The organism is Sphaerisporangium flaviroseum, assembly GCF_039537005.1.
GTDB lineage: Bacteria > Actinomycetota > Actinomycetes > Streptosporangiales > Streptosporangiaceae > Sphaerisporangium > Sphaerisporangium flaviroseum.
Genome location: NZ_BAAAZR010000028.1, coordinates 288,357 through 346,027, shown reverse-complemented (window position 1 = coordinate 346,027; position 57,671 = coordinate 288,357). Strand labels below are relative to the sequence as shown.

47 protein-coding genes (2 of these 47 cut by a window edge) are annotated in these 57,671 nt (G+C 68.8%); 23 read left to right on the top strand and 24 right to left on the bottom strand.

The window, feature by feature from the left end:
• From ABD810_RS29455 to ABD810_RS29430, 6 genes are all read left to right on the top strand, one after another.
• Window positions 1–837, top strand: the 3' portion of a protein-coding gene (locus tag ABD810_RS29455; RefSeq protein ID WP_344947664.1) for an S-(hydroxymethyl)mycothiol dehydrogenase. It extends 249 nt beyond the left edge of the window; the window shows 837 of its 1,086 coding nt (coding positions 250–1,086); the start codon falls outside the window, past its left edge; the stop codon is at window positions 835–837.
• Window positions 834–1,457 carry an MBL fold metallo-hydrolase gene (locus ABD810_RS29450; protein WP_344947661.1) on the top strand — a complete coding sequence of 208 codons (624 nt, stop codon included), beginning with the start codon at window positions 834–836 and terminating at the stop codon, window positions 1,455–1,457. The genes ABD810_RS29455 and ABD810_RS29450 overlap by 4 nt, the downstream gene beginning before the upstream one ends.
• Window positions 1,458–1,639: 182 nt before the next feature.
• Window positions 1,640–1,858, top strand: coding sequence for a (2Fe-2S)-binding protein (locus tag ABD810_RS29445; RefSeq protein ID WP_344947659.1), 219 nt, complete (start codon window positions 1,640–1,642; stop codon window positions 1,856–1,858).
• A gap of 13 nt (window positions 1,859–1,871) precedes the next feature.
• Window positions 1,872–2,366: a bacterioferritin gene (bfr, locus tag ABD810_RS29440; protein WP_344947656.1), complete on the top strand. Its 495-nt coding sequence runs from the start codon at window positions 1,872–1,874 to the stop codon at window positions 2,364–2,366.
• A 295-nt stretch (window positions 2,367–2,661) separates the two neighbouring features.
• Window positions 2,662–3,330: a response regulator transcription factor gene (locus tag ABD810_RS29435; RefSeq protein ID WP_030451323.1), complete on the top strand. Its 669-nt coding sequence runs from the start codon at window positions 2,662–2,664 to the stop codon at window positions 3,328–3,330.
• 38 nt (window positions 3,331–3,368) lie between these two features.
• Window positions 3,369–4,613: an ATP-binding protein gene (locus ABD810_RS29430; RefSeq protein ID WP_344947651.1), complete on the top strand. Its 1,245-nt coding sequence runs from the start codon at window positions 3,369–3,371 to the stop codon at window positions 4,611–4,613.
• Here ABD810_RS29430 and ABD810_RS29425 read toward each other — a convergent pair.
• The gene (locus tag ABD810_RS29425; RefSeq protein WP_344947648.1) at window positions 4,597–5,166 is read right to left on the bottom strand and encodes a GtrA family protein; all 570 of its coding nucleotides are present in this window, start codon (window positions 5,164–5,166) and stop codon (window positions 4,597–4,599) included. The genes ABD810_RS29430 and ABD810_RS29425 overlap by 17 nt on opposite strands.
• A 185-nt stretch (window positions 5,167–5,351) precedes the next feature.
• On the opposite strand from ABD810_RS29425, the gene ABD810_RS29420 reads away from it, so the two are divergent.
• The 3 genes from ABD810_RS29420 (at window position 5,352) to purE (ending at window position 8,157) form a co-directional block, all read left to right on the top strand.
• The gene (locus tag ABD810_RS29420) at window positions 5,352–6,296 is read left to right on the top strand and encodes a DUF8094 domain-containing protein (RefSeq protein ID WP_344947645.1); all 945 of its coding nucleotides are present in this window, start codon (window positions 5,352–5,354) and stop codon (window positions 6,294–6,296) included.
• Window positions 6,297–6,460: 164 nt separating this feature from the next.
• Window positions 6,461–7,630 (top strand): 5-(carboxyamino)imidazole ribonucleotide synthase, encoded by a 1,170-nt coding sequence (locus ABD810_RS29415; RefSeq protein WP_344947642.1) that lies wholly within the window; start codon window positions 6,461–6,463, stop codon window positions 7,628–7,630.
• Window positions 7,630–8,157, top strand: a complete 528-nt coding sequence (gene purE / locus ABD810_RS29410) for a 5-(carboxyamino)imidazole ribonucleotide mutase (protein WP_344947639.1) — start codon at window positions 7,630–7,632, stop codon at window positions 8,155–8,157. Before ABD810_RS29415 ends, purE begins: the two co-directional genes overlap by 1 nt.
• Window positions 8,158–8,281: 124 nt before the next feature.
• Here the strand turns inward: purE and ABD810_RS29405 are convergent, their stop codons facing one another.
• Window positions 8,282–9,601 carry a UDP-glucose dehydrogenase family protein gene (locus ABD810_RS29405; protein WP_344947636.1) on the bottom strand — a complete coding sequence of 440 codons (1,320 nt, stop codon included), beginning with the start codon at window positions 9,599–9,601 and terminating at the stop codon, window positions 8,282–8,284.
• A 175-nt stretch (window positions 9,602–9,776) separates the two neighbouring features.
• Here ABD810_RS29405 and ABD810_RS29400 point away from each other — a divergent pair, with 175 nt between their 5' ends.
• On the top strand, window positions 9,777–10,940 hold the full coding sequence (locus tag ABD810_RS29400) for an acyl-CoA dehydrogenase family protein (protein WP_344947633.1): 1,164 nt from the start codon (window positions 9,777–9,779) through the stop codon (window positions 10,938–10,940).
• A 526-nt stretch (window positions 10,941–11,466) separates the two neighbouring features.
• Here the strand turns inward: ABD810_RS29400 and ABD810_RS29395 are convergent.
• From ABD810_RS29395 to ABD810_RS29380, 4 genes are all read right to left on the bottom strand, one after another.
• Complete coding sequence (locus ABD810_RS29395) at window positions 11,467–11,760, bottom strand: hypothetical protein (protein ID WP_344947630.1); 294 nt, start codon at window positions 11,758–11,760, stop codon at window positions 11,467–11,469.
• 602 nt (window positions 11,761–12,362) lie between these two features.
• On the bottom strand, window positions 12,363–12,797 hold the full coding sequence (locus tag ABD810_RS29390; RefSeq protein ID WP_344947628.1) for a hypothetical protein: 435 nt from the start codon (window positions 12,795–12,797) through the stop codon (window positions 12,363–12,365).
• A 286-nt stretch (window positions 12,798–13,083) separates the two neighbouring features.
• On the bottom strand, window positions 13,084–13,482 hold the full coding sequence (locus ABD810_RS29385) for a hypothetical protein (RefSeq protein ID WP_344947625.1): 399 nt from the start codon (window positions 13,480–13,482) through the stop codon (window positions 13,084–13,086).
• Between the two features lie 860 nt (window positions 13,483–14,342).
• Window positions 14,343–14,528: a hypothetical protein gene (locus ABD810_RS29380; protein WP_344947622.1), complete on the bottom strand. Its 186-nt coding sequence runs from the start codon at window positions 14,526–14,528 to the stop codon at window positions 14,343–14,345.
• 282 nt (window positions 14,529–14,810) lie between these two features.
• Here ABD810_RS29380 and ABD810_RS29375 point away from each other — a divergent pair, with 282 nt between their 5' ends.
• The 3 genes from ABD810_RS29375 (at window position 14,811) to ABD810_RS29365 (ending at window position 21,022) form a co-directional block, all read left to right on the top strand.
• Window positions 14,811–17,507, top strand: a complete 2,697-nt coding sequence (locus tag ABD810_RS29375) for an RICIN domain-containing protein (RefSeq protein WP_344947620.1) — start codon at window positions 14,811–14,813, stop codon at window positions 17,505–17,507.
• Window positions 17,508–17,878: 371 nt separating this feature from the next.
• Window positions 17,879–18,730 (top strand): DUF1996 domain-containing protein, encoded by an 852-nt coding sequence (locus tag ABD810_RS29370; RefSeq protein ID WP_344947617.1) that lies wholly within the window; start codon window positions 17,879–17,881, stop codon window positions 18,728–18,730.
• Window positions 18,731–18,847: 117 nt separating this feature from the next.
• Window positions 18,848–21,022, top strand: a complete 2,175-nt coding sequence (locus ABD810_RS29365; RefSeq protein ID WP_344947614.1) for a discoidin domain-containing protein — start codon at window positions 18,848–18,850, stop codon at window positions 21,020–21,022.
• Here the strand turns inward: ABD810_RS29365 and ABD810_RS29360 are convergent.
• The 10 genes from ABD810_RS29360 to ABD810_RS29315 form a co-directional block, all read right to left on the bottom strand.
• Window positions 21,019–22,014: a LacI family DNA-binding transcriptional regulator gene (locus ABD810_RS29360; RefSeq protein ID WP_344947611.1), complete on the bottom strand. Its 996-nt coding sequence runs from the start codon at window positions 22,012–22,014 to the stop codon at window positions 21,019–21,021. The two genes, ABD810_RS29365 and ABD810_RS29360, sit on opposite strands and share 4 nt — an antisense overlap.
• 141 nt (window positions 22,015–22,155) lie before the next feature.
• Window positions 22,156–22,749, bottom strand: coding sequence for a LysE family translocator (locus ABD810_RS29355; RefSeq protein WP_344947608.1), 594 nt, complete (start codon window positions 22,747–22,749; stop codon window positions 22,156–22,158).
• A 168-nt stretch (window positions 22,750–22,917) separates the two neighbouring features.
• Complete coding sequence (locus tag ABD810_RS29350; protein WP_344947605.1) at window positions 22,918–23,394, bottom strand: lamin tail domain-containing protein; 477 nt, start codon at window positions 23,392–23,394, stop codon at window positions 22,918–22,920.
• Window positions 23,395–23,542: 148 nt separating this feature from the next.
• Window positions 23,543–24,949, bottom strand: a complete 1,407-nt coding sequence (locus ABD810_RS29345; protein ID WP_344947603.1) for a condensation domain-containing protein — start codon at window positions 24,947–24,949, stop codon at window positions 23,543–23,545.
• Window positions 24,946–25,131 (bottom strand): MbtH family protein, encoded by a 186-nt coding sequence (locus tag ABD810_RS29340; protein WP_344947600.1) that lies wholly within the window; start codon window positions 25,129–25,131, stop codon window positions 24,946–24,948. Before ABD810_RS29340 ends, ABD810_RS29345 begins: the two co-directional genes overlap by 4 nt.
• 68 nt (window positions 25,132–25,199) lie before the next feature.
• Window positions 25,200–32,441: an amino acid adenylation domain-containing protein gene (locus tag ABD810_RS29335; RefSeq protein ID WP_344947597.1), complete on the bottom strand. Its 7,242-nt coding sequence runs from the start codon at window positions 32,439–32,441 to the stop codon at window positions 25,200–25,202.
• A 349-nt stretch (window positions 32,442–32,790) separates the two neighbouring features.
• Window positions 32,791–34,008, bottom strand: a complete 1,218-nt coding sequence (locus tag ABD810_RS29330; RefSeq protein ID WP_344947861.1) for an ABC transporter permease — start codon at window positions 34,006–34,008, stop codon at window positions 32,791–32,793.
• 120 nt (window positions 34,009–34,128) lie between these two features.
• On the bottom strand, window positions 34,129–34,824 hold the full coding sequence (locus ABD810_RS29325) for an ABC transporter ATP-binding protein (protein WP_344947594.1): 696 nt from the start codon (window positions 34,822–34,824) through the stop codon (window positions 34,129–34,131).
• Entirely contained in the window at window positions 34,821–35,567 is a 747-nt protein-coding gene (locus tag ABD810_RS29320; protein WP_425566973.1) for a peptidoglycan-binding protein, read from the bottom strand. The genes ABD810_RS29325 and ABD810_RS29320 overlap by 4 nt, the downstream gene beginning before the upstream one ends.
• 441 nt (window positions 35,568–36,008) lie before the next feature.
• Entirely contained in the window at window positions 36,009–36,533 is a 525-nt protein-coding gene (locus ABD810_RS29315) for a hypothetical protein (protein ID WP_344947588.1), read from the bottom strand.
• 123 nt (window positions 36,534–36,656) lie between these two features.
• Here ABD810_RS29315 and ABD810_RS29310 point away from each other — a divergent pair, with 123 nt between their 5' ends.
• The 3 genes from ABD810_RS29310 (at window position 36,657) to ABD810_RS29300 (ending at window position 39,857) form a co-directional block, all read left to right on the top strand.
• Window positions 36,657–37,307: a response regulator transcription factor gene (locus ABD810_RS29310; RefSeq protein ID WP_344947585.1), complete on the top strand. Its 651-nt coding sequence runs from the start codon at window positions 36,657–36,659 to the stop codon at window positions 37,305–37,307.
• Window positions 37,304–38,533: a sensor histidine kinase gene (locus ABD810_RS29305; protein WP_344947582.1), complete on the top strand. Its 1,230-nt coding sequence runs from the start codon at window positions 37,304–37,306 to the stop codon at window positions 38,531–38,533. The genes ABD810_RS29310 and ABD810_RS29305 overlap by 4 nt, the downstream gene beginning before the upstream one ends.
• 214 nt (window positions 38,534–38,747) lie before the next feature.
• Entirely contained in the window at window positions 38,748–39,857 is a 1,110-nt protein-coding gene (locus ABD810_RS29300) for a serine hydrolase domain-containing protein (protein ID WP_344947579.1), read from the top strand.
• Window positions 39,858–39,984: 127 nt separating this feature from the next.
• On the opposite strand, the gene ABD810_RS29295 is transcribed toward ABD810_RS29300, so the two are convergent.
• From ABD810_RS29295 to ABD810_RS29275, 5 genes are read right to left on the bottom strand one after another with little or no spacing between them, the layout of a single operon-like run.
• Complete coding sequence (locus ABD810_RS29295) at window positions 39,985–41,151, bottom strand: aminotransferase class I/II-fold pyridoxal phosphate-dependent enzyme (RefSeq protein ID WP_344947576.1); 1,167 nt, start codon at window positions 41,149–41,151, stop codon at window positions 39,985–39,987.
• A gap of 7 nt (window positions 41,152–41,158) precedes the next feature.
• Entirely contained in the window at window positions 41,159–41,584 is a 426-nt protein-coding gene (locus ABD810_RS29290) for a hypothetical protein (RefSeq protein ID WP_344947573.1), read from the bottom strand.
• A complete protein-coding gene (locus ABD810_RS29285) occupies window positions 41,581–44,193 on the bottom strand; it encodes an NACHT domain-containing protein (RefSeq protein ID WP_344947570.1) in 2,613 nt (870 codons plus the stop codon). The genes ABD810_RS29290 and ABD810_RS29285 overlap by 4 nt, the downstream gene beginning before the upstream one ends.
• Before the next feature lie 20 nt (window positions 44,194–44,213).
• Window positions 44,214–44,585 (bottom strand): ACT domain-containing protein, encoded by a 372-nt coding sequence (locus ABD810_RS29280; protein ID WP_344947567.1) that lies wholly within the window; start codon window positions 44,583–44,585, stop codon window positions 44,214–44,216.
• A gap of 58 nt (window positions 44,586–44,643) precedes the next feature.
• Window positions 44,644–45,660 (bottom strand): Ldh family oxidoreductase, encoded by a 1,017-nt coding sequence (locus ABD810_RS29275; RefSeq protein ID WP_344947564.1) that lies wholly within the window; start codon window positions 45,658–45,660, stop codon window positions 44,644–44,646.
• A 266-nt stretch (window positions 45,661–45,926) separates the two neighbouring features.
• On the opposite strand from ABD810_RS29275, the gene ABD810_RS29270 reads away from it, so the two are divergent.
• From ABD810_RS29270 to ABD810_RS29260, 3 genes are all read left to right on the top strand, one after another.
• Window positions 45,927–46,865, top strand: a complete 939-nt coding sequence (locus tag ABD810_RS29270; RefSeq protein ID WP_344947561.1) for an NAD(P)-dependent oxidoreductase — start codon at window positions 45,927–45,929, stop codon at window positions 46,863–46,865.
• 87 nt (window positions 46,866–46,952) lie between these two features.
• Window positions 46,953–47,783: a phosphoribosylaminoimidazolesuccinocarboxamide synthase gene (locus ABD810_RS29265; protein ID WP_344947557.1), complete on the top strand. Its 831-nt coding sequence runs from the start codon at window positions 46,953–46,955 to the stop codon at window positions 47,781–47,783.
• A gap of 105 nt (window positions 47,784–47,888) precedes the next feature.
• On the top strand, window positions 47,889–48,557 hold the full coding sequence (locus ABD810_RS29260) for a hypothetical protein (RefSeq protein WP_344947554.1): 669 nt from the start codon (window positions 47,889–47,891) through the stop codon (window positions 48,555–48,557).
• Between the two features lie 29 nt (window positions 48,558–48,586).
• On the opposite strand, the gene ABD810_RS29255 is transcribed toward ABD810_RS29260, so the two are convergent.
• Window positions 48,587–50,047, bottom strand: coding sequence for an LCP family protein (locus ABD810_RS29255; RefSeq protein ID WP_344947551.1), 1,461 nt, complete (start codon window positions 50,045–50,047; stop codon window positions 48,587–48,589).
• A gap of 100 nt (window positions 50,048–50,147) precedes the next feature.
• Between ABD810_RS29255 and ABD810_RS29250 the strand changes: the two genes are divergently transcribed.
• Complete coding sequence (locus ABD810_RS29250) at window positions 50,148–51,170, top strand: glycosyltransferase family 2 protein (protein WP_344947548.1); 1,023 nt, start codon at window positions 50,148–50,150, stop codon at window positions 51,168–51,170.
• Here ABD810_RS29250 and ABD810_RS29245 read toward each other — a convergent pair.
• Window positions 51,167–52,942: a CDP-glycerol glycerophosphotransferase family protein gene (locus ABD810_RS29245; RefSeq protein ID WP_344947545.1), complete on the bottom strand. Its 1,776-nt coding sequence runs from the start codon at window positions 52,940–52,942 to the stop codon at window positions 51,167–51,169. The genes ABD810_RS29250 and ABD810_RS29245 overlap by 4 nt on opposite strands.
• Window positions 52,943–53,022: 80 nt before the next feature.
• A complete protein-coding gene (locus ABD810_RS29240; RefSeq protein ID WP_344947542.1) occupies window positions 53,023–54,435 on the bottom strand; it encodes an SDR family NAD(P)-dependent oxidoreductase in 1,413 nt (470 codons plus the stop codon).
• Between the two features lie 283 nt (window positions 54,436–54,718).
• On the opposite strand from ABD810_RS29240, the gene ABD810_RS29235 reads away from it, so the two are divergent.
• The 3 genes from ABD810_RS29235 to ABD810_RS29225 all read left to right on the top strand — a co-directional run.
• Complete coding sequence (locus ABD810_RS29235) at window positions 54,719–56,392, top strand: CDP-alcohol phosphatidyltransferase family protein (RefSeq protein ID WP_344947539.1); 1,674 nt, start codon at window positions 54,719–54,721, stop codon at window positions 56,390–56,392.
• A 2-nt stretch (window positions 56,393–56,394) separates the two neighbouring features.
• Window positions 56,395–57,018 (top strand): DUF5941 domain-containing protein, encoded by a 624-nt coding sequence (locus ABD810_RS29230; protein ID WP_344947536.1) that lies wholly within the window; start codon window positions 56,395–56,397, stop codon window positions 57,016–57,018.
• Between the two features lie 141 nt (window positions 57,019–57,159).
• Window positions 57,160–57,671 carry the 5' portion of a phosphocholine cytidylyltransferase family protein gene (locus ABD810_RS29225; RefSeq protein ID WP_344947858.1) on the top strand. The gene runs 223 nt beyond the window's last position, so the window shows 512 of its 735 coding nt (coding positions 1–512); it begins with the start codon at window positions 57,160–57,162; its stop codon lies beyond the right edge, outside the window.

The following is a 57,671-nucleotide window of genomic DNA, read 5'->3' as shown; positions in this document are numbered from 1 at the left end:
TACGTGATCCTCAACTGGCGCGCCGTCTGCGGGAACTGCCGGGCCTGCCTGCGCGGACGCCCCTGGTACTGCTTCGCGACCCACAACGCCTCGCAGAAGATGACCCTGGCCGACGGCACGCCGCTCAGCCCGGCTCTCGGCATCGGGGCGTTCGCGGAGAAGACGCTGGTCGCGGCCGGGCAGTGCACGAAGGTCGACCCGGACGCCCGGCCCGCCGTGGCCGGTCTGCTCGGCTGTGGCGTGATGGCCGGTCTCGGAGCGGCGATCAACACCGGCGGGGTGTCGCGTGGTGACTCGGTCGCCGTCATCGGGTGTGGCGGTGTCGGGAACGCGGCCATCCTGGGATCGTCGCTCGCGGGCGCCTCCAAGATCATCGCGGTGGACGTGGACGACCGCAAGACCGACCTGGCCGGTCAGTTCGGCGCCACCCACACCATCAACTCCACCAAGACCGACCCGGTGGAGGCGATCCGCGAGCTGACCGGCGGTCACGGAGCGGACGTCGTGATCGACGCGGTGGGCCGCCCGGAGACCTACAAGCAGGCCTTCTACGCGCGTGACCTCGCCGGCACCGTCGTGCTGGTGGGCGTGCCCACTCCGGACATGACGCTCGACCTGCCGCTGCTGGACGTCTTCGGCCGCGGCGGATCGCTGAAGTCGTCCTGGTACGGCGACTGCCTCCCGAGCCGTGACTTCCCCATGCTGATCGACCTCTATCTGCAGGGCAGGCTCAACCTCGACGGCTTCGTCTCCGAGACGATCGAGCTGGACCAGGTGGAGGAGGCCTTCGCCAAGATGCACCGCGGCGAGGTGCTCCGCTCGGTGGTGGTCCTGTGACCATCGCGAAGCTCGTCACCTCGGGGAGCTTCACCCTCGACGGCGGGACCTGGGACGTCGACAACAACGTGTGGCTGGTGGGTGACGACCGCGAGGTCGTCGTGATCGACGCGGCCCATGACGCCCAGGCCATCCAGGAGGCGGTGGGAGATCGGCGGTTGAGGGCCATCGTCTGTACGCACGCGCACAACGACCACATCAACGCCGCGGGGCCCCTGGCCGACGCGACCGGCGCCCCGATCCTGCTGCATCCCGCGGACGCCGTGCTGTGGGAGATGGAGTACGGCACGGCGCGGCAGTACGAGCCGCTCCGGGACGGGGACGTGCTGGAGATGGCGGGCACGGCCCTGCGCGTGCTCCACACTCCCGGCCACGCTCCAGGGGCCGTCAGCCTGCACGTTCCCGACCTCGGCGTGGTCTTCACCGGTGACACGCTGTTCTCGGGCGGGCCGGGCGCGACCGGGCGGTCGTACTCGTCCTTCGACACGATCATCGGCTCGATCAGGGACCGGCTGCTGGCGCTGCCTCCGGAGACGGTCGTCCACACCGGTCACGGCGACTCCACCAGCATCGGCGCCGAGGCGCCCGACCTGGAGAAGTGGATCGCGCGCGGACACTGACCCGCAGAGCACGCAAGGCCGGAGATTCTCCGGCCTTGCCGTGTTCCTGGAGGTACCTCCTGTGACAGGAGGGTGGAAGAGCCAGGTCAACGACGCTGTGGTCCCGCTATCTCGCGGTGAAGGCCTCGTCAGTGTTGTACAGCTCACATAGGCAGACCTAAGAAGCATGCGTTATCTTAGGCATGCCTTACCTTATTCCCCTGCGAAAGGCTGTCCACGCCATGTACGTATGCGTCTGCGAGGCTGTGACCGAACATGACGTTCATGCGTGTATCGCCGCAGGTGCGAAGAGCGCACGCCAGATCCGTGACATCACCGGGGCGGGGAGGGACTGCGCGACATGCGTCCGGAAGATCTGTGCGATCCTGAAGCGATCTGAGGAACTTGTCGCAATCGCATAGAACGAGGGATCGTATGCAGGGGGACAAAGAAATCATCGCTCTGCTCAACGAGCAGCTGACTTCTGAGCTCACCGCCATCAACCAGTACTTCCTGCACGCCAAGATGCAGGAGCACTGGGGATACACCAAGCTCGCCGCCTACACCAGGGCGGAGTCGATCGACGAGATGCGGCACGCGGAAGTGCTCACCGACCGCATCCTCTTCCTGGATGGCCTCCCGAACTACCAGCGGCTCGGCACGCTGCACATCGGGCAGACCGTGAAGGAGCAGTTGGAGGCCGATATGCGGCTGGAGCTCGACGTGGTCCAGCGCCTGCGTCCCGGCATCCAGTTGATGAGGGAGCGGGGCGACGTGACCTCCGCCCGCATCTTCGAGACCATCCTCGAGGACGAAGAGCACCACATCGACTACCTCGACACCGAGCTCCACTTGCTGGCCACCCTTGGTGAGGGTCTCTACCTCCAGCGCTTCGTGGACGTTCCCGGAGGCACGGACTCCGATGCGTAGTCGCTTCGACGACGTTCGTGGTGTCCTAGAAGACGGCGGCCCGCGCTATCGGGCGAGTACGGTACACATCATCACAGACCGTCTCGCCCTCGGCGTGTCCCCGTGTACTCTCCGATGTCCCCGGCGTGTCGGGGCGGCTCCGCGTGGATACGCCTGGGGCGCTTGGGGTACCAGGTAGTGCGGGAGGGGTCATCCCTGTTTCGCCGTCTTTGCCCAGGTCAATTGGTGGGTCAACGACGAGTCAAACCGCGCGCTGTACCCGGGAAACGATCGCCTAAGGTCCTACGATCGCTTTATGACCTGCGTACTTCTCGCCGAGGATGACACCTCGATCTCCGAGCCCCTGGCGCGCGCGCTGCGCCGAGAGGGCTATCAGGTGGAGGTGAGCCCCGATGGCCCGCAGGCCCTGGAAAGGGCTCTGTCTGGGGGCGTCGACCTCATCGTGCTTGACTTGGGCCTACCGGAAATGGACGGCCTGGAGGTCGCCCGCCGCATCCGCGCCGAAGGGCACGGTACGCCCGTGCTCATTCTGACCGCTCGTGTCGACGAGGTCGACACCGTGGTCGGCCTCGACGCGGGGGCCGATGACTATGTGACCAAACCGTTCAGGCTCGCCGAGTTGCTCGCCCGCGTACGGGCGCTGCTGCGGCGCGGCACCTCTGAGACCCCCGTGGTCCAGGGCGTGCGCATCGACGCCGACTCGCGGCGTGCCTGGATGGGAGACAAGGAGCTGCATCTGACCACGAAAGAATTCGACCTGTTGCGTGTGCTGGTCCGCGACGCCGGCAAGGTCGTCACCCGCGAGCAGATCATGCGGGAGGTATGGGACACCAACTGGTGGGGTTCGACGAAGACTCTCGACATGCACATCTCGTGGCTGCGCCGCAAGCTGGGGGACGACGCCGCCAAGCCGCGTTACATCACCACGGTACGTGGAGTCGGCTTCCGATTCGAGCGCGAATAGCCCATAGCTAGATGCGCCGTAGGTTGCTCTCTTCGACCTTGGTAGTCGCGGCCATCGCGGTCCTGCTCCTGGGTGTCCCGCTCGGACTGGTGGTGACCCGCCTCATCAACGACGAGGCGGTCCAGCAGCTCAGGGCACAGGCGACTTTGCTGCTCAGCCAGGTCGAATACGCCCGCATCGAGGATCGGCCCATCGATCCCGGCGAGCTGCAGCGGCAGTACCCCAACAGGTACGTCCAGATCTTCATCCGCAACAGCCCGACGGTCATCGTCGGTACGGAGCCGCCCCCCGATCGGCAGATGACCGAGGAGACCCACTCCGAGAGTGGGGTCTATGTCCGGATAACGCGAGACCGAGCACAGGTCGAGCGGAACATCCGGGGATGGCTCACGCTCATCGTGGCCCTGGCCGGGCTCGCGCTGGCGGTCGCGGTGTCGCTCGCCGTCGTGCAGTCACGCCGGCTCACCCTGCCGCTTCTGGATCTGGCCAGGATCGCGGAGCGGCTGGGCTCGGGGGACGCCCGGCCGAGCAGGCATCGCTACGGCATACCCGAGCTCGACCGGGTGGCCGAGGTGCTCGACCGCAGCGCCACCCGCATCGCCGAACTGCTCAGCCGGGAGCGGGAGTTCGCGACCGACGCCTCCCACCAGCTGCGTACGCCGCTCACGGGGCTGACCATGCGGCTGGAGGAGATCGTCGCCGCCGCCACCCAGCCCGCGATCGTGCGTGAGGAGGGCGAGGCGGCGATCATCCAGGCCGAGCGGCTGACGGCCGTCATCGACGAGTTGCTCGCCGCCGCCCGGCGGCAGCGCCATGCGCAGGCGGAGGCGATCTGCGTGGACGACGTGCTCCAGCAGCAGATCACCGAGTGGGAGCCGGCCTTCCGCAGGTCGAAGCGCTCGCTCCATCTCGAGGGCAGCCGTGGCCTGCGCGCGCTCGTCAGCAAGGGCGGGCTGAGCCAGGTGGTGTCGACGCTGCTGGAGAACTCCCTGGAGCACGGCGACGGCCCGGTGACGATCACGACGGGCAGTTCGGACAAGTCCATCGTGATCGAGGTCGCCGACAGGGGCCAGGGAATCCCGGAGCACATCCGCGCCCGCGTGTTCGACCGCAATGTCAGCGGCGCCGGAGGGACGGGGCTCGGGCTGACGCTGGCGCGGGCGCTGACCGCCTCCGACGGTGGTCGTCTTGAGCTCATACGGCCGCGACCGGCGGTGTTCGCGCTGTTCCTGCGGCCCGCGGACGAGACCGCGCGGCACCGCGTGGTCAGCGGCCCCGCGTGATGCCGTTCACCCGGGCAGGGTCTGCGGTCTCCGGGGCGGGCGGGGCCGGCGGGGCGTGCGGGGCGCTGTGGGAACTCTCGGTGGTCTCGGGGAGCCCGGTGTGCGGGTCGATGGGCGGGAGATCCGGCGGCAGGAACACCCATTTCTTGTACGACCAGAAGCGGAACAGCGTGCCGAGAGCGGTTCCGATGATCAGAGAGATGTTGTAACTCAGCGGGTCGCGTATTTCGAGCGTGTATTCGACAAAGCCGATGATGAGCAGTGAGATCAGCAGGCCGATGCCGTTGAGCACGAAGAACAGGAAGTATTCGCGGGCCATGCCCGACTGCTCGCGGTGCCGCCAGGTCCAGTAGCGGTTGGCGAGGTAGGCCAGCGTGGCGGCGAAGACGGTCGCGACGACCTTGGAGGTCAGCGGCCCCAGGTGCACTCCGTACCGCAGCAGGTTGGTGCCGCCGAAGTCGACCACGAAGGCGACGGCGCCGACCGTGCCGAACTTGGCGAGCTCACGGAAGAGCGCGGAGAACCTGTCATACAGGCGAAGAATAAGCTGCACAACAGTCCTTCCTCGGTTCCAGGCCTTTCAGGTTACCGGTGCTGCGGTGGGGCTCGGGTCTGGTAGCGCGACCTCACGATAAACACTATTTCCGGAGATATCCGGTTTTTCACAGCCAGTAACGGAGGTGGTGCGCTAGGCTGCCGCGCAGATCGCAAAGGTATGCCATGGAGGTGGCTCCTAGCGTGCTGCGTCGATTGGTCACCCTGGGGATCGGTGTCGTCCTGCTGACCGCCTGTGGCGCGCAGGCCGACGACCCGGTTCGGAGCGTGCGTCCCACCACTGTGAGCGCTCTTGGCGCGACCGTGGGCCCTGAGGATGCGAAGAACGCGTTCGGCCTGCTCAAAGAGCTCGACGACGCCTGGAAGAAGCGAGACTGCGTCAAGGTCGTCTTCCTGACCACCTCGGCCCAGAGCGAGCTCGGCCGGCGTGCGTGTGAGGCCGCCCGCAACGGGCGCCCGGCCCCCGCGGCCGTGGACTACACGGATGTCGAGTATTTCCTGCCCGACCGTCCGGGCGAGCGTCCGTGGTTCGCCGCGCTGGCGCGCAAGCCCGAGCCGGCCTACTTCGTCTTCGCCTACGAGGACGAGCGCTGGCGGCTCGCGTACGGTCCGATCCGCCTGGTTGGGAACGGTCCCGAGTTCGATGTCAACGAGACCACCCGTGCCGTGCCCACCGACGACCCCGGGGACGGGGTGCGCGCCCGGCTGGTGCCGCAGAAGCACCTGGCCTTCCTCTCCGACCGCGCGGGGCTGAGCGGCGTACGGTTCGCCTCGGGCGACCGGATGCGCGACCTGCTCGCCGAGCTGGTGAGGAAGCCCGCCACGGCACGTCCCGACCGGCTCAGCTCCGACATCCAGCTCGTGCCCGGGGAGACCAGGGCCCTGGCGGTGAACGGCGGCGGGGCGCTGGTCTTCCACGCCATCAAGATCATGTACACGCAGAAGACCAGCGCGCGCAAGCTCGCCCACCCGATCTTCGGAACGGACGCGGTGCGTGCCTTCACCGGCGAGTCCGGCCTCTCGACCATCCACGCCACCGAGGTGGTCGTCCTCGCGACCAAGGTCGCCACCGACGGCAAGCTGACGACCGTGGGCATGACCAGAGGCCTCGCCGACATCACGCCCTAGGGGGTTCTGGCCCGTCCGCCTGGACGCGGCCGCCATCACTGCACAGGGCCGTTCTGGCCACCGCCGGAACGCGGCCGCCATCACTGCCCAGGGGCGTCCTGGCCCACCCGCCAGGGCCCGGCCGACATCATCGTTCCCTTCCGGGCTGGGTAGGGTTTGGGCTTGTGACCAGTGTTGTGACCAGGAGCGAAACGCCTCCCATCGGGCCCGTCGTCGGCATGGTCGGCGCGGGCCAGCTCGCCCGGATGACCCAGCAGGCGGCCATCGCCCTCGGTGTCGAGCTGCGCGTCCTCGCCAACTCCCCCGACGAGAGCGCCGCCCGCGTGATCGTCGACATCCGGTTCGGCGACTACCGCGACCTCGCCGTGCTGCGCGAGTTCGCCGCCGGCTGCGCCGCCATCACCTTCGACCACGAGCACGTGCCCACCGGCCACGTCGAGGCGCTGGCCGCCGAGGGCCTCGCCGTGCGTCCGGGAGCCGCCGCCCTCGTGCACGCCCAGGACAAGGCCGTGATGAGGGAGCGTCTCACCGCGATCGGCGCGCCCTGCCCCGCATGGGCCCGCGTCTCGTCCGCCGGCGACCTGGAGGACTTCGGCAAGGAGCACGGCTGGCCCGTCGTGCTCAAGGCGGTGCGCGGCGGGTACGACGGCCGGGGCGTGTGGGTCTGCTCGTCGGTCGACGAGGTCGAGGAGGTGCTGGCCGGCGACACGGAGCTGATGGCCGAGGCGTTCGTGCCCTTCGAGCGGGAGCTCGCCGTGCTGGTGGCCCGATCCCCGCACGGTCAGGGTGTCAGCTATCCGGTGGTGGAGACCGTCCAGCGTGACGGCATCTGCGTCGAGGTGATCGCCCCGGCGCCGGGGCTCGACCCCGAGCAGGCGGCCCAGGCCCAGCACATCGCGCTCAAGATCGCTAACGAGCTCGGGGTGACCGGGCTGTTGGCGGTGGAGATGTTCCAGCTCGCGGACGGGAAGGTCATGGTCAACGAACTGGCCATGCGCCCGCACAACAGCGGCCACTGGACCATCGAAGGTTCCCGTACCTCGCAGTTCGAGCAGCACCTGCGCGCGGTGCTCGACCTCCCGCTCGGCTCGCCCGCTCCGGTGGCGCCGGTCGTGGTCATGGTGAACGTGCTCGGCGGGGAGGATCCCGACATCTTCTCCCGATACGAGCATGTGATGGCCCATGATCCCGGAGTGAAGATCCACTTCTACGGCAAGGAAGTACGGCCGGGCCGCAAGATCGGGCACGTCACCGCGCTGGGCACCGATCTCGAAGAGGTACGCGCCCGCGCCCGCCACGCCGCCGCCCACCTCGCCACGGGGGAGTACGTCTGATGGCGGGGAACCCCCTGGTCGGCATCGTGATGGGCAGCGACTCCGACTGGCCGGTGATGAGGCTCGCCGCCGAGGCGCTGGGCGAGTTCGGCGTCCCGTTCGAGGCCGACGTGGTCTCGGCCCACCGCATGCCGCACGAGATGATCTCCTACGGTGAGCGGGCGGCGGAACGGGGCCTTCGGGTCGTCATCGCCGGTGCCGGGGGAGCCGCCCACCTGCCGGGCATGCTGGCGGCCGTGACCCCGCTCCCGGTGATCGGCGTTCCGGTGCCGCTGAAGTACCTCGACGGCATGGACTCGCTGCTGTCCATCGTGCAGATGCCCGCCGGGGTGCCGGTGGCGACCGTGGCGATCGGCGGCGCCCGCAACGCCGGGCTGCTCGCCGTGCGCATCCTCGGCGCCGCCGACGAGGGGCTGCGGTCGAAGATGGCCGCCTTCCAGGCCGCTCTCAGGGCCCAGGCGCACGCCAAGGGCGAGCGGCTCCGCGCCGAGGCCGAGAGTCTGAGGACGGCTGAAGCCGAGGCCTGAGCACTATGAGCTCAAGGCGGACGCCGCGGACGGTCTCACGGCGCCTGTACCCACCGGCTGCATGATCCTCGGTGGCCGTCCACCCGGCCCGGCGATCATGCAGCCCTTCGCCCACCGCTCGGCGCTAGGGGCGGCCCAGGGCGCGGTAGTGCCAGCCGGAGGCGCGCCAGGTCTCGGCGTCCAGGGCGTTGCGCCCGTCCACGATCCTGCGGGTGGCCACGACGCCGCCAAGCGTCTCGGGGTCGAGGTCGATGAACTCCTGCCACTCGGTCAGCAGCAGCACGACGTGCGCGCCGCGTGCCGCGTCCAGCGCCGACGAGCCGAACCCCAAAGTGGGATGGGCCCGGCGCGCGTTCTCCAGCGCCACCGGGTCGTACAGCGTCACCTTGCCGCCCTGCTCGCGGATCTTCACGGCCACGTCCAGCGCCGGCGAGTCGCGGATGTCGTCGGAGTTGGGCTTGAAGGCCGCTCCGAGCACTCCGACCGTACAGCCGCGGAACGAGCCGCCGGCGAGCTCGCGGGCCAGGTCGACCATGCGGGCCCTGCGGCGCATGTTGATGGCGTCCACCTCGCGGAGGAACGTCAGCGCCTGGTCGGCGCCGAGCTCGCCCGCGCGCGCCATGAACGCCCGGATGTCCTTGGGCAGGCAGCCGCCGCCGAAGCCGAGGCCGGGGTTGAGAAAACGGCCGCCGATGCGCTCGTCGAACGACAGCGCCAGTGACAGGTCCTTGACGTCGGCGTGCGCCGCCTCGCAGACCTCGGCCATCGCGTTGATGAAGGAGATCTTGGTGGCCAGGAAGGCGTTGGCCGCGACCTTGACCAGCTCCGCGGTGGGGTAGTCGGTGATGATCAGAGGGGTGCCCTCCGACAGCATGGCCTCGTAGACCTCGCGCATCACCTTTTCGGCCTTGTCGGAGACGACGCCGAGGACGATGCGGTCTGGATGCATGGTGTCGCGTACGGCGAAGCCCTCGCGCAGGAACTCGGGGTTCCAGGCGAGCTCCACCAGCTCTCCGGCGGGCGCGAGCCGCTGGAGGTTGTCGGCGAGGCGCTGGGCGGTGCCCACCGGCACGGTCGACTTGCCCACGATCAGGCACTCGCGGGTCAGGTGCGGGGCGAGCGACTCGACGACGTCGTCCAGGTAGGACACGTCGGCCGCGTACTCGCCCTTCTTCTGCGGGGTTCCCACGCAGACGAAGTGCACGTCACCGAACTCTGCGGCCTCCTCGTAGGAGGTCGTGAAGCGTAGCCGCCCCGACTCCAGCCCGCGCTGGAGCAGCTCTTCCAGGCCGGGCTCGTGGATCGGAAGTTCGCCGGCCTGCAGGCGGGCCACCTTCACAGGGTCCACGTCGAGACCGAGAACCTCGAAGCCCAGCGCGGCCATGCACGCCGCGTGCGTGGCACCCAAGTATCCGGTCCCCAGGACCGTCAGGCGATAGGACACGAGCGCGCTCCTTCCATGTACGGCTGTCGACCCCATCTTTACCGTTACGTTGCCGAGGCATGTTACCGGCCCCCGGGCCTCCCGCAACAGTACAAATGGGACATTTCGCCGGAGGGGTGCCTTCCATATACCCCTCGGTCAGCCACCGTATTGTTGGACGTCCTACTATTTGTCTATGAGCTTCCCTCTCTACGCACCCGCCGAAGAGCACGACATGCTGCGTGAGACCGTGCGGGCACTCTCCGACGAGAAGATCGCCCCGCACGCCGCCGCCGTGGACGAGAACGGCGAGTTCCCCTGGGATGCCTACAAGGCTCTCGTCGCCGCCGACCTGCATGCCGTGCACATCCCTGAGCAGTATGGCGGGGCCGGCGCCGACGCGCTCGCCACCGTGATCGTCATCGAGGAGGTGGCGCGGGCCTGCGCGTCCTCCTCGCTGATCCCGGCCGTCAACAAGCTCGGGACCGTGCCGCTGATGCTCTCGGCCTCCGAGGACCTCAAACAGCGCTACCTGGCCCCCGTGGCGCGCGGTGAGGGCATGTTCTCCTATGCCCTCTCCGAGCCCGAGGCCGGCTCCGACGCCGCCGCGATGAAGACGCGCGCGGTCCGCGACGGCGACCACTACGTGCTCAACGGCACCAAGATGTGGATCACCAACGCCGGCGTGTCGGAGTTCTACACGGTGATGGCGGTGACCGACCCGGACGCCGGCGCCCGGGGCATCTCGGCGTTCGTCGTCGAGAAGGACGACGAGGGCGTCAGCTTCGGCGCCAAGGAGAAGAAGCTCGGCATCAAGGGCTCGCCCACCCGCCAGGTCATTTTCGAGAACGTGCGGATCCCCGCCGACCGCATGATCGGCGAGGAGGGCACCGGCTTCAAGACCGCCCTCGCGACCCTCGACCACACCCGCATCACCATCGCCGCGCAGGCGCTGGGCATCGCCCAGGGCGCCCTCGACTACGCCATCGGCTACGTCAAGGAACGCAGGCAGTTCGGCAAGGCCATCGCCGAGTTCCAGGGACTCCAGTTCATGGTCGCGGACATGGCCATGAAGCTGGAGGCCGCCCGCCAGCTCACCTACGCCGCCGCGGCCAAGTCCGAGCTCGCCATGCACGGCCAGAAGGTGGCGGATCTCACCTTCTTCTCCAGCGCCGCCAAGTGCGCCGCCTCCGACGCCGCCATGGAGATCACCACCGACGCCGTCCAACTCCTCGGCGGCTACGGCTACACCCGCGACTACCCGGTGGAACGCATGATGCGCGACGCCAAAATCACCCAAATCTACGAGGGCACCAACCAAATCCAACGCGTCGTCATGGCCCGCCAGCTGTTGAAGTAGCTCCTGGCCAGCAGATACCCCGCCCATCGTTCGTCGTGGACGGGGTGAACTGTCTCTCGTTTCGACCTTCAAACGATCACTGTTCCGTCAGTGTTCCGTGAGAGACAGCGCGCGGCCGGAAGATGCTGTCGTCGATGGCTTTGCGCGCAGCCGTGGGAGCCTGGCACGAGGTGGGCGTGGACACTCAGAGTGATCCGTTACGTGTGCCTCAGGCGCTACGCGGGCAGTGGCTCAACCGTTGGAGGGAGGCACGGGATGCCCTTACGAGTCAGTTCGTACATTCACTGAGGAGAGGGCCGCTCGTCCTTCCTCAGCTCTACGTAGTTTCTAACGGACCCCGCTAGATGGCACCTGGTCGTCGAGCCGCTGGCCCAGGGGCTGAAGGAACAACGGCAGCAGCTGAACTGCGGGAACAGCTCACTGATCAGCGGCGCGAACTGACGACCCAGGTGGCCGAGGCGAACGCCGACATCAGCAAGATCCAAAGCCGTTGCCATTCCTAGCGGGACCGTGGCCGGATCGGGCTTCAGGCCATCCAAACGCCAGTCGGGCTGATGTTCCTCGCCAGCGCGAGTCCGAACTTGGAGAACGGGCCGGACCACGCTACGTCGGTCACCGCGATGCCGGAGTCTCGGGCGATGGCTTCAACCATGTCCCGGGCGATGCCCCGCCGACGCCACATGTCCGCCGTGAAGATCACGTTCACGACAGGGCTGGTCGTGCCAACACGTTGCTGGGGTTTGTCTTTGCTGTCAAAGGCATGCCAACTCTGCTGTGTGATATCCGTCACCGAAACAAATCCGATGACCTGCTCACCCACCCGGTACAGGTAGGCACGCAGGTTTCCTCGGACGGCTCACCGTCACCGACAGGGAACGAGGCGAAGTCGTAGCGGTTCTCCCGCCTCGGCAGCAGCGCACATTGGTAGGCCAGTTTGCGCCACCTAAGGGCGGATCCGCATAGTTGCGCGTTGGGACCTACTGCTGCTTCACGGAAGGCATCAAGGCCGGCGCGGTGGGCACGGTCGAGTAGTTCCTGCCACTGCGCACCTACGCCGACGCGATCAGGCGGGGTCACCCATGTCCGGCGGTCTACGGCTGTCGCCGGCGTCTACGCCGTGATCGTTCCCAATGCCACCGTTCCTGGAGCCAGGCGCCGTCACCGGCCTTGACGTTCGGCCCGGTAAGCACGGATCAGATCGGCCCGGCGCAAGGAAGTGCAGTTCGACAGCGGAATCGCGGCAGGGCAAGAGAGCAACGAGGCTCCTGGCGGGCATCAGATCTTGGTCGGCCGCCGTGTGACCAGAGCGTCTCCCCAGCCTCTCACACCCATCCTGACCAGCACCAGGAAGAAATGGCTCATTCGCTACCACCGACGAGGCGACCCCTACCTCAAGATCTACGAATGAAGTAACAGGGTCAACTAGAAATTCAGGGCTCTGTCACGTTTCACCGCACCATCGAGGAGTCCGTCTTCGTCGAAGTGCAATATGACGCCCGATCCGACCACCTGCCACCATGTTTGATCCCACACGTAGGGCTGTGTTTCCAGCAGTTCCTCGCCCCGGTCACGCAATGCCGCGAGCAGGTCATTTCGGTGCGGAGTAGGAAGTCTCACCGACTTGTATAGGCCGGGCGGGAAATCCACATGGTCCCCGTCGGGCTCTATTGCCATATACCAGACGACATCGCTGCGTGATTTGATGATCTGGATGTCCGCGAAGGCATATATCTTGTCGTCCGGCACCTCGGTCTCGCCGTCCGGGGGACCGAGCACATGGAACGCCTTCGCCACGGGATCCCCGATTTCGAGATCCTTGAGAGCGCCCGTGCTGGCCAAGTCGATTACCTCTTTCATAAGCTATTGCCTTCTGTCGCGACAGTTCGTCAATTAGGTTCTCGAGGCCCTTGATTTCATGCTGTCCGGATAATTATCGTGGAGATGGTCGAGGCCTCTTCTCGCCGTTTGCAGTGCTTTCTTCCTGAATTCGGGCAGCTCTTCGCCGGGGCGCTTGGGCACTTGGACTATCGGGGATCGGACCAAGTTCTTCCTGATCGCCTCGTCCGCGACGGCCAGTTCAAGGACGCCTTGCAGGACGAGGAACGACGTCTCGATTGTGGACGGACCGTAGCGCTCGTTCAGGTCACTTATCCACGCCTGGACGTGCGAGGGCAGGATGCTCTTCACCTGCCGCCGCGCGAAACGCCGGGCTGACGTGCAAGCGGTAGATGTACTCGTATCTGAGCTTCGTGGACGGGTCGACGATACGAGAGTCGAGCCAGCGGGCCGCGATGTCGCCGAACAGCACCTTGCCGGCGTTGGGGGCGATGTACTCGCCGCGGTTGACGTCGGTGCCCATCGACGCGGCTTTCTTCTCCGCATCGACCTTCCGGTCAAAGGCGGCGGACACCTCGTTTCCATCGGGATCAAGCCACACGGCGAGCCAGCGCTTTCCACCGCCGTACCGCGAGGTCTTGACCTTCTCCGTCCTGCCGTCAGGGCGACGAAGGGTGTTGGTCCACAGGTCCTTGACGTAGGCCACCGGCTACTCCTGTTCCCGGACCCAGGACATGACATCCTCGGGCACATAGCGCAGGTCACGGCCGATCTTTCGGCTACAAGGACATCGATTGCTGCGGAACCGTTGGCACCGCGCCAACCCCTGCGGGGCCCCGAGCACCTCGTGCGCCACGAGGTCCCGACGGTCCGGGTGGTCCCGGTGGTCCGGATAGCCCGGGAACAGCTTTTGCTCTTGGAGAACGGTAATCGAGGCAGCGTGTTGGCGGAGCAAAATTCCTTGAACTACCACCGTGATCACTAGAAGTACGACGGAAATGGCCCGCCAGCTGTTGAAGTAGGCGTTGAGCAGAAGAAACCCCGTCTCGCCCGTGCGGCGAGGCGGGGTTCGTCGTGTCGGCCGTGACCGGCGGCGACTGAGTGAGTCGGCGAATGTGATCGCGTTCGCTGGTGAAAGTTACATCGGCAAATGTGATTCACCACTGCTGAGGTAAGCGGTTTCCTCTCTCAACCTGCCCGGAGCGCGGGCTGATCCGGCAGGGATCTGGTGCGCCGCGGGCGCCGCACGGAGGATTGTGCCGGGCCGCCGGCGACCGGCGCGGCGACGGAGGCGCAGCCCCTGACCTGGCAGATCGGGTCCGCGAGCTGCCGGGTCGCAGCCGTACGCATGACCGGCGGGACCCCGCCGCGGCCCGCGGGAACGGCCATGTCGCGGAAGATCACCCGGCGTCGTGGCGCCGGGGTGGATGAAGGTGCGCCTTCCCCTGCTCCATCCACTGTTGCAAGACGCCCTGGTTAATGCGACATTACCCCCAGACATCAGTCGGCATACGTCATACGTTACGAAACAGTAATGCCACGTGTGTCACGGATTCTTGGGGCGTGCTATGAGGAGACCTCTCGCGCCTCGGCGGCGGTGACCCTCGTCAGCGCGGCGCCGGGGCGGACGACCAGGGCTCCTTCAGCACCGGCGAGCCCGTCCTTCGCGTACTGGAGGGCCCGTGAGCCGCCTGTGGCGAAATGCCCGGTGCGCACGACCGGCCGGTGCCGTTCATCCCACGGTAAGGACATTCGGCCTCACCGACGACGAGCCTGCCGAGGCCCAGGCTCTACCGGTGATCGCCGCGCATGGCGTGAGGGCGGCCGACCCTTCGGCCCGGAAAGGCGCACGGCCCTTCGGCCCGGAAAGGCGCACGGCCCTTCGGCCCGGAAAGGCGCACGACCCTCCGATCGATGCCCTCAGCGGCAAGACAGGCGCCGCGGCCGCGCGATGGCACACCCCGACGAGTTCCGCTACGGCGGGGTGATCGCGCGGCGAACCCATTTGCTCGGAACCAGCGAAAGGAACAGAGCGTGAAGTCAGCCTTGTCCACCACTGGGAAGGCGTTAGCAGCGCTGACGGTGTTCGTTGCCGCCGTGTTGCTGCCGGCCTTCGCAGGCGGTACCCCGGCCTCGGCGGCGGCCCAGGCGACCTACTACGTCGCCCCCGACGGCAACGACGCCAACCCTGGAACGATCACGTCACCGTTCAGAACCGTGCAGCGCGCGAGGGACGTCGTTCGCACGGTGAACGCGAACATGACAGGCGACATCTACGTGTATCTCCGCGGCGGCAACTATCCGGTCGGCAGCACGATCGACTTCACGCCGGCCGACTCCGGCACGAATGGTTACCGGGTCATATACGCCGCGTACCAGAACGAGACGCCGATCCTCAGCGGAGGCGTTCAGGTAACCGGATGGACGCAGCACAGCGGTAACATCTGGAAAGCCCCGCTGAATCGCAGCAACAAGCTCCGCGCGCTCTATGTCAACGACAAGCGAGCGTACATGGCTTCGAAGACAATGGGCTCGGCGGGGTGCTACGGGACCTACAACATCACGGCGGGGCAGGCGACCTGGGCGTGGGAATCGGGTTCGCAGTGCGCGGGAGCGAAGTACAGCCTGGGTGACTTTCCCGCTATCGCTAGCAATCAGGACGACATCGAACTAGAAACAGGGACGACCTGGACCACGGCCATCGTGGGAGTCCGGCAGGTCACCTCTGACGGCACGAACCGTATAGCTCAGTTCCAGCAGCCGGGAGCGGCTATCGCCCAAGGGGCCTTCAACGGGAACGCCCAGGTCGGCGGCACCCACAAGGTCATGAACGCCTACGAGTTCCTGGACACCCCGGGCGAGTTCTACTTCGACAAGACGAGCCGGACGTTGTACTACTACAAGGCAAGCTCCGAAGACATGGCGACCGCGACGGTTTTCGCGCCGAACAATGTGTCCACCCTGCTCAGGGTCGCCGGCACCTCCACGAGCAGTCGTGCCCGGAACATCACATTCTCCGGCCTCACGGTCCAGCACTCCGACTGGAACCTGTTCAACGTGGCCGGCTCGGTGCTCAAACAGGCACAGCAGGGCAATCTCGGCGCACTCGCATATGCCAAGCAGAACTTCCACGTCTATTACTACCGCAATGTCGACATGGCACCCGGCGCCATCCAGATCGAGAACGCCGACGGGCTCATCCTGCAGAACAACCGGATACAGCACACCGGCGTCGACGGAATCACCATGGCCAACGACGTGGTGAACACGCAGTTGATCGGAAACCACACCAACGACATCGCCGGATCCGCCATCGTTGTGGGTCATCCCCAGCATGTCTACATCGGGGACCACACCTCGACGAATCGCGAGAAGTATCCCGTGCAGGTCGAAGGAGCGCCCAAGAACATCGAGATAAAGAACAACTACATATACGACAGCGCTGTGTTGTTCAACGGGCACAGCCCCATCTCGGCGTACTTCGCCGACGGCTTGACCATCCAGCGCAATCGCATCGAGAAAGCCCCGTGGTCCGGTATAACGCTCGGCTGGGGATGGTGGAATTTCGACGGATCGTCAGGCTCGATCGCGCCCAACCGGCCGACCACCACGGCGAAGAACAACAACATCAGCTACAACCACATCATCGACACGGTGCAGCGCCTGAGCGACACGGCTCCCATCTACACGCTGGGCAGCCAGCCGGGAACCACGATCAGCAACAACTATCTGCAGGGTGTCCCGGCCGGTCACAAGTACGGACTCCACCCGGACGAAGGCTCTGCGTACATCACTTTCCGCGACAACGTCCTGAGCGTGGACAAGAATGTCACGTGGCTCATCAACTCCGACGACTTCGGGCGTAAGCATGATCTGAGCATCACGCAGACATACGGTCCTATCAACAAAGTCTCCAACAAGAACCTGCCGAACAGCACGGTCCAGGACATCCTCGTATCTTCCGACTATGTCTGGCCGTCGCAGGCCTATGGCATCGCCGTGAACTCCGGACTCGAGGAGGCATACCGGAACATCATCCCGCAGAGCAATCTTTCCCTGCCGGATTACGTCCTGCCTGCCAGCACGTTCGTCGGCACCGGTGTGACATCGATCCCCATCCGGAGCACCGGCGACGCGAGCAAGTCGGTCTGGCTGGCTCCCTTGGGCACGACTTCCTTCGCCGTCGGCAACACGATGACCAGGGCAGGCGGAACCGCGACCTCCATCGCCGTTCCGACGTCGGCCGGTGAGTATCGGCTCTACGTCGTGGACGCCCAGGGCAATCGATCGGCCGAGTCGAAATCGCTCGTCAGGCAAGGAAACACCAGCGGGGGCGGACAGCAGAACGTCATGATCGTGGGTGGCCAGTCGGGTCGATGCATGGACATCACCGGCGGCACGGCGACCAACGGCGCTCAGGCGCAGCTGTGGGACTGCAGCGGCGGCACCAACCAGCGGTGGACGTACACCTCGGGCAAGCAACTGCAGGTGTTCGGCAGCAAGTGCCTGGACGCCTACAACAGGGGCACCTCGAACGGCACCCAGGTAGTGATCTGGGACTGCAACGGACAGAACAACCAGCAGTGGAACCTCAACTCCAACGGCACCATCACCGGTGTGCAGTCCGGATTGTGCCTGGACGCCAACGGCGGCGGCACCGCCAACGGCACGAAACTCATTCTGTGGGCGTGCAACGGCGGCACGAACCAGCAGTGGAGCACGCGCAGCTGACCTGAGGTCCTACCGGGGCCGCGGACGGTCATCCGTGCACCGTCCGCGGTGCACCGTGCCGATGTTTCACAGCGTGTCATCCGTGCGCTGTCCGCGGTCCACCGTGCCGATGTTTCGCAGCTGTTTCATCCGTGCACTCTCCGCGGCCCACCCTGCCGACGTTTCACAGCCGTTTCATCCGTGCGCGATTCTCCTGGTGTAACGGTCCATCGCCGAGCCTTGCGCACACCCTCTGACCTGCTCGGAAACGATCACCCCGGGCTCGTGGGGTGTCCGATGGCAAATTTTGGCAAGCGCTTTCCGCTGCAACATTGCCGTAATAAAGTCCGGATTCCACCCCACTTCCGATGCTCACTCGCCCAGGAGGCGTCATGAGTATTCGCACCCTCGCGGTCGCAACGGCCGCGCTCGTCCTGGCAGCGGCAGGCACCGCACAAGCCAGTGCCGTACAAGCGGCCGACGATCCGCCGTTCGCGCAGTACCAGGAGATGCACGCGAACTGCACCGTCACCCACCGGCTCAGCGACGACCCGATCATCTTCCCCGGCCTGCCGGGGGCGTCGCACAACCACACCTTCGTCGGCAACCCCGCCACCAACGCGAGCTCCACCCCGCAGGGGCTCGTCGGCGGGGCGACGTCCTGCGAGGACACGCTCGACGCGTCGGGGTACTGGTTCCCGACGCTGTTGCAGAACGGCACCGTACGGCTGCCGGACAAGCCGACGATCTATTACAAGTCCGACGTCAAGGACTACCGCACCGTCCGGCCGTTCCCGCCCGGGTTCCGGCTCGTCGTCGGTGACGCCCGCACGCCGAACGCCGCCGCGTACCAGGGCACCTGGAAGTGCCCCGGTTACACGGGCACCGTCTTCCCCGGATCGTGCCCGAGCGGCTCATCCCTGGTCGCCCGGCTGAAGGCGCCGAGCTGCTGGGACGGAGTGAACCTCGACAGCGCCGACCACAAGTCGCACATGGCGTGGCCGGTCCGCGGAGTCTGCCCGCTGGACCACCCGGTGCCTCTGCCGATGCTCGAGATCAAGGTCCCGTATCCGCTGCCCGGTGGGAACACCAGCGGCCTGTCCCTCTCCTCGGGCGCCGCGTACACCTTCCACTACGACTTCATGAACGGCTGGAACGCTCAGCGCCAGGCGTACCTCGTGGCCTACTGCATCAACGGCGGGCGCCAGTGCAACGGCTACGGGCAGGACCCGCACAAGCCGTAACGCCCCGCGACACCGCCCTTTTCACCTCGCTTGTGGTTCGCCGGCGGCGCCCATCCCGGGCGCCGCCCGTACAAGCATGCCGCCGCCGCCCGCGGCGGCCCCCGCCAGGGAGAAACCATGCGTGCCTCACCCCTCCGACGCCGGCTGCAAGCCGGCATCGCCGCCATGGCGCTGCTCGTCACCGGCATGGTCGTCACGCCGAGCGCCGCCCCCGCCAGCGCGGCCGCGTGCGACACCGCCACGAACATCGCACTCAACAAGCCCGCGACCGCCTCCTCGGTCCAGGGCAACAGCTACCTGCCCGCCAAGGCCGTCGACGGCGACGCCGCCACCCGGTGGTCGAGCCAGTTCAGCGATCCCCAGTGGATACAGGTCGACCTGGGGGCGGGTACCGCGGTCTGCCAGGTGGTCGTCGACTGGCAGACGTCGTACGCCAGAGCCTTCCGCCTGGAGCTGTCCAACGACGGAAGCAATTGGACGACGCTCTACTCCACCACCGCCAACACCGGCGGCGTGCAGACCATCGACGCCGCCGGCACCGGCCGCTACCTGCGCGTGTACGGCACGCAGCGCGCCACCGGCTACGGCTACTCCATCAAGGAACTGACCGTGCGCGGTGGGAGCTCGGGTGGCGGCGACTGTCAGACGCCGCCGGTGTCCCAGGACTTCGGGCCCAACGTGGTCGTGTTCGACCCGTCGATGTCCAGCGCGTCCATCCAGAGCAGGCTGAACGCGATCTTCGCCCAGAGCGAGAGCGCCCAGTTCGGCAGCCAACGCTACGCGGTGATGTTCAAGCCGGGCACCTACAGCGGCATCAACGCCAACACCGGCTTCTACACCTCCGTGCTGGGCCTGGGCCGCAACCCCGACGACGTCACGATCAACGGCGACGTGACGGTGGACGCCGGCTGGTTCGGCGGCAACGCCACCCAGAACTTCTGGCGCTCGATCGACAACCTGGCGATCGTGCCCAGCAACGGCACCAACCGGTGGGCGGTGTCGCAGGCCGCGCCGATGCGCCGGGTGCACATCCGCGGTGACCTCAACCTTGCCCCCAACGGGTACGGCTGGGCCAGCGGCGGGTACATCGCCGACAGCAAGATCGACGGAAGGGTCGGCCCCTACTCCCAGCAGCAGTGGTACACCCGTGACAGTCAGATCGGCGGCTGGGTCAACGGCGTGTGGAACATGGTGTTCTCCGGGGTGAGGGGCGCCCCCGCCACCAGCTTCCCCAGCCCGCCGTACACGACCCTGGCGACCACCCCGGTCGTGCGGGACAAGCCTTACCTGTACCTCAACGGCGGCACCTACCACGTGTTCGTGCCCAGCCTGCGAACCAACGCCTCCGGTACGACCTGGTCGGGCGGGTCGACACCGGGCACCTCCGTGCCGCTCACCCAGTTCTACCTCGCACGACCTGCCGATTCGGCGGCGACCCTCAACAATGCCCTGGCCTGCGGCATGAACCTGCTGTTCACGCCGGGTGTCTACCATCTGGGCCAGACGCTGAAGGTGACCCGGCCGGACACCATCGTGCTTGGCATCGGCTACCCGACGCTGATCCCGGACAACGGCATCAGCGCGATGACCGTCGCCGACGTCGACGGCGTCAAGCTCGCCGGGCTGCTGTTCGACGCGGGCGCGGTGAACTCGCCGTCCCTGCTGCAGGTCGGGCCGAGCGGCGCGACCACCAGCCATGCCGCGAACCCGACCACGCTGCAGGACGTGTTCTTCCGCGTCGGCGGAGCCGGGCCGGGGAAGGTCACCACGGCGCTGATCGTGAACAGCGCCAACACGATCATCGATCACATCTGGGCATGGCGCGCTGATCACGGCAGCGGGGTCGGGTGGACGGTCAACCCAGCCGACACGGGCCTGATCGTCAACGGCGCCAACGTCTCCGCGTACGGGCTGTTCGTGGAGCACTTCAACAAGTACGAGGTGATCTGGAACGGCCAAGGCGGGCGCACGATCTTCTTCCAGAACGAGATGCCCTACGACCCGCCGAGCCAGGCCGCATGGCGTAGTGACGGGCGCGGGTACGCCGCGTACAAGGTGGCCGATTCGGTGACGTCGCACGAGGCGTGGGGCATGGGCAGCTACTGCGTGTTCACCGCCGATCCGAGCATCGTGGCGGAACGCGGCTTCGAGGCTCCCGACAGGCCGAACGTGAAGTTCCACAACATCCTGACCATCTCGCTGGGCAAGGGCTCCATCGAGCACGTCATCAACGACACCGGCGCGTCGACCGGTACCACCGTCAAGCCGGTGAACATCGTCAGCTACCCCTAGCGCGGGGCGGGACCCGTCGACTCGCGCACGATCAGGTGCGTCGGCAACACGGCCGATTGCCGTGTCGCCGGCGCACTGTCGTGAAGGCGCGCGAGCAGCATCGACACCGCCACCCGTCCGGCCTGCTCGATCGGAGCGGCGAGCGTGGTGAGGGTGGGGTAGCAGAAATCCGCTCCGAACATGTCGTCACAGCCGACGACGCTGATCTCATCGGGCACGCCGACACCGCGCTCACGTAGCCGCGTGAGCATCCCGATGGCAAGAAGGTCGTTGAAGGCGATACACGCCGTGGCGCGGGTGTTGATCAGCGCGTCGGCGGCGGCCGATCCGGACATCCGACCGGCAGGGAAGGGGCCGAGACGGTGTACCGGCAGCCCATGCCGGGCCGCCGCCGCGACCAGCGAGCGCCATCGGGCCTCGTTGGCCCAGGAGTTCTGTGGGCCGGACATGTAGACGATCTCTCTGTGCCCCAGCGAGATCAGGTGCTCGGCCGCCTGCGCCACACCGGAGGGGGAGTCGAGCACCACGCTCTCGACGCCGCGCACCATGCGGTTGACGGCCACCAACGGCAGCTCGGCGGCCAGCTCCGCGAGCAGACGACGGGACAGCCGCGAGGTGGCCATGATCGCCCCGTCGATCGACTGCCGCATCTTGGACAGCGTGTGCGATTCCAGTTCGCCGGAATTCTCGGTGTCGATGAGCAGGTGGGTGTAGCCCGCGGCTTTGAGCTGGTGCTGTGTGCCCCGGATCAGCCCGAAGTAGAACGGGTTGGTCACGTCGGACACCAGAACCGCGACGGTTTCTGTGCGTCCCGAGGTCAATGCGCGGGCGTGGGTGTTGGGCACATAGGACAGTTCGCGGGCCACCGCCACGATGCGCTCGCGGGTGGCCGCGTTCACCCGGCCGGGCCGCGACAGCGCGCGGGACACGGTGGACGCGGCGAAGCCCGTGGCCTCCGCGATGTCATTGATCGTGACACGTGGTCGCTGCACGTTGTCGCGATTGTCCATGCACGGAGGAAAACACGGCATGACAGGAATGGCAACCGTTTGCCAGCCTTGATTGTCAGGCGCTCCCGATGGTGGCGGTCGGCTACACCACCGAGGCTCACCCGGATGAGGATTCGTCCAGGCCTAGGGGCGGCCGGTGACCGCCAGGTTGACGCCAAGGGCGATCAAGGAGGCTCCGGTGAGCCCGTTGACGGTCTTGCGTACGGCCGGCCTGGCGAAGACCCGGCGCAGCGCCCCCACGATGTTGGCCACGAGGAGGAACCACAGCACGGTCCCCGCCAGCGCGATCAGTGACAGCGTCAGCGTGTCGCCCAACGAGGCCCCATGGGAGACGAACTGCGGCACCAGCGCGACGAAGAACAGTGCCGCCTTGGGGTTGAGCGCGTTCGTCAGCAGCCCTTCGGTGAACGCCGCCCACGGGCCGCGCCTTGCGGCGTCGGGCAGGTCCAGCCGCAACTCGCCGTCCTTGCGCAGAGCGGCACGCCACGCATTGATCCCGAGATACAGCAGGTAAGCTGCCCCGACGACCTTGACCACGGTGAACGCCATGGCGGAGGTGGCCAGCAGGGCCGCGATGCCGGTCGCCGTGGCCACCACCCACACGAACACCCCGACCGAGATCCCGGCGGCGGCGGCCATGCCGTACGCGCGGCCGGAGACGGCGGAGCGCCGGACGACCACGGCGAAGTCGGGCCCGGGAGATATCGCCCCGAGCATCACCACACCACCGAAAGCCACAATCTGCGCCAAACTCGTCACGCGCCCACCCTAATACCGGTCCGGTTCTATCCAGCCTGGTACTGCTAGGCCATGCTCGTCTGGCCAGATGCGCACAGGCGGACAAACCCTCGCCCGTGATGGGCGTGGGCTCTCCGCGGTGTACGGCTACAGGCAGCTGACCGACTCGACCCGGGAGTTGTTGTACGAGCAGGAGTCGATGAGCTTTCCGGACGGGTTGCGGATGTACCCGGTGTCCGCGACCTGGTTCCAGATGTAAGCGAACGTCCCTCCGGACCGGCCCCAGTAGCGGATAGTCGAGGTGTTCCTCCCCTTACCGGTCCGCACCGTGACCGTCTTCCCGGCGCCGAGGGTGAACGTACCGAACGTGTAGACGTGATCCGACGCAGACGTCTTGTCGCGGAGGGTCCACCCCTTGAGGTTGATCGCCTTCCGGGTGGTGTTCTTGAGTTGCGCCCACTCGCCGTTCAGGCTCCTGTTCGCTCCGTTGTCCGGTGACCCGGGCGAGTTGTAGTAGATCTTCACGAACTGCACCGCGGGGAGCGCGGCGGCCTGGGCCGGCGCAACAGGGACGAGCACCACGGCCAAAGCGGCAGCGGACAGAACCAGGGAGAGAGAGCGCACCGGTGGATCCTTCAACATGTGAGATATGGGGCAAATGTGAGACGGCCGGCCTCCGGTGCAGGTTGGCATGGGAACTCGGTTTTCCTTGCCCGGTTGTGCGGGGTTCCAAGTTCACGCGGAAGCGGGCTGCCGGGCCCGTATCGCCGGTTCAGGCCGGCCCACGACTCGCGTTCGTCACGGGCTGCGAGCACAGGCGTGGGACCTCGGCCATGGGGACGTTCTCTGTGAGGCTGCGGAGCAGGAGGGTCTCGATGGCGAGCAGCATCGTCCTCGCCGTCTCACGGGGCAGGTAGGCGGTGTCGATGATGAGGCTGAGCCGGCCGGTGTCGGCCGCCGTGCCCACGGTGAAGAACACCTTGAAGCGGACGCCCGGCCAGGCGTTCTCGACGTACGTGCGGGTCTTCCCGGTGAGTGCGGACAGGTCCTCGTCAGGGGCGAACTTCGGCAGCGAGGGCCAGGTGCCGATGCCCCGGCGGTCGTTGAAGAACGCGTCCAGGTCATGTTCCCGGCCCCGGCGGCGGCCGATCTCCTCGCGCATGGCCTGCATCGCGAACGGATCGTAGCGCGCGTTCCGGTACGCCCCCAGGGCGGTGGTGTGCGCGGCCAGGCAGGCGGCGGCGAAGTCCGTCGTCGGCAGGTCGAGCACGAACAGGGCGTCCTGCCCGACGGTGCCGACCATGGTGCGGGTGCGGGCGTCGCGGCGGTTGCTGTGGACGAGTTGCATGACGGCCTTCCGGCGGCCGCTCACCACGGCCAGGACCGTGGCGCAGGCCGCGAGCAGGACGCTGGTCGTGCTGACGGTCCAGCGTTCGGCCAGCCTCGTGGCCGCGGCGGCGAGCGCGACGGACTCCATGCCGACCTCGATGAACCGCGGGTCCTCCGGCTCTTGGGGATCGTGGTCGAACACGTCCAGAGGGGCCTCTTCGAGGACCGAGAGCCAGTACTGGACGGACCTGCTGGAGTGGGCCTGCCAGGACTCCTCTTGCTCCAGGGCCGCCTGGTCCATCGGCTGCCAGTCGGCCGGTGCCAGGTCCTCGCCTTTGAGCAGTGCCTTCCACTCCGTGGCCAGCAGGTTCAGCGCCTGGTAATCCACTGCCAGGTGGGAGAAGCTCAACGCCAGCGCGAACGGGCGGCCGTCCTTGAGGACGACTGCGCAGCGCAGCGGCAGGTCGTCACCGTGTGCGAACGCGGTGCGGCTCATCTCCACGCCGAGGCGCTCGGCCACCCGCAGCCCACGCTCCTCGCCCGCCTCGACCAGGTCGACGGTCAGTTCCCCGCCGCGCGCCACCCGTTGCACCGGGCCGTCCGGCGTATCGATGAAGGTGGTGCGCAGGCTCTCGTGGCGTTCGAGCAGCACGCGCAGCGCGGCCAGCACGGCGCCGAGGTCGCGTCTGCCGTAGACCGGGAGCACCCAGGGGCAGTTGAGGTAGGACTGGCTGTCTCCCATCAAGTGGACGGCCCGCCACATGAGCCGCTGTCCCCAGGTCAGCGCCGCCTCGCCGTCCCGCTCCCCATGGAACGGCACCTTCACGGAGCCGTTCACCCCGCCCGTCATGCCGTGCCGTCCTCACCGAGCCGTGCGGTGCGCGGGCGCATGTCCGTCCAGACCTCGTCGATGTGGCTCAGGCACTCCTGCTCGCTGCCGGTGAACCCCTCGGCTCGCCACCCGGCCGGGAGTCGCCGGTCGAGGGGCCACAGCGAGTACTGGTCCTCGTCGTTGACGACCACCTGGTTCATGTCACACCTCCGTCTTTCGGTACGGGTGGGGGTGGCCGGCCGCTCGTGCGCCTCGGTACGCGTGCCGCTCACCGGAGGACTTCCGTGTCCAGCAGGTGGGCCGCTTCCTCCTCGGAGAGGCCGGAGATCTGCTCGATCAGCAGGCTCTCCACCGCGTCGGCCAGCCCGGCGACGGTCGGCCGGTCGAACACCGTGCGGATCGGCACCTCGACGTCGAGGGCGTTGCGCAGCAGGCCCACCACCCTGGTGGCGAGCAGCGAGTGGCCGCCCAGGGCGAAGAAGTCGTCGAGTGCGCCGATCCTGTCGAGGCCGAGCACCTCCGTCCAGACTTCGGCGACCAGCGTCTCCGCGTCGGTACGGGGCCGCACGAACTCGGTGGCGGGCTCGGGCTCGGGCGCAGGCAGCGCCGTCAGGTCCACCTTGCCGGTGATGGTGAGCGGCAACGCGTCCATCGGTACCCAGGCCGTGGGCACCAGGTGCGGCGGCAGGGTCTCCGACAGCCGCCGCCGCAGGTCGTCCGGGTCGGCGGCTCCGGTCACGTACGCCACGAGCCGGTCGCCGTCCGCGGCCACCACCGCCTGGCGCACCCGCGGGTCGGTCAGAAGGGCCGCCTCGACCTCTCCCGGCTCCACCCGGAAGCCGCGTACCTTCACCTGCCCGTCGAGGCGGCCGAGGAATTCCAGTGTCCCGTCGGGCCGCCACCGCGCCCGATCACCGGTCCGGTACAGCCGGGAGCCGGGCGGGCCGTAGGGGTCGGGGACGAACCGTTCCGCGGTCAGGGCCGGGCGGCCGAGGTAGCCGCGCGCCAGCCCTGCCCCGCCCAGGCACAGCTCGCCGGGGACGCCGGGGGGCACCAGCTCGCCGTACGAGCCGAGGACGTGCGCGGTCGTGCCCGCGATGGGCCGTCCGATGGACGGGCGGCGGTCGGCGTCCGCCGCGCCGAGAGCGGCGGCCGTGGCGATGACGGTCGCCTCCGTCGGTCCGTAGGTGTTGACCAGGCGAACCCGGTCGCCGAAGCGGTCCCGCCAGCGGCCCACGGCGGCGGCGTGCGCCTGCTCGCCACCAATGATCACCAGTCGCAGCCGCTCCGGCCAGGTCAGGTCGTCGAGCGCCTCGGTGGCCCGGTGCCAGTACGCGGTCGGCAGATCGAGCACGGTGACCTGCCGGCCGGCGGGAGTGCGCAGCACGTCCGGCAGGGTGGCGGCGCCGTCGGGCAGCAGCAGCACCGCCGCTCCGGCCGTCAGCGCCGGGTAGAGCTCCTCGGCGTGGGCGTCGAAACTGAGCGACGCGAACTGGACGACGCGGTCGCCGGGGCCGATGCCGTACGCCTCCCGCATCCAGCGCACGCGTCCAGCCAGGGCGCCGTGCTCCACCAGCACGCCCTTGGGGCGGCCGGTCGAGCCGGACGTGTAGATGACGTACGCCGGGTCACCGGGCTCGGCCATTCGCCACTCATCGCCGTCGCCGTCGCCGCCGTCGTTGTCGTTGTCGCCGTAGGCGGCGCCCCGATCGATCGGGGTGGTGAGCAGCGGGGTCCCCGGTGGCAGCCGGTGGGCAAGCTCTTCGTCTGTCACGACCAAGCGGGCGTCACTGTCATCGATCAGGAATGCGAGGCGTTCGTCTGGATATTCCGGATCGAGCGGCAGGTACGCGGCCCCGGCCCGCCACACGGCGAGCAACGCGACCAGCGCCTCGTCAGAGCGGCCGAGGCAGACGCCGACGACCGCGCCCGGGGCGACCCCGCGCCGCCGCAGCGCCGCGGCGAGCCGCGCCGTCCTGGTGTCGAGTTCCCCATAGCTCACCCGCTCGTCGTCGCGGACCAGCGCCGTGGCGCCGGGGGTCACGGCCGCGACCCGCGCGAACATCGCGGGGACCGTATCCATGACCGTGACCTGCGAGGACAGCACAGGGGCCGAATCCCCGGCCGTGACCTGGGAGGACACCGCAGGGACCGTATCCGTGACGGCGTCGTGGGAGCTCGCGGGCTTGCTGCTCTCGGCGAGGATCGCCTCGTCTGCGGCCGTCAGCATCGGCAGGCGTGAGATCGGGGTGGCCGGGGCATCGGCGATGGCTCGCACGAGTGCGGTGAACCGCTCGGCGAGACCCTCGACGGTCGCGGCGTGGAACAGCGTGGCGTCGTAGCCGAGCACGGCCAGCAGGCCGTCGCTCTGGCGCCAGGTCTCCAGGGCCAGGTCGAACTTGGCCTGCCGGTACCCACCGTCGAACAGCTCCACCCTGAGATCACCGACTCGCTCGGGCGGCGCGCCGTCACCGGCCTGGCTGTGCAGGATGACCATGGTCGACAGAAGGGGGTTGTGGTGGACGTCCCGCGGCAGGCCCAGCTCCCCGGCGAGCCGCTCGAACGGGACGGTACGGTGCGCGTGCGCCTCCAGCACCGTACGGCGGGTGGCGTCGAGCAGATCGGAGAAGGCGGGGTCCCCGGCGAGATCGCCGCGCAGCACCAGGGTGTCGGTGAGGTAGCCGACGACCGGTTCGAACTCGACGCGGTCACGGACCGCCCACGGCGTACCGACCAGGATGTCGTCCTGCCCGCTGTGCCGTGCGAGCAGCACCTGGTACGCGGCGACCAGCACCATGAAGAGGGACGCGCCGTGCTCCTGCGCCAGCCGTTCCAGCCGGGCGACGACCTCCTCGGGGATCGGGAACGGATGGAAGGCCCCCTCGGGCCGCCGTTCCCCGGGCATGTCGGTGGGCAGCTCCAGCACCGGCGATCCGGCGAGCCGGCGCCGCCAGTACTCCAGCGCCTCGTCGGCGGCCGGCCCCGATTCGTGTTCCCGCTGCCACCACGCGATGTCGCCGTACTGGACGGGCAACGCGGGAAGGCCCGGCTCGCGGCCCTCGATCCCGGCCTGGTACAGCGCGAACAGGTCGTCGAGCAGGATTCCGAGGGACCACCCGTCGGCGATGATGTGGTGCAGCACGAAGCAGAGCACGTGATCGTCCGGGCCCAGGGCGAGCAGGCTGACCCGCAGCGGCGGTGATCCGGCCAGGTCGAACGGTGCGTTGGTGCGCGCGGCGACCAGGCTCCGCGCTCGTTCCTCGGCGTCGGTGAACGAGGTCAGGTCGAACCGTTCCACGGGAACGGGGCCGGGCGGGTGGACGACCGTCACCGGTTCGCCGTCGGCACCGCCGTCGGCGAACGAGGTCCGCAGGCTCTCGTGCCGTGCCACCACGGCGTCCAGGGCGGCGTCGAGCGCTACGGCGTCCAGCCCGCCGCGCAGCCGCAGCACCAGGTACATGTTGTAGGAGGCGTCCCCGGGATCGAAGCGCTGCAGGAACCAGAGCCGCTGCTGCGCGGACGACAGCGGCGGGTTCACTCCGGCCGGGCGGGGCGGCACCCCAGGAGGCTCGGGCGACTTATCGCGCAGGTCCACGATCTCCTCGCGCAGGCTCGTGATCTCCTCGGCGACCCCGGTGATGGTGGGGTCGTCGAAGAAGGCGTCGAGCGACATCTCGACCCCGAGGCGTTCCCTGATCCGCGCGGTGATCTGGGTGATGGTGATCGAGTGACCGCCGAGGTCGAACAGGTCGTCATCGTCGGCGATCTGGTCGAGTTCGAGGACCTCCTGCCAGATCAGCCGGATCTCCTCGACGAGACCATCGCCACCTGCCGCGCGACGGCGGCCGTCATCGGGGACCGGCCCCTGCCCGGACGGTGCCGCCTGGCTGAACGGTGCCGCCTGGCTGAACGGTGCCGCCTGGCTGAACGGTGCCGCCTGGCCGGACGGTGCCGCCTGGCCGGACGGTGCCGCCTGGCTGAACGGTGCCGCCGGTTTGAGCGGTGCCGTCGGCTCGGGCAGGGCCGCGCGGTCGAGCTTGCCGATGGGGTTCAGCGGCAGGGCGTCCAGCACGACGTACGCGCTGGGCAGCGTCGGCCGGGGCAGGGTCCTGCCCAGGTGGGCGGTCAGCGCCCCGGGCTCGGGAGACGCGCCCGCCGCCGGTACGACGTACGCGATCAGGCGGGGGTCGCCTGTGTCCGTACCGGCGACCAGCACCGCCGCCTCGGCGACCTGAGGGTGGTCGAGCAGACGGGCCTCGATCTCGCCGACCTCGATCCGGTGGCCGAGCAGCTTGACCTGACCGTCCTGGCGGCCGAGGAACTCGATCTCGCCGTTCGCCCGATGGCGCGCCAGGTCGCCGGTCCGGTACAGCCGCGAGCCCGGCGGCCCGAACGGGTCAGGGACGAACCGCTCTGCCGTGCGGCCGGGCCTGCCCCGGTAGCCGCGCGCCACCCCGGCACCGCCGATGCACAGCTCACCGGCCACGCCGGTGGGCACCGGGCGCAGCGCCTCGTCGAGCAGGTACACCTGGGTGTTGGCGATCGGACGACCGATCGTGACGACTTCAGGGATTTCGCCGGGCTCGCTGAGCTCGCCGACCTCAATAAGCCGCCTGACCTCACCCAACCGGCGACGCTCACCCAGCTCACCGTGGGTAGGGCGCTCACGGAGCTCGCCCCGCTCACCCAGCTCACTGCGGGTAGGGCGCTCATGGAGCTCGCCAGGCTCGCCAGGCTCACCCCGCTTACCGCGGGTAGGGCGCTCACGGAGCTCGCCACGCTCACCCAGTTCGCCGAGCGTGCTCCAGATGGTCGTCTCGGTCGGGCCGTACACGTTGACGACACGGTCGAACCGGGCCCGCAGTTCGCCCGCGAGCCGGGGTGGCAGGGCCTCCCCGCCCGTCAGCGCGGTCGCCCCGGTGATGCCACCGGGCAGCAGCAGTCGCCACACCGACGGGGTGGCCTGCACGTACGTTACGCCCTGCTCGGCGACCAGACGGGCCAGCGCTTCGGGGCGGCGTACGGCGCCGGGGGAGGCGACGACGACCCTCCCCCCGGTGATCGGCGGCAGGTAGAGCTCAAGGGCGCTGATGTCGAACGCGGGCGAGGTGAGCGCGAGCCAGCTGTCGTCCGGCCCCGAGCCGAGCCGGTCGCGCATCGAGAGCAGCAGGTTCGCCAGGTTGCCGTGCTCGACCTCGACACCCTTCGGACGGCCGGTCGACCCCGAGGTGTAGATCACGTACGCAAGTTCCCCCGGTGACGCCGGGCTCACCTCGTCCACCCCGGCGGAATCGGGATCCTCGTGGGCCTGGGCGGAATGGGGATCCTCGTGGATCTGTGCGGAAGTCGGATCCTCGTCCACCCCGGCGGAATCGGGATCCTCGTGGGCCTGGGCGGAATCGGGATCCTGGGCCTGGGCGGAAGCCGACCCCTCGCCCATCTCGGCCGAGTACGGCTCCGCGTCCACCTCCGCCCGGTCCGGGTTCTCCCCGTCCACGAGGAGAACCGGTCCCGGCAGGGCGCAGGGCGCGGGGGTGTCCGTCAGGAGCAGCCGTGGCCGGGCGTCCGCCATGATCATGGCGAGCCGTTCCACCGGATGGTCCGGATCCAACGGCAGGTACGCGGCGCCGGCCTTGTGCACGGCGAGCAGGGCGACCAGCAGCGTTTCCGATCGCGGCAGATGGACCGCGACGAGGTCGCCGCGGCCCACTCCGGCCCGCCGCAGCCGCCGCGCGAGCCGGTCGGCCGCCGAGTCCAGCCCGGCGAAGGTGAGCGAACGGCCGTCGCAGGTCACGGCCACCGCGTCGGGACGAGCCCTCACCTGCTCGGCGAACAGGCCCGGCAGCGTTACCGCCCCGGAGACCCCGGAGGCCCGGGAAGCCCCCGCCTCGGAGGCCTCGAAGACCCCCGAGACCCCCGAGGGCCCCGAGGCCCCGGAGGCCCGGGAAGCCCGCGCCTCGGAGGCCCCGGAGACTCCGGAAGGCCGGGAAGCCCCCGCCTCGGAGGCCCCGAAGACCCCGGAGGCCCCCAATGACTCGGAGGCTCCGAATGCCTCGTATGCTCCGGACGTTCCGGAATAGACCACCGCGGTGGCGTTCCATTCGATGAGCAGCCGCGATCGCTCGGCCGGGGAAATGACGTCCAGATCGGCCAGACGTACTCCGGGATCGGCGGCGGCGTGGCGGAGCAGCGCGCGCAGGCCGTCGCGGAACCGGACGACGGTGTCCAGGTCGACGGCCGCGGGGTTGAACCGCAGGCACGTGTCGAGACCGTCAGGGCCGTCCACGAACTGCAGGTGCAGGGCGTTCCGCACGCCTCCGCCGAACATCGTCCAGTCGACGGACAGGTCGAGACCAGGGAACTCCGGCTCGGCGTCCCGCCTGCGGTAGCTGATCGACACGGGTGCCACCGCGCCGCGCGGCGCCAGGCTGAGCGCCCGGGCGAGCGGCACCTCCCGGTGCGCGTACAGATCGCGCAGCTCGCTGCGGACCGCCCGGATGAACTCGCGGAAGCTCTGCCCGGACTCCGGGCGTGCCGTGACGGGCAGCTCGTTGACGAACGGCCCAATGTGATCGCGGGTCGCGGGCCCGCGCGTCGTCACGTCGATCATGACGGTCGGGTTCTCCACGCCGTACCTGAACAGCAGCCCGTGCACGGCGGCGACAAGCGTCTCGAAGGTCGTCGTGCCCGTCGCCCCCGCCACTTCGGTGGCGAAGCGGCGCAGCTCGTGGTCGGCGCCGTCGCCGACCTGCTCACCCGGCCCGTAGCGCCCGGCCGTACGCCGCTGCCCCGGCAGCACGATCTCCGCGGGCTCGGTCCAGCGTCCCGTCCAGAAGTCGCGGGCGGCGGGCAGCGCGGCGGAGATCCGCTCCCGCTCGGCACGGGCGACGTCGGCGAAGGGCAACGGCTGCCGGGGGGCGGCCCTGTCGGCGTAGTACCGGGCCAGGTCACGGACCAGGATGTCCTTGGACATGCCGTCGAAGACCAGGTGGTGGGCGACGAACAGCAGCAGGTGCCGTCGTGGGCCCGCGGGAGCGAGGACGAACCTGGCCGCCGGCCCCTTCTCCAGGTCGAACGGGCGGCGGGTCTCGTCTGCGATGAGCCGGTCGAGGGTGGAGGGTGACCGGTGGATCGTCACCATCGGTGGGTACGGCGACGCGCCACCGTCCGACCGGGACGCGCCACCGTCCGGCCGGGACGCGCCAGCGTCCGGCCGGGACGTGTCACCGTCCGACCGGGGGGAGGGGCCGGGCAGTTCGATGACGGTGATCGACGGTTCCGCCGGCTCGGCCAGGTGAAGTCCGTCACCGTCTTCCACGACGGTGGCGGCAAGCACCGGATGCCGGGTCACCACGTCGGCGCACGCCGAGAGCAGCGCGGACACGTCGAGGTCGCCGTCGAACCACAGGGCGAGCGGCATGTGGTACGCCGAACCGGCGCCCAGCCGCTCGCCGATCCAGATGCCCTGCTGGGCGAACGAGGCGGGACTGCTTTCCTGTCCGTGGGTCATGTGCGTTCTCTCCGGTCCATACGCGTGGGCCGCCGGGCTTCCACGCCGGTCACCGCCGCCGACCTGCGCAGCGGTCCCCGCACCGCCCCGAAACATTTCGCTCCCAGAACCGATATTTCGGCCTGTCATGCTCAGTGAACGAAGATAGAAGTACCAGTTCATCCCGTTTTAGGACGTCCACAGAACTCCCCGTATCGGCAGAATAGGCAACCGAGCCAGGAAGAAACAGAGAAAATATGAAAGTTGTGATCCGAAAATTATCGGTAGGTCTCTGAACAGCGGAACCCGGTCCAGAGAAGCTCTCTGGACCCGGTTCGCAGCGTTGGTACAAGCCGCCGTTGCTGCCAGGTCAGGACGCGGCCAGCGCTTCGGTCGGGGACAGCCGGGCCGCGCGGATCGCGGGGTAGAGCCCGGCGATGCCGCCGATGAGCACGGTGGCGGCGAGCGCACCCGCCGTCGCCCACGCCGGTACGACGGACGGCCAGGTCTGGTAGGCGGCGTAGCCGGTGGTGACGGCGATGCCCAGCAGCACCCCCCCGACGCCGCCGAGTATGGACAGCAGGAGCGATTCGGCGAGGAACTGCATCCGGATCTGCCCTCGGGTGGCACCGAGCGAACGACGCAGGCCGATCTCGGCCCGGCGCTCCAGCACCGAGATCACCATCGTGTTGGCGACCCCCACGCCGCCCACCAGCAGCGCCACCGCGCCCAGGCCGAGCAACAGTCCGTTCAGGGTGACGTCGGCCGCCCGGCGCGCGGCCAGGGCCTCCGAGGGCTTGGACACGCTGACGTCGCCGGGCGTCTCCGGGTTGGCGGTGGCGGCCAGGACGGCGCGCACCGCCTCCACCTGGCTGTCCCGCGACCGGGTGTAGACGGTGGTCGCCCGCCCGTCGAAGCGGAACAGGTCGGTGGCGATCTCCCAGCCGATCAGGACGGCCGTGTCGAGCTCGGGCGCGAGCATGACCTTGTGGAGCACGCCGATCACGGTGAACCGTTCGCCGCCGACCAGGATCTCCACCTGCGGGCCGGCCCGGCCGATGCCGAGCCGCTCGGCCGCGTCGGCGCCGAGCACCGCGGCCGGGTACCGGCCGGTGGCGCCGTTCGGCCAGGCGCCGCCGCGCAGCGTCGCGCCGACGGTCTGCGGCAGTCTCGGCCGGGCGGCCGACACGGTCAGCCCGTTGGTCTCCACCTTGGGGATCTTGTCCGAGCGGTACACCTTGGCGTTGCGTACCGTCCCGGTGGCCGAGACGGCGGTGACCGGGCCGATCCGCGCGATCATCGCCTCGGCCTCGGCGGGCAGCTTCGCGTCCTCGCCCTCGAGGGTCTTTCCTGGTGAGACCGTGAGCAGGTTCGTGCCCAGCGCGGCGAGCTGACGGTTCAGCTGTTCGCGGGAGGAGGACGAGATGCCCACCACCGCCACCATCGCGGCGATGCCGATCGCGATGCCCAGCGCCGAGAGCAGTGCCCGCGCCGGCCGGGTGCGCAGCCCGGCCGCGCCGACCCTGACCACGTCACGCGGGGCCAGCCGGGCGGGCGTGAGACCGGGCCGGCTCCCCTCCGCCGTCATCACGAGGCCACCCCCGCCTCGCGCGCCGTCATGACCCGGACCTTCACCTCGCGCGCCGTCATGACGCGACCACCCCCGCCTCGCGCGCCGTCATGACCCGGACCTTCGCCTCGCGCGCCGTCATGACGCGACCACCCCCGGCTGGTGCGGCGTGGTGACGCCGTCGCCGACCACCCGGCCGTCGCGCATGGGCACCTGCCGGTCGAGCCCGGCCGCGATCTCCAGGTCGTGCGTGATGACCACGACCGTGGTGCCGGCGGCGTGCAGTTCCCGCAGTACGGCCATGACGCCCTGGCCCGAGGCGGAGTCGAGGTTGCCGGTCGGCTCGTCGGCGAGCAGCAGCGCGGGGCCGCCGATCACCGCCCGGGCGATCGCCACCCGCTGCTTCTCGCCGCCGGACAGCTCGTGCGGCTCGTGGTCGAGCCGGTGTCCGAGCCCGACTCGCTCCAGCGTCGCCTCGGCCCGCCGCCGCCGCTCGCTCAGGCCGACCCCGGCGTAGAGCAGCCCGTCGGCCACGTTGTCCAGCGCCGGTACTCCCGAAGCCAGGTGGAACTGCTGGAACACGAAGCCGATCCGGCTCGCGCGCAGGGCCGACAGCCGCCGGTCGGACAGCCGCGACACGTCGTGGCCGTCGACCACCACCCGGCCGGAGGTGGGCCGGTCGAGCGTGCCCACCATGTGCAGCATGGTGGACTTGCCCGAGCCGGACGGGCCGGCCACCGCGACCAGTTCGCCGGCGCCGATGGTCAGGGTGACGCCGGCGAGCGCGTGGACGCCACCGGGGTACACCTTCGTCACGTCGGTCAGCTCGATCATCGCGGCATCCCCACGGTCGTGCCCTCGCGCAGCGCGCCGCCGGTGACCTCGACCCGGCCGTTCGCGAACAACCCGGTCTCCACCTTGACGTAGTGCGTGGTGGATCCCTCGACGACCTCGACGCCGTAGCCGCCCTCGGCGAGCGTCACCAGCGCCGCGACGGGCACGGTGAGGACGTCTTCGCGCTTGGCCGCGGTGAAGGACACCATGACCACGGCCGCCTCGATCCCGGCGGCCGCCTTGGGGTCGCTCAGCGAGATGACCGTCTCGATCGACGTCTCCGCCTGGCCGCCCGGGTCGGTCGGCTGCTCGACCACCGTGGAGACCCGTTCCACCCGGCCGGCCACCTTCTTGCCGCCCGGCATCTGGACCCGCACCTTGACCCCCTTGCGGGCCAGCCGCTGCTTGGACACCTCCACCCGGGCGGTCACCTGGCGGCCGGTGCCGGTGTACCGCAGCACCTCCTGCCCGTTGCCGGTGGACTGGTTCACCCCGGCCGTGACGGTGTCGACCCGGATCCTGCCCGGGGCGAACACCACCCGGCCCTGCTCCACCTGGCCGGTCTGCGGCAGGCCCAGCTCCTTCTGCCATCGCCGCACCGCGATCGCGGTGCCCCACGTGTAGGTCTTGTCCACCGTGAACCCGCCGTGGGCGAGAGCCTTCAGGTTGCGTTCGAGCTGCCGTACGTCCGCGCCGGTGAGCCCCGGGTGGAGCGTCCGGTACGCGGGGACGTCGCCGTACATCAGCACGACCGGCGTGTCGTCCACCCGGTAGATCCGCCGGCCCCGGGAGATGACGTCGCCGGGCAGCGGCACCTTGGTCACGACACCCGCGATCCGGCCGGCCAGCGAGGTCTCGGCGCGGTAGCCCAGATCGCCTTGCACCTCGTCGGTGTCCAGCATCGTCTGCCGGGTCACCTGAGCGGTATTCGGCGGCAGGTCCGCCGCGACCGGCGTATCCGTGCCGCCCCCGCCGAACCCGACCGCGGCCGCGGTGGCCGCCCCTGCCGCGAGCGCGACCGCACCGACCGCCGCGCCGGCCCGGCCGCGCCGCCGGCGGGACNNNNGCGAGCGCGACCGCACCGACCGCCGCGCCGGCCCGGCCGCGCCGCCGGCGGACGGCCCGCCGTCTCGCCGGCGCCGTGTCGCTCGCCGGCGCCGTTTCGCTGGCCGGCATCGTGTCGCTCACGAGCTCGGCCGTGACGACGCGAACGCCTTATCGGTCTGCGCGTCGCAGGTCTTCCTAGCCTCGGGGTACTGCGGGTCCTCCCCGACCGACTGGCCGACCCGGGTAGGGCCGTTGGGGTTCGGGTCAGGGAACTTCTCCACCCCGTGCTCGCGCATGCACCGCGCGAACCCGCGCGCCAACTCCTCCTTCAGCGCCGACTGGGGGCCGCGCTCCTGCGGAGGGCGGTACTGCTTGCACGCCGCGTCCGCCGTGTCCGCCTTGGTCTTGTCGAACCCTGGCTCCATCCTTCCTTCTCTGACGCCGTCGCCGTCGACCTGCGGGTCGCCCATCGGCACGCCGTGCTCCCGCATGCACTGCGAGTACTTGAGCAGTTGGTCCACCCGGCTGAGGCTCGGCGTCGCGCTCGGCGAGGTGGACCCGTCCACCGAGGCCACGCCTTTGCCGTCGTTCGAGGTGGTGCAGGCGGTCGCCGTGGCCAGCAAGAGCGGTAACAGGCAGACGGCCAGGAATCGCGTTCTCATCAGCGGTCTCCTCTGGTTCGGTCGGCCCAGTGGAGCAGGAAGCCGGCAACGCCACCGTCACAGCGCGTGTAACACCGGTGTTATGCCCGATCACGGAGACTGCCGGTCAAGGAGGATGTACGGGTGCGAGTGCTGCTGATCGAGGACGAGATACTGCTGGCCGAACAGGTCGCCGACGGGCTGCGCGATCAGGGCATCGCGGTCGACCTCGCGGCCGACGGGCTCGACGGCTTGCACAAGGCCGGCGCGAACCGCTACGACGTGGTCGTGCTCGACCGTGACCTGCCGCTCGTGCACGGCGACCAGGTGTGCACCGCGTTGGCCGCGGGCGGCACCGATGCCCGGATTCTCATGCTCACCGCGGCGGGTGAGGCGGCCGACCGGGTCGCCGGCCTGATCCTCGGCGCCGACGACTACCTGCCCAAGCCGTTCGTGTTCGACGAGCTGGTGTTGCGCATACGCGCGCTGGCCCGCCGGGCCAACAACGCCCCACGGGTGCTGCGGCGCGCCGGCCTGACCTTCGACACCGCGCGGCGCGTCGTCACCCGCGACGGCCGCATCATCCCGCTGACCACGAAGGAACTGGCCGTGCTGGAGATCCTCATGAGCGCCGACGGCGTCGTGGTCAGCGCAGAAGACCTGCTCGAACGGGCGTGGGACGAGCACGCGGACCCGTTCACCGCGACCGTGCGGGTCACCATCGCCCGGCTGCGCCGCAAGCTGGGCGACCCGCCGCTGATCGAGACCGTCGTCGGCGCGGGGTACCGGCTGTGAGGCCGCGCCGGCACCCGTCGATCCGGCTGCGGCTGACCCTCGTGTACGCGGTCGTGCTCGTGGCGACCTGCGCGGGGCTCCTCGCGCTCAACTACGCGCTGCTCTACCAGAGCCTTTACGACAACATCCATGACCCGACCCCGGCCGAGATGGCGGCGATGATCGAGGATCCCCCCCAAGCGGCGGACCCGTCGGCGTTGGAACAGAAGGTCAGCGCCTACCGGATCGACCAGGCCGTGATCGCCCGGTTGCGTGCCGACACGCTTCTGAACACCGCCGGGACCTCGGCGATCGGGCTGGGGGTCACCGCCATGCTGGGGCTCGGTGTGTCCTGGGTCGTCGCCGGGCGCATGCTCCGGCCGTTGCGGACGCTCACCGCCGCCACCCGGCGGATCTCCCAGGACCGGCTGCACGAGCGCGTCGCGCTCACCGGGCCGCGCGACGAGCTCAAAGAGCTGGCCGATACCTTCGACGAGATGGTGGCCAGGCTGGAGGCCTCCTTCAGCAGCCAGCGCAGGTTCGTCGCCGACGCCTCGCACGAGCTGCGTACCCCGCTCGCGATCGTCCGCACCGGCGCCGAGGTGCTGCTGGCCAAGCGGGAGAGCACGCCCGCCCAGTGGGAGGCCATGGCGCACCGCGTGCTGACCGCGGCCGACCGGGCCGAACGCCTGCTGGACGGCCTGCTGGCACTGGCCCGCAGCGACAGCGGCGTCATCGCCCGCGAGCCGTACGACCTGGCGGTCGCCGCGGCCGTCGCGGTGAGCGAGGCGGACGACGAGGCCGAGCGCGCCGGCTTGAACGTCACCACCGACCTGCGCCCCGTTCCCGTCGACGGCGACCCGGTCCTGCTCGAACGCCTGGTGCGCAACCTGGTGGACAACGCGATCCGGTACAACCGTCCAGGCGGCTGGATCGACGTGACGGTCGGCGGCCTCGAAGATCGGGCCGTCGTCACGGTACGCAACAGTGGCGACGACATCCCCCCGGCGGAGGTCGACCGGCTGTTCGAGCCGTTCCAGCGGTTGGTCTCCGACCGCGTCGCGGGCTCCAGATCGACCGGTCTGGGCCTGGCCATCGTCAGGTCCATCGTGCACGCGCACGACGGCACGGTCACGGCGGCGCCGAACCCCGAAGGCGGGCTGACCGTCGCCATCACGCTGCCGACGGGAAACCCCCTGCCCACACCCGCCGAGCCGAGCGACCTGATTCCGACACGGTGCCCCTGAACGTCCCGTGTGCACGGGCGACGAACATGGGGAGCAGATAAGCAACTCCGGTTGACTAGTTTGAGATTAGTCAACTAGTGTTGCTTAAGTGTCCGCGAGCGATCTCCCCATCTCCCGGGAGCTCACGTTCGCGCTCTAACGGCACGGCCTTTCCCGGCATGGCCATGCCCGGCCCCACTCCCTCGGACCTTTCTTCCATGCCCAAGGAGGCAGAATGTCCATGTTCCGCGCCCACGCAGGCCTGCTCGCCGTCGCTCTGACCGTGGCAGGGACCGCCATGATGACCCCCGCCGCCTTCGCGGCCGACCGCGACCGGGGCCACGCCAAGATCCGGCGCGTGCTCGACCAGGCCGTGGCCGACGGCGGCGGCCCCGGGATCGTCGCCGAGATCAGAGACGGCCACACGTCACCGTGGTTCGGTGCGGCAGGGGTGGCCGACATGACCACCGGTCGCAAGCGCCAACCGGGTGAGCACTTCCGCATCGGAAGCTTCACCAAGGCGTTCACCGGCACGGTGGTCCTGCGACTGGCGGCGGAAGGCAAGCTGACCCTGGACGACACGGTGGCCAAGTGGCTGCCGGGCGTGGTGGAGGAGTACCTCGGCGCGGACGGTACCAAGATCACCGTCAGGCGGTTGCTCAACCACACCAGCGGACTCCCCGACGCCGTCCTCGGCCAGGAGACCCCGAGCCCCGAAGAGCCCGGGAAGCGCTTCATCTACTCCAAGATCAATTACAACCTCGCGGGAATGATCGTCGAGCGTGCGACAGGCTCGACCCTCGCGGACGAGATCGAGCGCCGCATCGTCCGCCCTCTGCGCCTGACGGGCACCTACCTCCCGGGCACCGACAACACGATGCGCGAGCCGCACGCCCGCCACTACTCCAAGCTGGGCGAGAGCGGTCCCGACGCGGAGATCCACGACGTGACCGAGATGGACCTGAGCTGGGCCGGGGCCGCCGGCGGCATGGTATCGACGACCTCGGACCTGCACCGGTTCCTGGGTGCTCTGCTGCGCGGCCACCTCCTCCCGCCCGCCCAGCAGAAGGAGATGTTCACCACCGTCTCGACGGAGGGCTCGGACTGGGTACCGAACACCAGGTACGGCCTCGGCGTCTACTCCCAGAAGCTCCCGTGCGGGGTCACGCTCTGGGGCGGCGGCGGCTACATCCACGGCTCGATGTCGTACGCGATGGGCGACCGCCAGGGCACCCGCACGCTGGTGAGCAACCTGAACGGCGACTGGAACGACTTCCTGGAGACCTTCGCCCAGCTCTTCGAGACGAGCTTCTGCCCGCCGACCTCCCGGAACCCCGTCTCGTAACCGGCAAGCGCCGTCTGGAGCAGAGCCGGGAACTCGGCCCCTCCGACCAGGTCCTCGCCGCCCTCGGGCGGGTCCTGAACCTCGGCGTCGACGCCACGGATCACCTCTACGACGTGCCACCAGGGGCTTAGCCGGATTCGGACGCTAGTCGGGCGATCTGCTGCACCAGTAGCGTGGCGCCGGCCGCGAAGTAGTGGGGATCCCGGGCGAGGGCAACGCGGACATGACCGTCCTGGTGGTCGCTCCGATCCCAGAAGAACGGATGACCAGGCAGTATCGCGACCCCGGTGGCGAGCAGGCGGGCGCAGAGCGCGGTGGCGCTCCCCGACTGGAGTCGCAGCCACTCGACACTGATGTCGGAGGCGGGCGACTCCACCGTGATCGGTATTCCGCCGAGTCTCGCCCGCAGATAAGCGCGGTTGGCCCGCACCACTTCTGAGCAGACCAGCACGCGCTCCCTGTCCGGACCGGCCCGGCGCCGGTCGATGTCGAACAACCCCGCCAGCGCCTGGAGCACGAACGGGGAAACATTGAGAGCGATCTCCTCGCTGACGATGCGAAGCGTGGAAGCGAGACCTCCACTTGAGGAGACGAGACCGACTTTCAGTTCCTTGAGCGGATAGATCTTCCCGGTGTCCTCGATGAAGATGTAACGCAACCCCTCTGTTCGCCGCGCGATGGCGTACTGATCCCACCGGTGAAGCGACGACAGCAATCTGAAGCTGAAATCCACGATGAGAACCTTGCCGTGGCTCGCGCAGTCCTGGCAGACCCGGTGAAAGGAATCGCGATCCGGCACGTATCCGGTCGGGTTGTTGGGCACGACCAGGAGAATCACATCGCAGCGGCGTAGCACTTCCCGTCGATACACCTCGTCGAGCCAGATGTCCGGCTCCCGGACGGGCGTGGTGTGCAATCCGTTCCGCCGCATGAGAAGCGGAATATTATCGAACGTGGGACAGATTATCGCCGCGTCCGCCAAGCCCGCCGATCGGATCGCTTTCGCCGTCACGTCGAGGGAGGTCGAGCTGGAATAATGAAACAAGGGCCGCTCCGCCGGAGGTGTCTGGGCGGCGAGCCGAAAGAAGGCGTCGACGAAGTCCCTCTCATACTGCGACTGAGGTCTGGACGTCGGATCGGTCAGCGCCGAATGCAGGGTGAAAACGAAATCGAGCTCCTCTTTCGATAACGGGTGCTGGGCATGTCCGTCGGCCAGGTTGAAGACCCTCTCCAAACCGAGCGTCTCCCATTTGGTGAGCGTCCATGCGGCGCTGTCCCTGTAGTCGTCAGCCAATACGATCTCAGTCCAAACGGCGCACGGCGAGTCGTAATATCGCGAATCCCTGACGCCAGATCGCGCCGGCGACTCCGAAGTACGTGAGGGCGAGGATGACGACCGGGCCGAATGTGAAGACCGGGGGCAACTCGCGGATGTTCGCGGCCAGCACGGCGGCGAGTGCCAGGATGGCCGTCAATCCGATCGACAGAGCCAGCAACTGGATCTTAGGGAACTTGGCCCGGTGCCTTACGATCCGCTCGACGACGCGCCGTCGTTCCAACGTCCCGACCATGGACTGCTCATCGACATCGAATGCCAGATTGTCGAGGCTCAGCGCTTCCTGCAGCCACATTTGGAGCATCAGGACTTCGAAGACGATGATGATGCTGATGCATGTGTACAGAGCTCCCAGTAGATCCACTAAATCGCCGCCCGCTGCAGAAGTCACAACTCGGAGCTCCCCTTCTCGCACAGGTGACGGAGCGCGTCCGCGTCCTCCCTGCTGATTCGTACCTCATGCGTGGACCCGTGATCGAGGAAACGCGGTCGCGTCCGGAGCAGGCCGCTGCTCAATCCCCTGTCGAAGATTCGCTGAACCGCATCCTGCTGCTCGGAGTGGATGTGAAAGATCTCCCGGAGGCTGTCCGTCTTCACCGGGCCACGGTGGAGCATCGCGGCCACCATGCCGAGGTCGGTCGTCTCCGCTGTCGTCAGCCGGGCCTCGATGGCCTCGCCCATTCTGCATACAATTCGGTACGTGTCGGTGCGCAGGAGACGAGCATCGGAACGGCGCGCGCGATGGAGTGCGAGCAACGACTCGCCCGCCTTGAAACGTATGGCGGGATCGGTGTGCCTGAGATGGCCGCGCAGTATGTGTTCCGAGCCGGGGTCGCAGAGAAGGCCGAGGGCGTAGATTCCGTCCTCGATCACATAGGCCTCTCGCTCGCTGAGTATGAAGCTCTCGATCGCCTCGCGACGCTCGCGCGCCTTCAGTATCCCGAGGGAATAGAGGATGTTCCCCTTCGCGTATCGGCCGGGCAGGTCGTCCGGCTCGCTCAGCAAGGCCGACAGGTAGATTCCAACGATCTCCTGGCGCAATTCAGGGCGATGCGGGAGTATGCGCCGGGCGAGGAGCTGCAGAGACCAAGACGCCGAGTCGCGGTATCGGAATCGCCTGTCGAACAGCAGCCCTTTGAGAAGCTCCAGGTCGCCTTGGTCGCCCATTTGGGCGATCCCGTTCGCGGCGAACGCCCGTGACCGCGGCTGGGATTTCGCGTCTTGGGCCACCGCTCGCAACGTCGGAAGGCACGAGACGGCACCCAGGTCCTTGAGCGCCGCGACGGCCTGATCCGCGACGTCACCGCCCCAACCGGGAAGTCGAAGGACGATCGCCAGGGCCACCTCCTCCCGCTGCGCGTCAGAACGGTAGGCGGAGGACGCCAGGGTGTACAGGGCATTGATCACCACGTCGTGACGCTCGTCGTCGAGAAGGGCGAGCAGGGCGTTGACGGAGGTGAGAACGAACGCCTGTGGGACGACGGGAGCGTACTTGTCGGCGAAATAGACAAGGTCCTCGCGTAGGCGCACGGGGTAGGACTGGTCCAGCCTCTGGATCAGTCCCCGGCTTGCCCGGACAAGTTCGTAGTCGAAGGGCCGGTCCCAGTTCTTGAACGCCTCGAGGATGCTGAGGGAGAGATCGCCGATCTCTCCGGAATCGATGTCCCAGCGATCGGCGACGGCCTGCGCGGCCAGTACGAGAAGCTCCTGGCGGCCATGTTGGAACGCGACGTCCACGGTGAGACGGGAAGTCCTGCCGGCGAGCTCCTCGGTCCCCACCACAAAGGTGAGCGGTCCCCAGAACCGGCGGCGCTCGTCCAAGAGGATCTCGACGAGAGCATCATGTGACCCGGCCGTCTTCATGGTCAGCCTGAGATGCCGACCCGCCAGCGCGTCGCGGAACGTCAGGTGCATGAAGCCGATCTGGGGATGTCCCCCGACCGGTGATGGGATCTGCTTCAGAGGCGCCCGGGTCATGAGAACCGCGAGCAATTCCGCGGGGGAGGACTCGCCGCTCCCGAACCAGGACCAGCGGGGGTCGTCCAGTGCTTCTTCAAGCCATTCGGCGAGCTGCTCCTCGCTCGCCGAGGCCTGCATGCCCTCCAGCATCTTCCAGGCGACGAATCCGAGTAGTTTCAGATTGCCGCCGCCGATGAATCGACGCTCCATGGCCGAGTCGATGGGGCGTCTCCCACGCTCACGGGCGTCTATGAGGGTGATGAACAGATCGTAGATCTGGCTCGGCGAGGAGATCTGCAGAACGCTGTCGTGCCCGGCGAGTAGTAGTTCCTGCGTCATCGACAGGACCAGGGGGTTCCGGCACAGTTCTTTCAGCTCGCCGCGCAGGGCAAGCGGCAGCTCGCTCATTGCGGAATCTCGGGCGGCCTCCTGTAGCGCCGTTTCGACATCGGCCGGGCTCAGCGGCTGCAGGGTGGCGGCATGGAGCCGCAGCGCCGCCCAGGCGGGAAGTTGCGCCCCTCGGCAACTGGAGATGATGCGGCACCGTGGAAAGAGCGCATGGAAGTCCAGCATCGCCTGGAATCCGGCGTCGATGTCGTGGTCGCGCACCTCGTCCAGCGCGTCGAACAGGACCCAGCAATCTCCTCGGCGTAGGACCCGCGTGGCATTTGCGGCACTAAGTCGCCGCCCCGCCAGCTGCTCGACGATGGGACGGTGGCGTGACCACAGTCCCATGCGTAACAGGAAAACGGGATCTCCGTTCTCCAGCCTCTCTTGGGCGAAGGACTCCAGGAGGGTGGTCTTTCCTGACCCCGGATCGCCGGTGACCACGATCGGTGCCCCGGCGGCCGACGCGATGAGTTCGTCGAAGGAGAAGGCGTTGTGGCCATCCGGCTCCCGGCTCAGCCGGGAGACGCGGTGGCCCGATCTCCTGGCCAGTTTGAAACGGAGCGGGAACAGGCGGCCGTGGTCGTCCGATGTCAGCTCGGAGAGAAGCCACTGCCGATATCGACTGACCGCCCCATCAATCGAACTCGACATTCATCACCTCTGCGCACCCTCTACGGACTTTCAACGCGGAGCCCCCGGCCTTCCAACGCCTCCCGAGCAAGTTCGGAACGCTCCTGGCGTACGAAGATGTAGTCGAACGTGAAGGTGGACATGACCAGGACACTGGATTCCGTGGCCGCGATCGCCGCGCACAACGCGGCCAGGAACCCAGGCGCGGCGAAAGGACGACTGGTCCTGATGCGGAATGCGGTGAGCGGTCCATAGCCGTCCCCAGGAAATCCTTCTGGCTCCTGCTCCGACGCGAAGATCAACGTACGTTCGTCGGGGTCGTCGATCATGCCGAAGAATACGTCATGTCCAGTACGGGGTGATGGGCCCGCAGGCTCCTTCTCCTGGCACATCCAGTACTTCGAGGTCAGCATGGAATATGAGCTCGTATTGATGACGTCATCTACGGACACGTCGGCAACTCCTTCAATGTCAATTCGAAAGCAGGCTCGACGTGAGTCCTGTCCCGCCCTTGGCCATGGTCGACAGCGTTTTGTACGTGGAGTCGGCGACATCCAGCCAGCCCCGCTGGAGTCCTTCGCCCTTACGGCGCAGGGACCCTTGGCCAGGGACCTGCACATTGTCGGCGCCCTGCATGGGTATGCTGGCGACGATCTCATCGACCAGTGCGCTGACGTGATGATGCGCTCCGCTGACTGGATTGACCGCCAGGAACATCGCTCCCAGCGAATACTCGTCGTCGACCTGGCCGCCCATCGCCGCGCCCGCCACCGTGCCCGCGAGAAGCTCGATGGCCAGGCAGAGGGCAGACCCTTTGTGCTCACCGAACGGCAGAACGGCGTCGACCTGTGCGGGCTCGACCGTCTCATTTCCGTTGCCATCGAGGAAGGCGTTTCGTGGCAGCTGGCTCTCGCTCAGCGTAGCCTGCCTGATTTCTCCCCAGACCTTTTTGGATGTGGCGAAGTCGATCACGACCGGGGTGGTCACCGAAGGGAATCCGAAGGAAATGGGATTGGTGCCCAGAATGGCATTGCGCGAGCCGAAGGGGGCGACGGCCGGCGGTCCGGCGTTGTTGAGCACGATGCCGACCATTCCGGTCTCGGCAATGATGCGCGAGTACGGGGCCAGCCGTCCGAATCTGCCGAAATTGCGCAGCGTGACCAGCCCGACGCCGCATCGGCGGGCCAGGTCGGCGGCTTTGAGGGAAGCGAACCTCGCTGCCAGCTGCCCGATCTCGCGATGCCCATCAATGATCATCAGGCATCCGACGCTGGACACGACTTCGGACCCGCCCTGACGATTATCGAGTGCGTGGTCAATGAGGAGGAACTTGCCCAGGCCGTGAGTCGGTCTTCCCTCCAATTCGGCATCGACGTGGTCGTCAATGACGAATTCGGCGTCCTCTCCGGTTATCCCGCGCGAGCTCAGAACCTGCCGCATCATTTGCTTGAGCTCGTCTAGAGATGTCCGCACGCTGTCCTCCTGCATGGTTCGACATCGAAAGGTGCGGTAACGGCAGAGGTCGCGTCGATTATCTGCCCTGCTGGTCAGAGACGCAAGCTACAGCACCACCACGGACGTCGGAGGTCGGGAAATGGGGCGGCCGGCGATAGCGTGGATGGCGAAAAAAGGTAACAGTGAGTTAATCATCCTAAATGCGAGTTTCGGTGCTACCGATATCGGCCCCTTCACTGCGCCGCTTCCCCATGTGAAACTGGAGCGTGACGGTCCAGCCTGCTCGTCGAGATGAGCATGTGTCATCGCGTCCACGTGTCGTATGGGTCGACGAGCCGACGGTCCTGCCGGCCGAATTCCTGGCACGAGTCCGTGAGTTCTGCGAGTTCAATGTGATGAACGGGATGCCGGGCCCCGACGAGGTCGTACGTCGCCTGCGTGGCGCTGAGATCGCCGTCGCCGAGTGGACGCTGTTCGATGAAGGGCTGATTTCCCGCCTCGGCAGCGTGCGTTATCTATGTCTTGTGACCACGGCTGCGGACTACGTCGACGTCGAAGCCGCCCGTAGGCATGGCATTGTGGTGACCAACTGCCCCTCTTACAGTGCCGCGTCCGTGGCGGAGTATGTCATCGGCGCGCTGATAGTCGCAGATCGCGCGATGAATGCGTCCAACGCCGAGGCGAAGCTGGGCAGGTCGCACGTCTACCATCCATTCCTGGGCCGCGGTCTGGAGAAGTCGACCCTGGGTCTCGTGGGCGTAGGAACCATAGGCCGTCAGATCGCCAAGCGGGCGGCCGCCCTCGGGATGACGGTGCTCGGGTGCAACCGGTCGGGCGGGCCCGTCCCAGGAGTGAAGATCGCCTCTCTGGAGCAGGTCCTGCGGTCCGCCGACTACGTGTCGATACAGGTCCCGTATTCGGCCGCGACCCATCATCTGATCTCCGGAGCCGAGCTCGATCTGCTCGCGCGGCACGCGATACTGGCGAACGTTTCGCGCGCCCGCGTGCTGGACGAGCAGGCCTTGGCGGATCGGCTGGCCTCCGGCAGGATCCGTGGCGCCATCCTCGACGATGTGAGCGATCCGGTCAGGTCCAGGCTGGTCTCGCTTCCGGCGGCTCTGGTCACCACAGGCATAGCGTGGTTCACAGAACACGCCATTCACCGCAATTTCAATGAGCTGGAACAGACCTTGCGGTCGTGCGTCGCCGACGCCCCGATCAACGTGGTCGACCCCTGAGCTGGGTGTCACCGGTCCCGATCCAGGGAGGGCCGAGGGCCGGCGGTAGCCTGGTGACCGGTCGTAACGGGAAGATCAGGGGGCAGGGTGAAGCTTCTCCACTCCGGAAAGGTCCGGGACGTATACGAGGACCGGGGGGACATCATCCTCGTGGCGTCCGATCGCATCTCGGTGTACGACGTGATCCTGCCGACCCCGATCCCCGACAAGGGGAAGATACTCACCCGGCTCTCGCTGTGGTGGTTCGACCAGCTGGCGGACGTCGTCCCCAACCATGTGATCTCGGCGACCGACGTGCCCGAGGAGTTCGCCGGCCGGGCCGTGCGCTGCCGCATGCTCGACATGGTCGCGGTGGAGTGCATCGCACGCGGCTACCTGGCGGGGTCGGGCCTCCAGGAGTACCGGGCGAGCGGCTCGGTGTCCGGGGTGGCGCTTCCGGAAGGGCTGATGGAGGGCTCCAAGCTGCCCGAGCCGGTCTTCACGCCGACCACCAAGGCGGCGCTCGGCGCTCACGACGAGTTCATCACCTACGACGACGTGGCCACGCGTGAGGGTGCCGAGACCGCCGAGGAGCTGCGGCGGCTCACCCTGGAGGTCTACCGCCGCGGTTCTGAGCTCGCCGCCGAGCGGGGCATCATCATCGCCGACACCAAGCTCGAGTTCGGCCGGGCTGCCGACGGCGCCTTGCTGCTGGGCGATGAGGTCCTGACCTCCGACTCCTCGCGGTTCTGGCCCGCCGCCCAGTGGGAGCCGGGCCGCCCGCAGTACGCCTTCGACAAGCAGTTCGTCCGAGACTGGGCCGTCGGCACCGGATGGGACAAGAAGGAGCCCGCGCCCGAGGTGCCCGAGGCCATCGTCGACGCCACGCGCTCGCGCTACGTCGAGGCATACGAGGCCCTCACCGGCGAATCCTGGTGATTCCAGGCACCCGCCCGGTCCCGGGGTGGGGGTGGGGGAGGCGCCAGGGTCGGGGTGGGGTCATCCCTGATGGGGGCGGGCCGGTGCGCGGCCCATCATCGAAGCATGTCGAATCGGTCATTCCCCACCCCCCGTGACGTCTTCACCGGGATGTCGTTCGTCGCCGCCCCTCTGTTCCTGCTGGCCTACGGCGTCATCCGGCTGCTGGACGGGCTCGACGGGAGCCGGGGTCCAGGTGTCGCCTGGACGACCGGCCACGCGGCCTTCCTCATCGGGACTTCGCTGTTCGGGGTCGTCATCCTCGGCCTGTACCGCACGGTGGCGGACCGCGTCACGGGCCTGCGGCTCACGGCCGGCGCGAGCACCGTGATCGCCCTGCTCGGAACATGCGCGACGGCCGGTCAGGTCGTCATCGACCTCGTCGTGGGGCTGCGCGCCGCCGACCGTCCTGAGATGAACGAGCTCTTCCAGCAGGTCCAGGCGTACGCGGGGGTGAAGGCCGCCTTCTACACCGTGGGACCGGTGCTGTTCTACGTCGGCCTGCTCGGCCTCGTCGTCATGCATGCGGTGGCGAGCCCGCGAAAGGGCGGCGTCTGGGGCCCCGTGGCGATCGTGCTGGGCACGGCGCTGATGGCCGTCGACCTCGACCTGATCCCGGTGGGCGCCGCGTGCTACTGGTTCGCCCTCGCCCCTGCCGGATGGCGGCTCGCGCAGGGGGACCTCGCCGACGAGACCTCCGTGACCGGCGGCCCCGACGCACCCGCCCTGGCCTGACCGCCGTCACCACAGCCCTGGCGTCAGCGCTACTTCCTGCAGATGTTCTGGGTGGCCGTCTTCGCGACCGGGGCGCCGGTGGCCGTGGGGGTCGTGGCGGGGGTGGGCTTGACGGTGACCTTCTTCGCGCCGGAGTACTTCGTGCCGACGATGACCTCGATGCCCGGCACGTCCGCCTCGCGCAGCTGAGCCCCGGGGATGGCGGCGGCGACGGTGCGGGCGGAGTCCTCGCGGCCGGCGGGGTAGCGGACCACGGTGTCGACGTGGTCGCGGGGGGTGGTGTCGCCGGGCGCGGACGGCACCTGGAACCCGGCCTTCTGCAGGTCGGTCTTCGTGCGCGCGCCAAGGCCCGTGATGGCCGTGCCGTTGACCACCCGGACCGCGATGCGCGCGGGCGGAACGGTCAGCGCCGCCGCCGAGGAACTCGCGGACGGCGTCGGGGAGGCGCTCTTGGCGGAGGTGGGCTTGACCAGGGGCTCGTCCGCCGCGATCCGCCTGAACAGGTCGCGGGAGGCCGTCTTGTCCCACAGGACGGCCGACTCCCCGGTGGGCGCCGTGTAGTTCACATCCGCCAGGGGGACGGTGGTGAAGGCCACGTCGTCGGTCGAGACGTCCTTGAGCTGGTTCGCGAGCCCGAGCAGGTCCTTGGCGAGGGCCTCGTCGACGGTCAGGGTCTTGAGCGTCGAGCCGACCAGGCCGCCGAGCTTGGCGGGGTTGGCGAGGGTGCCGCCGCTGAGCGCCCGCTGGAGCAGGGCCGAGATGACCTGCTGCTGCCGGTCGATGCGGTCGAGGTCGGAGCGCGCGGTGGCGCGGGTGCGCGCGTAGAACAGCGCCTTGACCCCGTCGAGCTCGTACGTGCCCGGCTGGAGCTGGAACTTGGTGTGCTGGTCGTTGATCGCGACGGGAGTGCACACCGAGACGCCGCCGAGGGCGTCCACGACGTTGATGAACCCGAGCACGTTGACCTCGACGTAGTGGTTGATGGTCAGCCCCGTGGCGTTGCGCACGGTGCGGACGGCCAGCGGGGCGCCGCCGAGGGAGTAGGCCGAATTGATCTTGTGGGCGCCCTTGCCAGGGATGTCGACCCAGCTGTCGCGGGGGAGGCTGACCACCGTGATCTTCGAATGGTCCTCCGAGAGATGGATGACCATCATCGTGTCGCTGCGCTGTCCCACCTCGCGGCCCAGGTGGAGCTGGTTCTGCTGCTGCCGTGTGAGGTCGTCGCGCTTGTCGACGCCGACGAGCAGGATGTTCATGGCACCGCGGGCGTCCGACCCTGCGGTGCCGGCGTTGACCTGTTTGAGCTGGCTCGTGGCGTAGGTCGACAGGAACCACAGCACTCCGGATCCGAGCAGCACGGCGCTGGACAGCGCACCGGTCACCATCAGTGTGCGGACACTCGACCGGGCGCGTTTGGAGCGCCGCTGTGACAGCCGCACCCCGCCGTACGCGTCGCCGCCCACGTGGACACCAGAGGCGTCGTCACTCATCGCGGTGCCCCCCTCAGGCAAGGAACGCTCACCGGTGAGGACGTTTCATCGCCCGTGGGTTGCCGTCCCCACCCGCTCGTACAGTAGCGTGAGCGCCGCCATGAAGGAGTTCCCCGACTCGCCCCGAACCAGCCAGACCACTCGAGTCTGGCCGCCGATCTCGGTCGTCATGCCGGTGCTCAACGAAGAGCGCCACCTGCGTGAGGCCGTGCGGCAGGTGCTCGCCCAACGTTACGACGGGCCTATCGAGGTCGTCCTCGCCGTAGGCCCGTCCCATGACCGCACGCAGGAGGTTGCCGACGCCCTCGCGGCCGAGGACCCCCGCGTGACCGTCGTACCGAATCCCACCGGACGCACCCCCCACGCGCTCAACGCCGCCATCGGCGCGTCGCGCAACGGGATCATCGCCCGCGTCGACGGGCACGCCATGCTCCCGGAGGACTACCTCCAGGTGGCCGTGGACACGCTCGAAAGCACCGGCGCGGACAACGTCGGCGGCATCATGGCCGCCGAGGGCGTCACGCCGTTCGAGCAGGCCGTGGCGCGCGCGATGACCTCCAAGATCGGCGTGGGCAACGCGCGCTTCCATACCGGTGGTCAGGCCGGCCCGGCCGACACCGTCTACCTCGGGGTCTTCCGCCGCGAGGCGCTGGAGCGCGTCGGCGGGTACGACGAGCACTTCCAGCGCGCCCAGGACTGGGAGATGAACCACCGCATCCGCGAGACCGGAGGCCTGGTGTGGTTCCAGCCCCGGATGCGCGTCTCCTACCGGCCCCGGCCGACGGTCAAGGCCCTCGCCAAGCAGTACTTCCACTACGGCCGCTGGCGCAGGGTCGTGGCGCGCACCCACGAAGGCACGATCAACCTGCGCTACCTCGCCCCGCCGATCGCCGTCGTGGCGATGCTGCTCGGCCTGGTCGTGTCGCCGTTCTTCTGGCCGGGCCTGCTGGTCCCCGGGGCGTACATCCTGGCGATCCTCGCCGGCTCGGTGCTCACCGGCCGGGGGCTGTCCCCCAGCGCTCTGGCGCGGCTGCCGCTGGTGTACGCGACCATGCACATCTCCTGGGGATGGGGCTTCCTCACCAGCCCGCCGAGCCTCGGCAAGCCGCCCCGAGGGGTCTAGAGCCGCAGCGTGCCGTTGAGCGTGGCCATATCGTGGGCCCGGTTCACCGCCTCGTCGAACCGGGTCATCGCGTCAGGATGGTCGGGCCCGAGCAGGTAGTGCTTCATCCTGCGCCGGGCCCCGGCCAGCTCGTCCCCGCCCAGGTGCCGTGGCTGGGCGAGGATCGAGGGCAGCTCCCACAGGTCGGGGCCGAGCAGGTAGGCCGCCTCCGCGCTTGGATACCGCTCGCGGAAGACGTGCCCGGCCATCCCGGCCACGTTGGTCACCGCGTACGGCTTGCCGCTCGCGACGAAGTCGGCGACGACGCTGGAGATGTCGCTGATCAGCAGGTCGCAGTCGTTGAAGCAGTCGTACAGGTGCGGTTCGGGGCCGGTCACGACCTGGTGCGAGCCCGCGCCGTCACCCGGTGGGGACGCCGCCCGGATCATCTCCACGATCTTCCGGTGGGCCGTCGCGGCCCGGGGATCGCGCTCGCCGGTGAGCGGATGCGGCTTGTAGATCAGTCGTACGGCCGGCACGTGGGCGAGCAGGGCGCGGACGAGCCGGGGGCCCATCGTGATCAGCGAGGTGTGGAACAGGTCGTCGGTCCAGCCCTCCCACGTGGGCGCGTAGAGCACGCTGACGGCCGGAAGGCCCGGCCCGCTCTCCCTGACCCCCGAGAGCTGCGGGCGGCCCACCTCGACGATGTCCTCGTCGCGCACGCCCACCTGGGCGCGCAGGTAGCGGTCGCGCCCGGCGGGGCCGGCGACCCACACCTCGTCGTAGACCTTGGAGAACGGGTTGAACGAGGCCTCCTTGTCGCTGTCGCCGTGACCGACGAAGACGCTGCGCAGGCCCGGCACCCGCAGCAGGTGGATGTTCTTGCCGACGTTGGACGCGTAGAGCGCGAGGCGGGCGCTGTCCAGCCCTCGCAGGTTCATCAGGTCGATCGCCGACGGCACGCACAGCACCGGCAGCGACGTCGGCCCGAGCAGCGGGAGAAGCTCGCGCTCCCGCAGCACGATGATCGTGCGACGGCTGAGCCGCGCCAGCGTGTCCAGCCACATGGTGGCCTGGTAGAGGGCGGTGGGCGGGCCCGAGAAGTAGAAGATCACCTCAGGGCGGTAGGCCTGGACCCGCCGGTCGACCGCCGCGATGACACGGTCGCGGTTCGACAGGGGCGCCGCCCGCCACGCGTGCAGCAGCAGCACGAGCACGGCGGTGGCCTGGAGCGCGACGGCCGCGCCTAGGCCCGCGCCGCCCAGCGCCGCGCTGTAGGGGCCGGACGCGCCTCCGCCGGTGAGAGCGCCCGCCGCGATCGCGCCCACGGGCAGGACGTCGATGGAGAACAGCCGCGCGCCGCACCGGCCGGCCAGGCCTCGCGGCGGCCCGGCGCGGCTCCGCAACTCGGGCGCCTCGATGTTCCTGGTCGTCACGGGCATGCGGTTCAGGCACCGGTCGAGGTACAGCGCCAGGCCGGCCCGCAGCACGCGCAGCGCGTGAACGAGCAGGAGCCCGCCGCACAGGACGACGAACCACCGCGAGCCGGCGCCGGCCGTACGGGCCACGAGCAGCACCGCGGCGATCTCACGGGCCAGGAAGCGCACGCTGAGCCCGAGGTGGACGCGGCCGAGCCGGTCGAGCACGGGCCGCGCCAGGCGGCCGGCCGCCACCTCGGCTCCGTACGACACCGTCACGACGAGGGCGAACGCCACCGGCAGCGGATACAGCGCGGTGACCATCAGCGCCGGGAAGGACAGCAGGAGCACTCCGGCGAGGATCGCTCCACGCATGTTCCGACGCACCCACCCCATAGACGGCCCCCCGGTCCGGTCCCACGTTGGTGGTCTTGTACCCGGGGTGCGCGCCGATCTCACGGGGTGCGGCGTACGTCGATCACCTGGCCCGTCAGATCGGAGATGAGCAGGTCGATGGAGGTCTGGGCGACCGCGCGCGGGGACAGCAGGCTGGCGGGCGGCTCCTCGCCGAAGGCCCGGGAGCGCATGGGCGTGCCGGTGCGCTCGGGGTTGACGCAGTTGACGCGGACGCCATACTCGGCCCACTCGTCCGCGAGCGCCTGGGTGAGGTTCACCACGGCCGCCTTGGTGGAGGAGTAGAGGCTGTAGTCCGCGCGGCCCCTGGTGTAGGACGAGGAGGTGTAGAGCAGCAGGTGGCCCCGGGTCTCGCGCAGGTGGCGGATGGCGGCCCTGGCGATGTTGACCGGGCCGAGGTAGTTCACGCCGAGGGTCTCCTCGACGGTGAGGTCGTCCACCTCGCCGAGCTTGCCCATGTGGAGCACGCCCGCGGTGTTGATCACGTAGTCGACCCGGCCGCTCTCCTTCGCGGCGTGGTCCAGGGCGTCCGACACCGCGGCGGGGTCCTCCACGCGGACGCCGTTCTGGCTGCGGGAGAAGGAGTAGACGTTGGCCCCGTGCTCGCCGGCCAGGTCGACGACGTCGGCGCCGATGCCGTAGCTGCCGCCGAAGACGACCACGGTCCTGCCCATGAGCGCCCGCTGGTAGGCGGCCGGGCTCGCGGGCAGCGGCGCGGTGTTGGAGGAGAGCTGGAAGAGCTTGTCGGCGATGTAGACGTCGACCGGGTGGGTGACCTTCATGTTGTGCTCGCTGCCCGGCACGATGTAGATCGGGACGTCCGGCAGGTAACGCAGCACCACGCCGCAGTCGTCGGTGGCGGGCTGCCGTTCGAAGTCGGGGTCGGCGAAGGCGCGCTCGTACGCCTCCCTGATCACCGACAGCCGGAAGCACTGCGGGGTCTGGCCGCGCCGCAGGCGGGACCGGTCGGGAATGTCGCGGATGATCTCCCCTCGGGGACCGGGGACGGCCACCACGACCGTGTCGGACGAGGGGATCGCCACGTCGACCGCCGAGTACGTCTTCAGGGCCTCGACGCACTCGGAGATGATGCGCGGCTCCAGCAGCGGGCGGACCGCGTCGTGCAGGAGCACGTCGCACTCCTCGGTGCCCAGCGCCTGCAGGGCCCGCCAGGTCGACTCGGTGCGGCTCGCCCCGCCCTCGACCACCTTGCTCACCTTGTGGAAGCCGCAGCGTTTGACGATCTGCTCGACCTCGGCCGTGAAGCCGGGCGCCATCAGGACCACGATCTCGTCGATTTCGGGCGCCCCGTTGAAGATGGAGAGCGTGTGCTCGATGATCGTGCGCCCGGCGATCTTCAGGAGCTGCTTCGGGGTGTTCAGCCCGACGCGTTGCCCGATTCCGCCGGCGAGGACCACTCCGACGGTCCGCAGGCGTGGTTCCAGTGCGGCCAAGGTATGTCTTCCTTCAGTGACTCGTTCACGGCTGACCCTACTGATCACTACCCGGCGGCGGCACCCCGTCACCGGCGTGGGGTCCGGCGATTGCACCGCGTCACCGGGCGTGGACCCGATAACGTTCCGTCACCGGGGGTGCTCCCCGGTGAGCGCGGCCCGTGGCGGCGCGGTGGCGCTGACCAGCGGCGCGCCCGGCGAGGTGCCGATGGGATTGCAAGGCGTGTGACGGCTCGGTTACTTTGCGGGGTGGACGATCCCTGGTCGCGGAAGGAGACCCCGGTTGCCCGACTCCGCGTACCCTCCTCCTCCAAGGCCTCCCAGAAAGCCGTCCACGTCCACCAAGCCTCCCGCCGAGCCCTCCGAGAGGAAGGCGCCGGCCGTCGCCATCGTGCTCGCCACCATCCCGGCGAGCGGCCTGGCGTGTGCCGAGGGCACCCTGGCCGACCGGCTGGCCCGGCAGCTCGCCACGCTACATGTTCCCCGGCTGCACATCCTGACCAGGGCCTCACGCCTGCCCGCGCTGCCCGCCCGTCCAGCCGTGCTGGTCGCCGAGACCGCGCCCGACGTGACCGAAAGCCTCGGGCTCGCCGGAGACCTGCGGGCGGTGGCCGCGATCGCCCGGGCCGGTTCGGGACCGGTGGCCGTGCTCCCCGGCGACCTGGTGGCCCACACCGAGGCTCTCGCCCTGCTCCTGGCCGATCCCGCCCGTGGCACCGGGGCGCTGGTCTCCCCTGAGTCCGCCGGACGCGAAGGAACGGGCCTGGCGTGCCCGCCGATCCGCGCGGAGCGGGGGCGGGTGATCGCCGCGGGCAACTCCTTCCACACCGTGACCGGCGCCAACGGAGGCTTCCGCGGGGTGCTCCACGTGGGCGAGCCTGATCTGCCCGGCCTGGCCGAGGTCGCCGAGGAGCTCGCCGACCTGGTCCACGACCGGCGCCTCGGCGATGCGGGCGACACCGAGGTGGCCGACCTGCTGCTCGCCGGCCTCGTGCGCGTCGGCGTGCCCGTACGGGCCGCGCCGCTCGGGCGGTTGCACTGCCAGAGGGTCACCGACCAGCCCGGCGCCGACGCCGCCATCATCCGGCTGGGGGATGTCGACGAGAACCGCGCCCGCCTGGAGGCGGCCGTCAAATCCGACGACGGCTTCGTCGCGACCTACCTCGTCAGCTCGTGGTCGGGGCATGTGGTGCGGCTCGCGGCGAGGCTAGGGCTCACGCCCAACGCCGTCACGGGGCTCTCCGTCGGGCTGGCGGGCCTGGCGGCCGTCGCCTTCTCCGCCGGCGAGCGCCGCGCGCAGGTCGCGGGCGCGGTCCTGCTCTACCTGTCCTTCGTCCTCGACTGCGTGGACGGCCAGCTCGCCCGCTACACCCGCATGTTCTCGCCCCTCGGGGCCTGGCTGGACGCCACCTTCGACCGCGTCAAGGAGTACGTCGTCTACGTCGGGCTCGCCATCGGATATGCGGGCGGCCTCGACCAGGGGCCGTTGGGGCCGGGCGCCGTCTGGGCCCTGGCGGTGGCGGCCATGCTGGTCCAGGCGATCCGCCACATGATCGACTTCTGCTACGCCGCCGCCCGTGCGGACGCGGCGGGCACCGGTCCGGTCTGGGAGCGTCCCGGGCACGGGGGATCGCTCGGGCGGTCCGTCCCGCTCCGGCGTGATCCACCGGGCGGGCCTTGGAAGCCGGGCGTGTCCGGCCTGGCCGTCGCGCCGGCTCCGGCGGGGCCGGGCCGGGCGGACGGCGGCTCGGTCGTACGGCTCTCCGCGCGCCTCGACAGGAACACCATGTCCCGGTGGCTGAAGAAGATCATCGTTCTGCCCATCGGCGAGCGCATGGTGCTGATCGCGGTGACCGCGGCCCTGTTCAACGCGCGGGTGACCTTCCTGGCGCTGCTCGCCTGGGGCGGGCTGGCGGCGCTGTACACCCTGACCGGCCGGATCGCGAGGTCTCTATGATCATGACCAGGGTGCACATGGCGCCGGTGCCGCGCAGTTCCGTGGTGACCTATCGCGACGACGGGGTGCTGGCGCGCGGCATGGGCCTGCTCGTGGCGGGCCAGCTTCCCCCGCTGCCGCCCGCGGTCGCCGGAGCGTTCGTCACAGGGGTGATGCTGTTCCTCGGCGTCGCCGGGGCCGACGGTCCGTCGGTCTTCGCGCCCGCCGTCGCGCTGCTGCTGGCGGGTCCGGGCAGCTCCCACCCGCATGACGGGCGGCTCGACTGGCTGGTGCCACCGATCCTGCGGATCACGGAGTACGGCTTCATCGCGTGTGTGGGCTTCGCCTGGGACATGCCGAAGGCGCTGCTGTTCGCCCTGCTCGGTGCGATCCTGTTCCACCACTACGACGTCGTGTACCGGTGCCGGCAGCACGTCTACCCGCCCGCCTGGCTGGCCTCGGCCGGTCTCGGCTGGGAGGGCCGCATGCTGGTGGTCGCCATGGGAACCTTGCTCGGCGTGGTCGTGCCCGTGTTCGCCCTGCTCGCGCTGTACCTCACGGGGCTCTTCTGCTGGGAGAGCGTCACCTGCTGGCTCGCCGCGCCCCGATCCGGGGTCGAGGCGGCCGATCTCGGCGGGCAGGACTGACCGTGACGGCCGCACCGGCCCATGGGCTCATTGCCAACGATTGGTCTTGTTATGGAATAGGTGAACTCCGGATTACACGATCACCACCTGTAGGCAACTAACCTTTGGCCAACGGATTCAGGCTTGATTGAGGAGTGCACGTTGCTGGGAATGGTGCTGGCCGCCGGGGCCGGAAGACGCCTGCGGCCGTACACCGACACGCTGCCCAAGGCGCTCGTGCCGGTCGACGGAGAGACCACGATTTTGGACATCGCCCTGCGGAACCTCGCGGCGGTCGACCTGCGGGACGTGGTGGTCATCATCGGCTACGCCGCGCAGGCGGTGCACGACCGCAAGGCGGAGCTCGAGCGGCGGCACGACGTCAAGCTCACCCTCGTGCACAACGACAAGGCCGAGGAGTGGAACAACGCCTACTCCCTGTGGTGCGCGCGCGACCACTTCTCCGAGGGGGCGCTGCTGGTCAACGGCGACACCGTCCACCCGGTTTCGGTCGAGCGCACGCTGCTCGACGCGCCGGTGACCGGCGACATCCTCCTCGCGGTCGACAACGTCAAGTCGCTCGCCGACGAGGAGATGAAGGTCACGCTCGACGAGGCGGGCCACCTCCGGCGGATCACCAAGCTCATGGACCCGGCCGAGGCCTACGGCGAGTA

Bases quoted from the DNA above. Each gene is read 5' to 3' on its own strand.
- ABD810_RS29445 (WP_344947659.1), top strand. From the start codon at position 1,640: ATGCCTTACCTTATTCCCCTGCGAAAGGCTGTCCACGCCATGTACGTA.
- bfr (WP_344947656.1), top strand. From the start codon at position 1,872: ATGCAGGGGGACAAAGAAATCATCGCTCTGCTCAACGAGCAGCTGACT.
- ABD810_RS29435 (WP_030451323.1), top strand. From the start codon at position 2,662: ATGACCTGCGTACTTCTCGCCGAGGATGACACCTCGATCTCCGAGCCC.
- purE (WP_344947639.1), top strand. From the start codon at position 7,630: ATGGCGGGGAACCCCCTGGTCGGCATCGTGATGGGCAGCGACTCCGAC.
- ABD810_RS29400 (WP_344947633.1), top strand. From the start codon at position 9,777: ATGAGCTTCCCTCTCTACGCACCCGCCGAAGAGCACGACATGCTGCGT.
- ABD810_RS29390 (WP_344947628.1), bottom strand. From the start codon at position 12,797: ATGAAAGAGGTAATCGACTTGGCCAGCACGGGCGCTCTCAAGGATCTC.
- ABD810_RS29380 (WP_344947622.1), bottom strand. From the start codon at position 14,528: ATGTCCTTACCGTGGGATGAACGGCACCGGCCGGTCGTGCGCACCGGG.
- ABD810_RS29370 (WP_344947617.1), top strand. From the start codon at position 17,879: ATGAGTATTCGCACCCTCGCGGTCGCAACGGCCGCGCTCGTCCTGGCA.
- ABD810_RS29365 (WP_344947614.1), top strand. From the start codon at position 18,848: ATGCGTGCCTCACCCCTCCGACGCCGGCTGCAAGCCGGCATCGCCGCC.
- ABD810_RS29355 (WP_344947608.1), bottom strand. From the start codon at position 22,749: ATGCTCGGGGCGATATCTCCCGGGCCCGACTTCGCCGTGGTCGTCCGG.
- ABD810_RS29345 (WP_344947603.1), bottom strand. From the start codon at position 24,949: ATGACGGGCGGGGTGAACGGCTCCGTGAAGGTGCCGTTCCATGGGGAG.
- ABD810_RS29340 (WP_344947600.1), bottom strand. From the start codon at position 25,131: ATGAACCAGGTGGTCGTCAACGACGAGGACCAGTACTCGCTGTGGCCC.
- ABD810_RS29335 (WP_344947597.1), bottom strand. From the start codon at position 32,441: ATGACCCACGGACAGGAAAGCAGTCCCGCCTCGTTCGCCCAGCAGGGC.
- ABD810_RS29330 (WP_344947861.1), bottom strand. From the start codon at position 34,008: ATGACGGCGGAGGGGAGCCGGCCCGGTCTCACGCCCGCCCGGCTGGCC.
- ABD810_RS29325 (WP_344947594.1), bottom strand. From the start codon at position 34,824: ATGATCGAGCTGACCGACGTGACGAAGGTGTACCCCGGTGGCGTCCAC.
- ABD810_RS29320 (WP_425566973.1), bottom strand. From the start codon at position 35,567: ATGTACGGCGACGTCCCCGCGTACCGGACGCTCCACCCGGGGCTCACC.
- ABD810_RS29315 (WP_344947588.1), bottom strand. From the start codon at position 36,533: ATGAGAACGCGATTCCTGGCCGTCTGCCTGTTACCGCTCTTGCTGGCC.
- ABD810_RS29300 (WP_344947579.1), top strand. From the start codon at position 38,748: ATGTCCATGTTCCGCGCCCACGCAGGCCTGCTCGCCGTCGCTCTGACC.
- ABD810_RS29285 (WP_344947570.1), bottom strand. From the start codon at position 44,193: ATGTCGAGTTCGATTGATGGGGCGGTCAGTCGATATCGGCAGTGGCTT.
- ABD810_RS29280 (WP_344947567.1), bottom strand. From the start codon at position 44,585: ATGCTGACCTCGAAGTACTGGATGTGCCAGGAGAAGGAGCCTGCGGGC.
- ABD810_RS29275 (WP_344947564.1), bottom strand. From the start codon at position 45,660: ATGCAGGAGGACAGCGTGCGGACATCTCTAGACGAGCTCAAGCAAATG.
- ABD810_RS29260 (WP_344947554.1), top strand. From the start codon at position 47,889: ATGTCGAATCGGTCATTCCCCACCCCCCGTGACGTCTTCACCGGGATG.
- ABD810_RS29255 (WP_344947551.1), bottom strand. From the start codon at position 50,047: ATGAGTGACGACGCCTCTGGTGTCCACGTGGGCGGCGACGCGTACGGC.
- ABD810_RS29250 (WP_344947548.1), top strand. From the start codon at position 50,148: ATGAAGGAGTTCCCCGACTCGCCCCGAACCAGCCAGACCACTCGAGTC.
- ABD810_RS29245 (WP_344947545.1), bottom strand. From the start codon at position 52,942: ATGCGTGGAGCGATCCTCGCCGGAGTGCTCCTGCTGTCCTTCCCGGCG.
- ABD810_RS29230 (WP_344947536.1), top strand. From the start codon at position 56,395: ATGACCAGGGTGCACATGGCGCCGGTGCCGCGCAGTTCCGTGGTGACC.